Origin of the sequence: Actinoallomurus spadix (assembly GCF_024055725.1) — a bacterium.
In the GTDB taxonomy this organism is placed as follows: domain Bacteria; phylum Actinomycetota; class Actinomycetes; order Streptosporangiales; family Streptosporangiaceae; genus Actinoallomurus; species Actinoallomurus spadix.
Window position 1 is genome coordinate 55590 of the sequence record NZ_JAMXMX010000014.1, and the last position, 56397, is coordinate 111986.

51 protein-coding genes (1 of these 51 cut by a window edge) are annotated in these 56397 nt (G+C 73.0%); 24 read left to right on the top strand and 27 right to left on the bottom strand.

The features are described 5' to 3' along the window. Window positions 1-2 precede the first annotated feature (2 nt). From paaC to NE235_RS21660, 5 genes are all read left to right on the top strand, one after another. A complete protein-coding gene (paaC, locus tag NE235_RS21645) occupies window positions 3-869 on the top strand; it encodes a 1,2-phenylacetyl-CoA epoxidase subunit PaaC (RefSeq protein ID WP_252805823.1) in 867 nt (288 codons plus the stop codon). Then, window positions 863-1366 (top strand): 1,2-phenylacetyl-CoA epoxidase subunit PaaD, encoded by a 504-nt coding sequence (gene paaD / locus NE235_RS21650; RefSeq protein WP_252805825.1) that lies wholly within the window; start codon window positions 863-865, stop codon window positions 1364-1366. Before paaC ends, paaD begins: the two co-directional genes overlap by 7 nt. Then, window positions 1367-2455, top strand: a complete 1089-nt coding sequence (gene paaE, locus NE235_RS21655; protein ID WP_252805828.1) for a 1,2-phenylacetyl-CoA epoxidase subunit PaaE — start codon at window positions 1367-1369, stop codon at window positions 2453-2455. It begins immediately after the preceding gene. A gap of 743 nt (window positions 2456-3198) precedes the next feature. Continuing rightward, a complete protein-coding gene (locus tag NE235_RS38740) occupies window positions 3199-3306 on the top strand; it encodes a DUF397 domain-containing protein (RefSeq protein WP_406567615.1) in 108 nt (35 codons plus the stop codon). A gap of 27 nt (window positions 3307-3333) precedes the next feature. After that, entirely contained in the window at window positions 3334-3789 is a 456-nt protein-coding gene (locus NE235_RS21660; RefSeq protein ID WP_252805830.1) for a maleylpyruvate isomerase N-terminal domain-containing protein, read from the top strand. Between the two features lie 63 nt (window positions 3790-3852). Here the strand turns inward: NE235_RS21660 and NE235_RS21665 are convergent, their stop codons facing one another. The 5 genes from NE235_RS21665 to NE235_RS21685 form a co-directional block, all read right to left on the bottom strand. Then, entirely contained in the window at window positions 3853-4878 is a 1026-nt protein-coding gene (locus tag NE235_RS21665) for a cation diffusion facilitator family transporter (protein ID WP_252805833.1), read from the bottom strand. Then, a complete protein-coding gene (locus NE235_RS21670; RefSeq protein WP_252805834.1) occupies window positions 4875-5306 on the bottom strand; it encodes an ArsR/SmtB family transcription factor in 432 nt (143 codons plus the stop codon). The genes NE235_RS21665 and NE235_RS21670 overlap by 4 nt, the downstream gene beginning before the upstream one ends. An 11-nt stretch (window positions 5307-5317) precedes the next feature. After that, entirely contained in the window at window positions 5318-6460 is a 1143-nt protein-coding gene (locus NE235_RS21675) for a PP2C family protein-serine/threonine phosphatase (RefSeq protein ID WP_252805836.1), read from the bottom strand. 40 nt (window positions 6461-6500) lie between these two features. Next, on the bottom strand, window positions 6501-7547 hold the full coding sequence (locus tag NE235_RS21680) for a PP2C family protein-serine/threonine phosphatase (RefSeq protein WP_252805838.1): 1047 nt from the start codon (window positions 7545-7547) through the stop codon (window positions 6501-6503). Between the two features lie 110 nt (window positions 7548-7657). Next, window positions 7658-8938: an FAD-dependent oxidoreductase gene (locus NE235_RS21685; RefSeq protein ID WP_252805840.1), complete on the bottom strand. Its 1281-nt coding sequence runs from the start codon at window positions 8936-8938 to the stop codon at window positions 7658-7660. Between the two features lie 148 nt (window positions 8939-9086). Here NE235_RS21685 and NE235_RS21690 point away from each other — a divergent pair, with 148 nt between their 5' ends. The 5 genes from NE235_RS21690 (at window position 9087) to NE235_RS21710 (ending at window position 16687) form a co-directional block, all read left to right on the top strand. Then, window positions 9087-11747, top strand: a complete 2661-nt coding sequence (locus tag NE235_RS21690; protein WP_252805842.1) for a helix-turn-helix transcriptional regulator — start codon at window positions 9087-9089, stop codon at window positions 11745-11747. Beyond that, a complete protein-coding gene (locus tag NE235_RS21695) occupies window positions 11747-14392 on the top strand; it encodes a LuxR C-terminal-related transcriptional regulator (RefSeq protein ID WP_252805844.1) in 2646 nt (881 codons plus the stop codon). Before NE235_RS21690 ends, NE235_RS21695 begins: the two co-directional genes overlap by 1 nt. 116 nt (window positions 14393-14508) lie before the next feature. After that, complete coding sequence (locus tag NE235_RS21700) at window positions 14509-14991, top strand: hypothetical protein (RefSeq protein WP_252805846.1); 483 nt, start codon at window positions 14509-14511, stop codon at window positions 14989-14991. A gap of 97 nt (window positions 14992-15088) precedes the next feature. Next, complete coding sequence (locus tag NE235_RS21705) at window positions 15089-15766, top strand: hypothetical protein (RefSeq protein WP_252805848.1); 678 nt, start codon at window positions 15089-15091, stop codon at window positions 15764-15766. A 3-nt stretch (window positions 15767-15769) separates the two neighbouring features. Beyond that, the gene (locus tag NE235_RS21710) at window positions 15770-16687 is read left to right on the top strand and encodes a hypothetical protein (RefSeq protein ID WP_252805850.1); all 918 of its coding nucleotides are present in this window, start codon (window positions 15770-15772) and stop codon (window positions 16685-16687) included. Window positions 16688-16835: 148 nt separating this feature from the next. On the opposite strand, the gene NE235_RS37565 is transcribed toward NE235_RS21710, so the two are convergent. After that, window positions 16836-16964 (bottom strand): hypothetical protein, encoded by a 129-nt coding sequence (locus NE235_RS37565; protein ID WP_289849003.1) that lies wholly within the window; start codon window positions 16962-16964, stop codon window positions 16836-16838. Window positions 16965-17056: 92 nt separating this feature from the next. Here NE235_RS37565 and NE235_RS21715 point away from each other — a divergent pair, with 92 nt between their 5' ends. Together NE235_RS21715 and NE235_RS21720 are read left to right on the top strand one after the other, a co-directional pair. Then, window positions 17057-17998 carry a LysR family transcriptional regulator gene (locus tag NE235_RS21715; RefSeq protein WP_252805852.1) on the top strand — a complete coding sequence of 314 codons (942 nt, stop codon included), beginning with the start codon at window positions 17057-17059 and terminating at the stop codon, window positions 17996-17998. Between the two features lie 146 nt (window positions 17999-18144). Beyond that, the gene (locus NE235_RS21720) at window positions 18145-19386 is read left to right on the top strand and encodes a serine hydrolase domain-containing protein (RefSeq protein ID WP_252805854.1); all 1242 of its coding nucleotides are present in this window, start codon (window positions 18145-18147) and stop codon (window positions 19384-19386) included. Between the two features lie 3 nt (window positions 19387-19389). On the opposite strand, the gene NE235_RS21725 is transcribed toward NE235_RS21720, so the two are convergent. From NE235_RS21725 to NE235_RS21735, 3 genes are all read right to left on the bottom strand, one after another. Next, window positions 19390-21255: a DEAD/DEAH box helicase gene (locus tag NE235_RS21725; protein WP_252805856.1), complete on the bottom strand. Its 1866-nt coding sequence runs from the start codon at window positions 21253-21255 to the stop codon at window positions 19390-19392. 175 nt (window positions 21256-21430) lie between these two features. Continuing rightward, window positions 21431-22246 (bottom strand): SAM-dependent methyltransferase, encoded by an 816-nt coding sequence (locus tag NE235_RS21730; protein WP_252805858.1) that lies wholly within the window; start codon window positions 22244-22246, stop codon window positions 21431-21433. 77 nt (window positions 22247-22323) lie between these two features. After that, the gene (locus tag NE235_RS21735) at window positions 22324-25038 is read right to left on the bottom strand and encodes a right-handed parallel beta-helix repeat-containing protein (protein ID WP_252805859.1); all 2715 of its coding nucleotides are present in this window, start codon (window positions 25036-25038) and stop codon (window positions 22324-22326) included. Between the two features lie 137 nt (window positions 25039-25175). Between NE235_RS21735 and NE235_RS21740 the strand changes: the two genes are divergently transcribed. Beyond that, entirely contained in the window at window positions 25176-26174 is a 999-nt protein-coding gene (locus NE235_RS21740; protein WP_252805861.1) for a TAXI family TRAP transporter solute-binding subunit, read from the top strand. 67 nt (window positions 26175-26241) lie between these two features. Here NE235_RS21740 and NE235_RS21745 read toward each other — a convergent pair whose 3' ends face one another. The 5 genes from NE235_RS21745 to NE235_RS21765 all read right to left on the bottom strand — a co-directional run bounded on the left by NE235_RS21745 (window position 26242) and on the right by NE235_RS21765 (window position 32011). Then, window positions 26242-27615: a sensor histidine kinase gene (locus tag NE235_RS21745; RefSeq protein WP_252805863.1), complete on the bottom strand. Its 1374-nt coding sequence runs from the start codon at window positions 27613-27615 to the stop codon at window positions 26242-26244. A gap of 7 nt (window positions 27616-27622) precedes the next feature. Next, window positions 27623-28345 (bottom strand): response regulator transcription factor, encoded by a 723-nt coding sequence (locus NE235_RS21750; RefSeq protein ID WP_308206128.1) that lies wholly within the window; start codon window positions 28343-28345, stop codon window positions 27623-27625. 126 nt (window positions 28346-28471) lie between these two features. Continuing rightward, window positions 28472-30106 carry an APC family permease gene (locus tag NE235_RS21755; protein ID WP_252805868.1) on the bottom strand — a complete coding sequence of 545 codons (1635 nt, stop codon included), beginning with the start codon at window positions 30104-30106 and terminating at the stop codon, window positions 28472-28474. A 155-nt stretch (window positions 30107-30261) separates the two neighbouring features. Further along, window positions 30262-31452, bottom strand: a complete 1191-nt coding sequence (locus tag NE235_RS37570; RefSeq protein WP_289849005.1) for a cellulose-binding domain-containing protein — start codon at window positions 31450-31452, stop codon at window positions 30262-30264. Window positions 31453-31570: 118 nt separating this feature from the next. Then, on the bottom strand, window positions 31571-32011 hold the full coding sequence (locus NE235_RS21765; RefSeq protein ID WP_252805869.1) for a type II toxin-antitoxin system PemK/MazF family toxin: 441 nt from the start codon (window positions 32009-32011) through the stop codon (window positions 31571-31573). Window positions 32012-32136: 125 nt separating this feature from the next. Here NE235_RS21765 and NE235_RS21770 point away from each other — a divergent pair, with 125 nt between their 5' ends. Continuing rightward, the gene (locus tag NE235_RS21770; RefSeq protein WP_252805871.1) at window positions 32137-33513 is read left to right on the top strand and encodes a tryptophanase; all 1377 of its coding nucleotides are present in this window, start codon (window positions 32137-32139) and stop codon (window positions 33511-33513) included. Window positions 33514-33534: 21 nt separating this feature from the next. Here the strand turns inward: NE235_RS21770 and NE235_RS21775 are convergent, their stop codons facing one another. Together NE235_RS21775 and NE235_RS21780 are read right to left on the bottom strand one after the other, a co-directional pair. Continuing rightward, entirely contained in the window at window positions 33535-34146 is a 612-nt protein-coding gene (locus NE235_RS21775) for a TetR/AcrR family transcriptional regulator C-terminal domain-containing protein (RefSeq protein WP_252805873.1), read from the bottom strand. A 197-nt stretch (window positions 34147-34343) separates the two neighbouring features. Beyond that, window positions 34344-35057 carry a TetR/AcrR family transcriptional regulator gene (locus NE235_RS21780; RefSeq protein WP_252805875.1) on the bottom strand — a complete coding sequence of 238 codons (714 nt, stop codon included), beginning with the start codon at window positions 35055-35057 and terminating at the stop codon, window positions 34344-34346. A gap of 97 nt (window positions 35058-35154) precedes the next feature. Here NE235_RS21780 and NE235_RS21785 point away from each other — a divergent pair, with 97 nt between their 5' ends. After that, window positions 35155-36147, top strand: coding sequence for a zinc-dependent alcohol dehydrogenase family protein (locus tag NE235_RS21785; RefSeq protein ID WP_252805877.1), 993 nt, complete (start codon window positions 35155-35157; stop codon window positions 36145-36147). A 5-nt stretch (window positions 36148-36152) separates the two neighbouring features. Here the strand turns inward: NE235_RS21785 and NE235_RS21790 are convergent, their stop codons facing one another. Next, window positions 36153-37295, bottom strand: a complete 1143-nt coding sequence (locus tag NE235_RS21790) for a saccharopine dehydrogenase family protein (RefSeq protein ID WP_252805879.1) — start codon at window positions 37293-37295, stop codon at window positions 36153-36155. 51 nt (window positions 37296-37346) lie between these two features. Here NE235_RS21790 and NE235_RS21795 point away from each other — a divergent pair, with 51 nt between their 5' ends. Continuing rightward, window positions 37347-37946, top strand: a complete 600-nt coding sequence (locus NE235_RS21795; protein ID WP_252805881.1) for a TetR/AcrR family transcriptional regulator — start codon at window positions 37347-37349, stop codon at window positions 37944-37946. On the opposite strand, the gene NE235_RS21800 is transcribed toward NE235_RS21795, so the two are convergent. Both NE235_RS21800 and NE235_RS21805 read right to left on the bottom strand, forming a co-directional pair. Then, window positions 37940-38584, bottom strand: a complete 645-nt coding sequence (locus NE235_RS21800; RefSeq protein WP_252805883.1) for an NAD(P)-dependent oxidoreductase — start codon at window positions 38582-38584, stop codon at window positions 37940-37942. The two genes, NE235_RS21795 and NE235_RS21800, sit on opposite strands and share 7 nt — an antisense overlap. After that, on the bottom strand, window positions 38581-39519 hold the full coding sequence (locus NE235_RS21805) for an EamA family transporter (RefSeq protein WP_252805885.1): 939 nt from the start codon (window positions 39517-39519) through the stop codon (window positions 38581-38583). The genes NE235_RS21800 and NE235_RS21805 overlap by 4 nt, the downstream gene beginning before the upstream one ends. Window positions 39520-39626: 107 nt before the next feature. On the opposite strand from NE235_RS21805, the gene NE235_RS21810 reads away from it, so the two are divergent. After that, window positions 39627-40127, top strand: coding sequence for a MarR family winged helix-turn-helix transcriptional regulator (locus NE235_RS21810; protein ID WP_252805887.1), 501 nt, complete (start codon window positions 39627-39629; stop codon window positions 40125-40127). A 151-nt stretch (window positions 40128-40278) separates the two neighbouring features. Here NE235_RS21810 and NE235_RS21815 read toward each other — a convergent pair whose 3' ends face one another. The 3 genes from NE235_RS21815 to NE235_RS21825 all read right to left on the bottom strand — a co-directional run bounded on the left by NE235_RS21815 (window position 40279) and on the right by NE235_RS21825 (window position 44822). Further along, window positions 40279-42174, bottom strand: a complete 1896-nt coding sequence (locus tag NE235_RS21815; RefSeq protein WP_252805889.1) for a Vgb family protein — start codon at window positions 42172-42174, stop codon at window positions 40279-40281. Between the two features lie 183 nt (window positions 42175-42357). Then, window positions 42358-42951 (bottom strand): hypothetical protein, encoded by a 594-nt coding sequence (locus NE235_RS21820; protein ID WP_252805891.1) that lies wholly within the window; start codon window positions 42949-42951, stop codon window positions 42358-42360. 122 nt (window positions 42952-43073) lie between these two features. Continuing rightward, window positions 43074-44822, bottom strand: a complete 1749-nt coding sequence (locus NE235_RS21825; protein ID WP_252805893.1) for a Vgb family protein — start codon at window positions 44820-44822, stop codon at window positions 43074-43076. A gap of 232 nt (window positions 44823-45054) precedes the next feature. Here NE235_RS21825 and NE235_RS21830 point away from each other — a divergent pair, with 232 nt between their 5' ends. Then, on the top strand, window positions 45055-45816 hold the full coding sequence (locus NE235_RS21830; RefSeq protein ID WP_252805895.1) for a TetR/AcrR family transcriptional regulator: 762 nt from the start codon (window positions 45055-45057) through the stop codon (window positions 45814-45816). Here NE235_RS21830 and NE235_RS21835 read toward each other — a convergent pair. Then, on the bottom strand, window positions 45741-46433 hold the full coding sequence (locus NE235_RS21835; RefSeq protein WP_252805897.1) for a TetR/AcrR family transcriptional regulator: 693 nt from the start codon (window positions 46431-46433) through the stop codon (window positions 45741-45743). The genes NE235_RS21830 and NE235_RS21835 overlap by 76 nt on opposite strands. A gap of 235 nt (window positions 46434-46668) precedes the next feature. On the opposite strand from NE235_RS21835, the gene NE235_RS21840 reads away from it, so the two are divergent. The 3 genes from NE235_RS21840 to NE235_RS21850 all read left to right on the top strand — a co-directional run bounded on the left by NE235_RS21840 (window position 46669) and on the right by NE235_RS21850 (window position 51127). Then, complete coding sequence (locus tag NE235_RS21840; protein WP_252805899.1) at window positions 46669-48147, top strand: MFS transporter; 1479 nt, start codon at window positions 46669-46671, stop codon at window positions 48145-48147. Window positions 48148-48246: 99 nt separating this feature from the next. Then, the gene (locus tag NE235_RS21845; protein WP_252805901.1) at window positions 48247-48507 is read left to right on the top strand and encodes a hypothetical protein; all 261 of its coding nucleotides are present in this window, start codon (window positions 48247-48249) and stop codon (window positions 48505-48507) included. A gap of 76 nt (window positions 48508-48583) precedes the next feature. Further along, entirely contained in the window at window positions 48584-51127 is a 2544-nt protein-coding gene (locus NE235_RS21850; protein WP_252805903.1) for an ATP-dependent Clp protease ATP-binding subunit, read from the top strand. A gap of 72 nt (window positions 51128-51199) precedes the next feature. Here NE235_RS21850 and NE235_RS21855 read toward each other — a convergent pair whose 3' ends face one another. From NE235_RS21855 to NE235_RS21865, 3 genes are all read right to left on the bottom strand, one after another. After that, the gene (locus NE235_RS21855; RefSeq protein ID WP_343886442.1) at window positions 51200-52480 is read right to left on the bottom strand and encodes an RNA polymerase sigma factor; all 1281 of its coding nucleotides are present in this window, start codon (window positions 52478-52480) and stop codon (window positions 51200-51202) included. Window positions 52481-52718: 238 nt separating this feature from the next. Continuing rightward, the gene (locus tag NE235_RS21860; protein ID WP_252805905.1) at window positions 52719-53177 is read right to left on the bottom strand and encodes a hypothetical protein; all 459 of its coding nucleotides are present in this window, start codon (window positions 53175-53177) and stop codon (window positions 52719-52721) included. 14 nt (window positions 53178-53191) lie between these two features. Beyond that, entirely contained in the window at window positions 53192-53608 is a 417-nt protein-coding gene (locus NE235_RS21865) for a hypothetical protein (RefSeq protein ID WP_252805907.1), read from the bottom strand. A 241-nt stretch (window positions 53609-53849) separates the two neighbouring features. Here NE235_RS21865 and NE235_RS21870 point away from each other — a divergent pair, with 241 nt between their 5' ends. Next, the gene (locus NE235_RS21870; protein WP_252805908.1) at window positions 53850-54035 is read left to right on the top strand and encodes a hypothetical protein; all 186 of its coding nucleotides are present in this window, start codon (window positions 53850-53852) and stop codon (window positions 54033-54035) included. A 73-nt stretch (window positions 54036-54108) separates the two neighbouring features. Continuing rightward, window positions 54109-55005 (top strand): phosphotransferase, encoded by an 897-nt coding sequence (locus NE235_RS21875; protein ID WP_252805910.1) that lies wholly within the window; start codon window positions 54109-54111, stop codon window positions 55003-55005. Between the two features lie 293 nt (window positions 55006-55298). Here NE235_RS21875 and NE235_RS21880 read toward each other — a convergent pair whose 3' ends face one another. After that, window positions 55299-55637 carry a YciI family protein gene (locus NE235_RS21880; RefSeq protein ID WP_252805912.1) on the bottom strand — a complete coding sequence of 113 codons (339 nt, stop codon included), beginning with the start codon at window positions 55635-55637 and terminating at the stop codon, window positions 55299-55301. 351 nt (window positions 55638-55988) lie between these two features. Here NE235_RS21880 and NE235_RS21885 point away from each other — a divergent pair, with 351 nt between their 5' ends. Continuing rightward, window positions 55989-56397, top strand: the 5' portion of a protein-coding gene (locus tag NE235_RS21885) for a DoxX family protein (protein WP_252805914.1). The gene runs 47 nt beyond the window's last position; 409 of the gene's 456 nt are visible here — the first part of the coding sequence; it begins with the start codon at window positions 55989-55991; its stop codon lies off the right edge, out of view.

Here is a 56397-nt window from a genome sequence, read left to right on the forward strand (position 1 = left end):
TCATGTCCTTCGACAACGTCTACGAGGCCCTGAGCGAGGACGGCGACGCCCGGTGGGCGTTCGGCACCGGGTTCGCCGATCCGCTGGCCGGGGTCGACACCACCGTCCCGCCGGACGTCGCCGGCGCCGATCTGGCCGCCTACTGCCTCATGCTCGGCGACGACGCCCTGGTCATGTCGCACCGGCTCCAGGAATGGTGCACGAACGCGCCGGACCTGGAGGAGGAGGTCGCGCTCGCCAACATCGGGCTCGACCTGCTCGGCCAGACCCGCATGCTGTACGCCCGCGCGGGCCACGCCGACGGCACCGGCCGCGGCGAGGACGCCTACGCCTACTTCCGCGAGCCTGAGGACTTCGCCAACGTCCGGCTCACCGAGACGCCTCGCGGCGACTTCGGCGACCTGATCGCAAAGCTGCTCGTGTTCGCCACCTGGCGGCTCGCGCTGCTGCAGCGCCTGATCACGTCCCGCGACCCGGTCCTGGCCGCGATCGCCGCCAAGGGCGTCAAGGAGGTCGCCTACCATCGCGACCACGCCGCCCAGTGGGCCGTGCGCCTCGGCGACGGCACCGAGGAGTCGCACCGCCGGATGCAGGCCGGGCTCGACCGGCTGTGGCCGCTGGTCGGCGAGCTGTTCGCGCCGCACGAGGTGGAGGAGCGCCTGGCCCGCGCGGGCGTCGCGGCCGACCCGGCCGGTCTGCGCGCGGAGTTCGACGCCGTACTCGACCAGGTCCTCACGGCGGCGACGCTGCGCCGTCCCGACGTGCCGCCGGAGCCGGGCGGGGGCCGTGGCGCGCACACCGACGCCCTCGCGCCGCTGCTGGCCGAGCTGCAGAGCGTGGCCCGCGCGCATCCGGAGGCGACATGGTGACCGCGACGACGGACGCGCGGTCGGTGGCCGAGACGGTCACCGACCCGGAGCTGCCCATGCTCACCCTCGCCGACCTCGGCGTGCTGCGCGACGTGACCGAGGAGGACGGCCGGGTCGTCGTGACCATCACCCCGACCTACTCCGGCTGCCCCGCGATGGACGCCATGCGCGCCGACCTCATCCGCGCGCTGCGGGCGGCGGGCCACGAGCGGGTCGAGGTGCGCACCGTCCTGCACCCGCCGTGGAGCACCGACTGGATCAGCGCGGCGGGCCGCCGCCGGCTCGCCGAGGCCGGCATCGCGCCGCCCGGCGCCGCCCCGCGCCGCGCGGACGGGCCGATCCCCCTCACCCTCGGCCCCACCGTCCGTACGGTCCGGTGCCCCCGCTGTGGGTCCGCGGACACCGAGGAGACCTCGGCGTTCGGCGCGACCGCCTGCAAGGCGCTGCGCCGGTGCCGTGCCTGTCTCGAACCGTTCGAGCACGTCAAGGAGATCTAGGTGACCGTCAGCACACCGGCGCCCGCGCGGGCGCGCGGAGGATTCCACCGCCTGCGGGTCGCGTCGGTGGAGCGGCTGTGCGCCGACGCGGTCGCGGTGACGTTCGACGTCCCGCCGGAGCTCGGCGACGCGTACGCCTTCCGCGCCGGCCAGTCGCTGACGCTGCGCCGCGAGATCGGCGGGCGGGAGGAGCGGCGGTCGTACTCCATCTGCGCGGCCGAGGGCGCCGCACCGCGCATCGGCGTCCGCGAGGTCCCGGACGGCCTGTTCTCCTCCTGGCTCGTACGGGAGGTCCGCCCCGGCGACGAGATCGAGGTGGGACCGCCGACCGGCGGGTTCACACCCGGCGACGAGACGGCCGGCCACCACGTGTTCGTCGCCGCCGGGTCCGGCATCACGCCGGTCCTGTCGATCGCCGCCACGGTCCTGCGCGATCCCACCGCCACCGCGACCCTGCTGTACGCGAACCGGCGCACGGACACCGTGATGTTCGCCGACGAGCTGGCCGACCTGAAGGACCGCCACCTCGACCGCCTGGAACTCGTCCACGTCCTGTCCCGCGAACCGCTGGAGACCGAGCTGTTCACCGGGCGGCTGGACGCGGCCAAGTTCACCGCCCTGCGCGCGCTGCTGCCCCCGCTCGCGGACGTGGCGCACTGGTGGCTGTGCGGGCCGTACGCCATGGTCGAGGACCTGCGGGCCGTACTGGACCGGGCGGGCGTCCCGGCGGGCCGGATCCACCGGGAGCTGTTCTTCGTCGACGACGTGCCGCCCGTGCCGGTCCGCCACGAGGACGCCGCGCCCGACGGCGCCACGAGCGAGGTGACGATCCTCCTCGACGGCCGCTCGACGACGGCCGCCGTGCCGCGCGACACCCCGCTGCTGGACGCGATGCAGCGAGTCCGGCCCGACCTGCCGTTCGCCTGCAAGGGCGGCGTCTGCAGCACCTGCCGCGCCCGGGTCACCGACGGCAAGGTCCACATGCGGCGCAACTTCGCCCTGGAGGAGTCCGAGGTCGACGCCGGCTTCGTGCTGACCTGCCAGTCGACGCCCCTGTCCGACCGCGTCGGCCTCGACTACGACGCCTAGTCCCGCGTCGAACAGGTCTGAGGTTCTGGCTCACTTTCCGTGATGCCTGCGGCTCGCCGTTGGCTGGGTGTGTTCCATCTGTACAGTGCGGGCTGGTTCTGGCCGGCGCCGGAGTGCCGGCTTGTTTCCCAGGGGTGTCTGCCCAGGCGAGAGAATTCGGTTCTGGCTCGAATCGCGTGATGAGTCGTCGTGACCGTCGCGGCGTCCTCGTCCGTGCCGGCGTGCCCTGTCGCGTTGGGCGTTGTCTCCTTTGGGCCTACGGTTTCCCGTGAGCCCGTTCGCGCACAAAGCGCCTGAACGATCTCCGCTTCGCTGGGAGAACTCGCAGCGGGGAAGCGGTTCGTGTGAGAACGACTCATGATCAGATCGCACCCCCATTTCGGGCTCTGGCTCAGATCTCGTGATGGGGGCTCATCGTCGCCGCACACTCAGGGACACAACGCACCACCTCGGGCAAAGCGGGCACCACCGAGAGGCACCTTGTTCCCGTCAGCGTCTACCGAGGGAAGAATCCTCTCTCTTGAGTAGACGCCCCTGGAAAACAAGCCGGCACCCCCGGCGCCTGCCAGGACCACCCCGCACCAACCCCGCACTGGCAGGCGGAACACACCCGGCCAACGGCGAGCCGCAGGCATCACGGGAACTGAGCCGGAACCGAGAATTCTTCTTTCAGTAGACGCCTATGAAAACAAGGTGCGCCAGTTTCGATCGCGCGACAAAGAGACGATCAAGGAGATGACCGCGTGAAGACGGACGCAGCGTCGGCAGAATGGCGAAAAAGCAGCAGGTCAGACAGCGTCGGTAACCAATGTGTCGAAGTCACCCTCCTGGACTTCGCCGACGACTTCTGATCTCGCATTCAGGTCGTTCTGCCGACGATGCTGGACGGGGACGCCCCGCCGCAGGCGACGGTCTCGGCCGTCGACTACTACCGGGGCGATGCTCGTTTCTCGCCTGAGACCAACAGTCGGCGTATCGAGCTGGCCCGCGAACGCGCGGCGCAGGCACCCAGCGGAAACGACCTCGTCCAAGAGTTCGACGACGTATGGAGAACGGCGGCCCGCCTGTGCGAGAAGGAGCCCGGCGATCGCGTGGTCCGCACGCGTCACGGTGATCCGATGCTGCTGACCGACTTCCTGGTCACCCGCGTGGTCGAGGTGGCCGTGCACGGCCTGGACCTCGCCGCCGCCATCGGGCGCCGACCCTGGCTGACCGCGTCCGCCGGCCGTCTGCTCACCCAGTTGCTCCTCGGCCCTCGTGGACTTGAAGAAGTGCGCCGCCTGGGCTGGGACCGAGTGACATTCCTGCGCAAGGCCACCGGCCGGAGCCGATGACCGACGAGGATACCGCCGAGGTCGAGCGCGCGGGCATCCGCTGGCTGTCCCTCGGCTGAGGACTTACGAGGCGTGGTCGGGGCCGGGGCGGTGGGCGGGGCCGTGGGAGTCGCCGCAGTGCTCCTCCGGCCGGGGGCCGATCGACAGCAGCGGGCCGGAGTTGTGGTCGACCTGGAGCGTCGTGTGGGTGATCCCGTACGACTCGGCGAGCACCGCCTCCAGGTCGGCGCGTACCGAGTGGCAGTCCTCGCCCGGGGCGACGAGAACGTGCGCGGAGGCCGCGGTCTTCCCCGCCGTGATCTGCCAGATGTGCAGGTCGTGCACCTCGGTGACGTACGGGCGGGCGGCCAGGGCCTTGCCGACCTCATCCGGGGAGACTCCCGCGGGCGCGGCCTCGAGGAAGATCCGCCCCGACTCGCGCACCAGTCCGAGCCCCGCCCGCACCATCAGGACGACCACGACCAGGGAGGCGATGGCGTCCGCGCGGGCGAAGCCGGTCACGATCATGACGAGGCCGGCGACGGCCGTGGCGATGAAGGCGTACGCGTCGGTGAGGATGTGCCGGAAGGCGCCCTCGATGTTGAGGCTGGTGCGGTCGGCGCGGGAGATCATCCAGGTGGCTCCGGCATTGACGACGATGCCGACCAGCGCGGTGCCGAGCACGAGGCCGCCGGTGACCTCGGGCGGGCTGATCAGCCGCCGGATCGCCTCGTAGGTGAGCCAGGCCGACAGCAGCAGCAGGGACAGCCCGTTGGCCTGGGCGGAGAGGATCTCGGCGCGCTGCAGACCGTACGTGTAACCGCCCTTCGGCGGCTTGGCGGCCAGTCGCATGGCCACCAGCGCCAGGGCGATGGAGGCGGCGTCGGTCAGCATGTGCGCCGCGTCGGAGATCAGCGCCAGGGAGCCCGCCAGCAGGCCGACGGCGACCTCTCCGGCCATGAACGCGAGGATCAGGCCGAGTGCCCCGCTCAGCAGGCGCGCGTCGGCGTTCTCGCCGATGCCGTGGGCGTGGCCCGCGTGGCCGCCGGCGGACGGGGAGTGGTCGTGGCCGCCGGCGGACGGGGAGTGGTCGTGGCCGTCGGCGCTCATGTCGCGTCTCCCTCGGTCTCCTGGCGTTCGGGGTGGGCCGCGGCCGGTGCGTGGCCGATGTGGGTGAGCGCGACGTCCAGCAGCATGCGCACGTGCGCGTCGGCGAGCCGGTAGTAGGCCATCCGCCCGGACCGGCGCGCCTGGACGACCCGGTGGGCGCGGAGCAACCGCAGGTGGTGGGAGACCGCCGACTCGCTGGCGCCGGCGACCGCCGCCAGGTCGCAGACGCACATCTCGCCCTCCAGCAGGGCGACCAGGACCTTCAACCGGCCGGGGTCGGCGAGCAGCCCGAAGACGTCCGCGACCTCGGCGACGTCGTCCGCGGGCGGCATCGACGCGCACACGGTCGCGACGCGGTCGGCGTCGACGACCCGGACGGTGCAGGATTCGAGACCGACGACCACCTGATCATCTGAACGATTGCTCATACGTCGTCACCCTATGATGGGCTCCGGAGGCCGCCAAGCCCCTGCCCCGGCATCCGCTTGACGGCGATCACGGCGACGTCGTCGTCCAGCCGGTCCGCCGCGTAGGCGCACAGGTCCTCGTGCAGGCGCTCGACGAGCCGGCCCGGATCGTCCTCCTCCCACGCGAGCAGCCGTTCCCGGAGGGGATAGAACCTGCGGTCGGCGTCGCGGGTCTCGATCACTCCATCGGTGTACAGGAGCAGCAGGTCACCGGGCCGGAACGGGAACGAGTCGGCGTGGGCGTCCGGCGCGGCCAGGTTCCCCAGGCCGAGCGGCGGCGCGGGCCGCGTCGCCCGGAGTTCCCTGACCCGGCCGCCGGTCAGCAGCAGAGGTGAGGGATGCCCGCGGTTCACGATGTGCACGCGCGGCTCTTCGTCGGGGATGTCCACGACGGCGGCGGTGACGAAGTTCTCTCCCGCCCCCGCCTCCCCCTCCTCGCTGGTGGCGAGCTCGACGGTGGCGGCGCCGTCGAGGAAGGCGAGCAGATCGCGGAGCGCCGCCCGCTGGTGGGCCGCCGCGCAGAACGCCCCGATGACCAGGGCGGCGGTGTCGACGGCGGCCAGGCCCTTGCCGCGGACGTCTCCGATGATCAATCGCGTGCCCCGCGCGATGCGCGCCGCACCGTACAGATCACCACCGATCCTGGCCTCCTCCTGGGCGGTCAGGTACAGCGAGGCGATCCGCAACGGACCGACCCGCTCCGGCAGAGGACGCATCAGCACCTGCTGCGCCGTCTCGGCCACCGAGCGCACGAGCGCGAGCTGGCGCTGATGCCGCCGGCGTACGGCGGAGAAGAACACGATCACGACCGACATGAGGACCAGCGAGGACAGGTGCGACTCGTACTCCACAAGCCCTCGCCAGCGGTCGGCCGCGGCGATGACCACCTCGGCGCCGATCGCCGCCACTCCGATCAGCGCGACCTCCACCGGCCCGGCGAAGGAGGCGGTGAGCGCCGGCGCCGCGATCAGCAGCGGCCCCAGGTGGACCCGGGGCCCGGTGGCGAAGTCGGCCACCATGATCACCGCGATCAGCGCCAGCGGCAGCAGCACCAGCGCCCGGCCCCGCCACCATGCCCACGGCCGGGCCGCACGGACGTCCTGGAACCGTCGCACGATCCCTGCGTACCCGCTGGTGGACGCCGACACCGGGCATCTAGGGTGCCCGCTTGATCGCGATGACCGCGACGTCGTCGTTCAGAAGCTCGTCGGTGTACGCGCACAGGTCCGCGTGCAGGCGCTCGACGAGCCGGCCGGGGTCGTCCTCGGCCAGGGTCCGCAGGCGCTCCTGGAGGGGGTAGAACCCGCCGTCGGCGCCGCGGGCCTCGATCACGCCGTCGGTGTAGAGGAACAGGACCTCGCCGGGACCGAAGGGGAAGGTGTCGATCCGTGCGTCGTACGGAGCCAGGTCCCCCAGGCCGAGCGGCGGCGCGGGCCGCGTCGCGACCAGCTCCGTGACCTCTCCTCCCGCCAGGAGCAGCGGCGGCGGATGCCCGCGGTTCACGACGTGCACGCACGCCTTCTCATCGGGGATGTCCAGCAGGGCCGCGGTGACGAACCGCTCGCCCCACCCCGGACCGCCGCCGTCGGCCGGAACGGGGTCGGCGGCGGCGGCGCCGTCCAGGAAGGCGAGCAGATCGCAGAGCGCCGACCGCTGGTGGGCCGCCGCCCAGAACGCCCCCACCACAAGGGCGGCGGTGTCGACGGCGGCGAGGCCCTTGCCGCGAACGTCCCCGATGATCAACCGCGTGCCCCGCGCGATGCGCGCCGCACCGTACAGATCACCACCGATCCTCGCCTCCTGCTCGGCGGTGAGGTACAACGAGGCGATCCGCAACGGACCGACCCGCTCCGGCAGAGGACGCATCAGCACCCGCTGCGCCGTCTCGGCCACCGAGCGCACGAGCGTCAGCTCTCGCCGGCGCCGCTTCCGCAGGGTGGAGGCGAACATCATCACGCCCAGGATCATGATCAGCGATGAGAGCTGCATCTCGTACTCGGCGACGCCGCGCCAGGTCTCCGAGACGCCGACGATCACGTACGCCGTGACGGCCACCAGCCCGATGACGGCGACCTCACCGGGACCCGCGAAGCAGGCCGCCGCCGCCGTCGCCACGCTGAGCAGCGGGCCGAGGTGGACATGCGGCCCATTGACGAGGTCGGCGGCTCCGATCACCATGACCAGGGCGAACGGGAGGAGCATCAGCGCGCGACCTCGCCACGAGGACCGTGGCCGGTCCGAACGGTCAGTACGCAACCGTCGCACCATCCCTGCGTACCCGCTGGTCGGCGGCGAACCGTCCCGGAGCCGCGCTAATCCCGGACGGCCACAGGCGCTCCGGTCCCGGCCCGCCGCTCCGGGGTGCGAACGTGCTCCGGCAACAGTCCGTAGAGCATGATCCTGGCCATCACCCGGGACAGCAGCCGCCTGCCCCGGGAAGTCTCGAGGACCGCGGGCAGGCGCGGCTCGGCCTCGTCCAAGACTCGGTCGACGACACGACGCTGGACGACCCGCTGGACGGTCTGCGTGCCGATCGTGGGCACCGCCCGGCGGCGCTGGACGCGGCGTACCAGGCCGGGGTTGAGCGTGCGGTCGAACCGCGCCGGATCGGCCTGCGCGCGGTACAGCGGATCGGCCAGGAGGTTGGCGGCCGCGACGGCGTCCTGAACGGCGAGGTTGATGCCGACGCCGCCGATCGGCGACATCGTGTGGGCGGCGTCCCCGATGGCGAGCAGGCCCGGCCGGTCCCAGCGAGAGAGCCGGTCGAGGCCGACTTCGAGGAAGGCGACCTTGCCCCAGTCGTCGACCTCCCCGACCCGGTCGGCCAGGAACGGCACCAGCGCCGCCAGCCGGTCCCGCAGCATCGGGAGCCCCTGGGCGCGGACCCGCTCGTACGACCCCTTCGGGATCAGGTAGGCGATCTGCCAGTAGTCCCCGCGGTCGATCGCCGCCGCCATCTGGCCCCGGCCGAGGTAACCGCCGAGGCCGCTCCCGTCGCCGGGCCGCCGGGAGATCCGCAGCCAGAGGACGTCCATCGGCGCGCCGAGCTCGGTGGGGACCATGCCGGCGGCCGCGCACAGAGCGGACCGGCGGCCGTCCGCGGCGACGGTGAGGACGGCGCGCAGCTCATGCTCGCCGGAGGCGTCCCGGTATCGCACTCCTCGCACCGCGCCGTCTCGTTCGAGCGGGCCGAGGACCTCGGCGTTCATCAGCAGCCGGAACGCCGGAGACCGCCGCGCGTGCTCCACCAGCAGGGTCAGGAAGTCCCACTGCGGGATCATCGCGATGTGGTGGTACCTCGCCCGGGTGAACCGGCCGAGGTCCATGTCGACCAGCGGCCGGGCGTCCGTTCCGATCCGCAGCGTCGTCAGCTTCCGGTGCGGGAGTCTCTCCAGCTCGCCGACCAGCCCGAGCTCGTCCATGATCTGGAGCGTGGACGGGTGGACCGTGTCGCCCCGGAAGTCGCGGAGGAAGTCGCCGTGCTTCTCCAGCACCGTCGTCCGCACCCCGGCGCGGGCCAGCAGGAGGCCGAGCATGATCCCGGCCGGACCTCCGCCCGCGATGGCGCAGGTCGTCGTCTGAGCTTCCGGCATCACCGATCCCGCCCTCGGTCGCGGCCGTGACGTACGGGAAACGCCTCTGCCTCATACCCGCGCCGCGCCCCGGGAATCGGAGAACAGCCCTGACCGGATCCGGCCACCGTTCTGTCACTCACCGAGGTCACCTCCGTACGATCGGTGCATGTGGTCCCCTTTGCCGTTCGTCGGCCGCGGGGCCCAGCTCGACACGGTGCGGTCGCTGCTGACGGACGGGGCCGCTCGGGGAGTCGTGATCGCAGGCGCGCCCGGGGTGGGAAAGACGCGCCTGATGGCGGAGGCGATCGCCGAGCTCGACCCCGCCCGGTTCACCGCGCTCCGGGCCCAGGCCACCCTGGCCGCCTCCGCCCTGCCGTACGGCGCGTTCGCGCACCTGCTGCCCGCCGGTCCCGGCCCGGACGGTGACTCCGGTGGGGAACATCTGCTCGGGCCGGCCGACGGCCCCGGCTGGGCGGCCGACGCGCTGCTCGCGCGGAGCGGCCGCACCACGCCGGTGGTGGCGGTCGACGACGCCCACCGGCTCGATCCGGCGTCGGCCGCGCTGGTGACGGAGGTGGTCGCCCGGGGGTCGCGGCTGCTCGCCACCGTCCGCAGCGGAGAGGACGTCCCCGCCCACGTCCGGCGGCTGTGGCGGGACGGGCCCGTGCCGTCGCTGGCGCTCGGCCCGCTCTCGGCGGCCGATACCGCGCGGATGCTGGCGCACTGCGTTCGCGGCCAGGTGGAGGCGGCGACCTCGCGGCGCCTGTGGCGGATCACCGAGGGCAATCCGCTGTTCCTGCGTGAACTCGTCCTCGCGGGCGCCCTGACCGAGCGCCGCGGCGTGTGGCGGCAGCGGGGCGACCTGCCCGTCGCGCCGCGGTTGTCAGAGCTGATCGGCGGCCGGATCGGCGAGGTCGACGAGGAGGAGCGGGCGGTCCTCGAGCTCGTGGCGTTCGGTGAGCCGGTCGGCCTCGATCTCCTCACCGGCCTCACGTCACCCGCGGCCGTACGCCGCGTCGTCGACCGGGAGCTCGTCGTGGTGGTCACCGACCGGCGCCGCCGGCTCGCGCGGCCGGCGCATCCGCTGTACGGCGAGGTGATCCGCGCGCGGACCGGTGGCCTGCGTGCCCGCAACCGGTTGCGCGCGCTGGCGGAGGCGACCGAGGCCACGGGGCTGCGCCGGCGTCATGACGTGCCGCGCGTCGCCGGGTGGCGGCTGCGGAGCGACAGCGTCACCGGCGCCGCGCCCATGGCCGCGGCCTGCCGGCTGGCGTGGGCCGCGTACGACGTCGACCTGGCCGTCCGGCTGGGGCGGGCGGCCCTGGCGGCCGGTGGCGGCGTCGACGCGGCGGTCCTCCTGGGGACCGTCCTGCACTTCGCCGACCGGCCCGGGGAGGCCGAGGCGGCGTTACGCCGGGCCGCGGACGAGGCGGGCACCGACCGCGAGCGCGCGCTGGTCGCCGCGGCCCGCGCCCGCGTCCTCCACGGTGGCCTCGGCCGCGCCGCCGAGGCCCATCAAGTCCTCGACGCCGCGGGCGCCACGGTCACGGCTCCGGAGTGGCGGCAGGAACTGCTCGCGGTCAGGGCGTCCTGCGAGGTCCTCGCCGGGCGTGTCGAAGCGTCGCCGGCGCTGATCGCCCGCGTCCGCGCCATGGGGGTGCCGCTCCCCCGGGTGGCCGCCCGCCTGGCCGCCGCCGAGGCCGGCGCGCTCGCGTGGAGCGGGCGCGCCGAACAGACGACGACCGTCGTGCGGGCGGCCCTCGCGACCGCGCGGGACTGGCGCGACGACGTTCCGGACGTCCTCGCCGGGCTCGGCCTGGCGCGCCTGACGGCCCGCGTCGTCGCCGGCGATCTCGGTGCGGCCGAAGACCTGGCCGAGGCCGGCTACCGCGCGCTCGGCGATTCCGGCACGTGGCACACCGGCCTCGCGGTCCTCGCCGCCGTACGCGGGCAGATCTGCCGCATGCGCGGCGAGGTCGGCACGGCGGTCCGCTGGTGCCGCGAGGCGGCCGCGCGGTTCGGGGACGCTCCGGCCGGGTTCGCCGGGCTCTGCTTCGGGGAGCTCGCCCACGCGCTGGCGCTCGCCGGCGACGTCCCCGCCGCCGAGGAAGCCCTGGCGGAGGCGGAACGGCGTGCGCTGCCCACCTGCCTCGCCCCGGACTTCCCGGCCGTGTCGGCCCGTGCCTGGGTGCGGGCCGCCCGCGGCGACGTCGACGGGGCCGTGGCGGCCGCGCTCGACGGCGCCGCACGCGCGCGGGCGAACGGCCTGGCGGCGTTCGAGATGTCCACGCTGCACGACGCGGTACGCCTCGGCGCGGCCGATCGTGCCGCCGGCCGGCTCGCGGTCCTGGCCGGGCGGGTCGACGGGGCCCTCGCGCCGCTGTACGCGCGGCACGCCGCCGTGGCCGGTGACGGCTCCGCGCTGGCCGCCGTGTCTGCGGAGTACGAACGTCTCGGCCTCATCCTCTACGCCGCGGAGGCGGCGGCCCAGGCGGCGGCCGCGCACGAGTCCGCGGGGCGTCCTTCGGCGGCCCGCGCGGCGAACACCCGGGCATGGCGCACCGCCCGCCGGTGCCAGGGCGCCCGCACACCGGCCCTCGCCGCGATGGCGACCCCGGAGGTCACCGCGCGCCAGCGCCAGGTCATCCAGCTCGTCGTCACGGGATCGACCAATCGCGAGATAGCCGGGCGGCTCGGGCTCTCGGTCCGTACGGTCGAGAACCACCTGCTCAGAGCGTACGAGCGGCTCGGCGTCGGCGATCGCGCCGAGCTCGCGGATCTGTTCGGCACGGCCGGCGCTCCGGCCGGCCACGGAGGGGTGACCTGATGGCGGACCTCCCACCGGTGCCCCGCGACGCGGAAGCCCCGGCCCGCTGGCCGTTCGTCGGCCGTACGGCACAGCTCGACGCGGTGCGCGCGATCCTCGACGACGGGCCGTACGCCGGGGTGGTCGTGGCCGGTCCCCCCGGGGCGGGCAAGAGCAGGCTGGCCGCGCAGGCCGTCTCGGAGCGCGCGAGCGGCACGGTCGTGACGGTGCGCGGCACGACGGCCGCCGCCGACCTGCCCTTCGGCGCGGTCGCCCATCTGCTCCCGGAGCGGTTCCCGCCCGACGGCGGCGCGAACCCCCTGCGCCGGGCCGCGGAGGCCCTGCGTCCCCCGGACGGCGGCACACCGCTGCTCAACGTCGACGACGCGCACCTGCTGGACTTCGCCTCGGCGGCGCTCGTCCACCATATGGTGCTGCACTGCCAGGCCCGCCTGCTGGCGACCGTCCGCAGCGGCGAACCCGCGCCCGACCCCGTCGTCGCCCTGTGGAAGGACGGCCTCGTCCGGCGCATCGAACTCGAGCCCTTGCCGGTCGAGGAGACCGGCCGCCTGCTCGCCCAGGTCCTCGGCGGGCGGGTCGAGACGGTGACCCTGCGACGGCTGTGGCGGGTGACGCAGGGCAACCTCCTCTACCTGCGCGAGATGGTGATCGCCGGCCGTGTGTCCGGGGCGCTCGACGAGATCGGCGGGCTGTGGCGCTGGGGCGGCGACCTGTCCCTAACCCCCCGGCTCCACGACCTCGTCGAGGCCCGCATCGGGGAACTCGACGAGGACGAACGCGAGACGCTGGAGTTCGCCACGTTCGGCGAGCCGCTCGGCGCGGACGTCCTCGCACGCCTCACCGACGCCGCGGCCGTCGAACGCTGCGAGGCACGACAGCTCATCACCGGCTTCCGCGACGGCCGGCGGCTCCAGGTGCGGCCCGCCCACCCGCTGTACGGGGAGGTCGTCCGCGCCCGCGCGACCCCCGAACGCGCCCGGGACCTGTTCGCCCGGCTCGCCGACGCCGTCGAGGCGACCGGGGCGCGGCGGCGCGACGACGCGCTGCGCGTCACCGTGTGGCGGCTCGACAGCGGGACGGCCCGGCGGCCGCACCCACTGATCACCGCCTGCCGCCTGGCGATGTCCGTCTTCGACATCACGCTGGCGCAGCGGCTGGGCCGGGCCGCGGTCGCCGCGGGCGGCGGTCCGGCCGCCGCCGTTCCGCTGGCCTACGCGCTCTTCTTCGACGACCGGCCGGAGGAGGCCGAGCAGGTCCTGCGCCGGGTCATGGACGGCCCGGCCGCCGAGACCGATCGCTCCGGCTACGCGTGGATCCGCGCGCTCGGACTCACGTGGAGCGTGGGGGACGCCGACGCCCACCGGGTCGCCGAGGAGGCCGCCTCCGCCGTCACCGACCCGGCGGTCCGCCAGGATCTGCTGGTCGCGAGCGCGTTCGTCCACTTCTTCGCCGGGCGTCCCCTCGACTCCGACCGGCAGCTCGCGGCGGCGCGCCGGCTCGGCGCCGTCCGCAACCCGGCGAGCGCGGCCGAGGCCGCGGTCGTCGAGGGCCTCCGGCTGGCGCACGGCGGGAAGACCGTCCCCGCGCGGGCCCTCGCCGACGCGACACTGCGGGACGCCACGCGCTGGCGGGATGACACGCCCGACGTGTACTGGAGCCTGCAGTGCGTCCGCCTGCTTTCGTTCCTGTTCGAGGGCGACCTGACCGCGGCGGAGGAGGTCACCGGCCTGACCCGGCGCCTCATGCGGGAAGAGGCACCCTGGCGGCTGGGCGTGGCCGGGTTCGACGGCCACCTCGCCCAGATCCGCCTCCTCCGGGGGCAGGCCGCGGACGCGGTCCGCTTCTCTCGCGAGGGCATCGCCAACCTGGGCGGGTACAAGGCCGGGTTCGCCGGGCTGTGCCTCGGCGAACTCGCCCACGCCTCGGCCCTGCTCGGTGACGGGGCGACCGCCGAGAGTGCCCTCGCCGACGCCGTCGACCGGTCGCTGCGGACGTTCGTGCCGATCGACTTCCCCGCGACGCTCGCCCGCCCGTGGGTGCACGCCGCCGCCGGCGACCTCGACGCCGCCGTGGCCGCCGCCCTTGCCGCCGCGGACGACGCCGAGACCCACGGTCTGCGCGGCTACCGGATGTTCGCCCTGCACGATGTCGTACGCCTCGGGGCCGCTCCCCTCGTCGCCGGAAGGCTGACCCGCCTGTGCCCGGCCGTCGACGGCCCGCTCGCGCCCGTCCTCGCCCGGCACGCGGTCGCCGCCGCCGCCGGTGACGGCCCCGAACTCGACGCGGTCTCCCGTGCCTTCGAGCGGATGGGCCTGCTCCTGCACGCCGCCGAGGCCGCCGCGCAGGCCGCCGCCGCGTACGGGCCGGCCCGGCGGCCCGGCGTCTTCGCCGCGTCCCGCGCCTGGGCTCTCGCCGGCCGCTGTCAGGGCGCCCGCAGCCCGGCCCTGCGCGGGCTCACGCCACCGCGGCTCACGGCACGGCAGCGGGAGATCGCGGGTCTCGCGGCGACCGGGCTGAGCAACCGGGAGATCGCCGACCGTCTCACGCTGTCACCCCGCACGGTCGCCAATCACCTGGTCGGCGTGTACCGCAGGCTCGGCGTCGGCGACCGCGCCGCCCTCGCCGACCTGCTGCCCCGGATCTGAGCGGAGCCGGCCTCACCGCGGATGTTGAGTACGGCCTACTCATGCCCACGGCGCCGGGCGTTCCTAGCGTGGTCTCACCGCCGGAGATCTCGGCGGTCGACGGGGAAGGGGCAGCGATGGCCAAGCTGTACGCGTCATGGGTACCGGGGTACTCCTTCGTCCCCCAGGCCATGGGCACGGGGACACTCGATCCGAGGAACCAGCCGTTCGTCGACGTCAACGGGCTACGGGAAGGGTTCGGGGCCCACTTCTACCTCAAGCAGGGTCAGGCCAACTGGTTCCACGTGGCCATCCCCACACCGGTCATCGTCGAGGACCGCCGCGCGACGCTCGGCCGCGTGATGGTGCTCTTCTCGGTCACCGCGCAGTTCGCCGCGCTGCAGGCCGTGGACGTCTGGGACGGCCCCAACCGCATCCTGCACCGCGACGGTCTGAGCATCGACGGCAACCACAACACGGGGCTGGACGCCTTCAACACCTGGAACGTCAACCACGACGGCATCGCCTGGGGCGTCGGAATCTCCATGCTGTTCTCCGCCCCGGGCGGAGGCGAGATCTACTTCGCCTCCGCCGGTGGCGACTTCTTCCACAACATCTGATCCACGCCTCGGCCGTCGCGGGGGGCGCCGGCCGAGGCCGCTTCCGGCCCGGTCACCGGGCCTTGTCCGGAGAACGGCGAACGGGGAGGAGGCCACGATGGCCGCCAGAACAACGATCCATGACCTGACCGGACCTCGCGGTGGCACCGGCCGGAGAAGCCGAACGGCGCTCGCGGCCGTCGCGTGCGCCGCGCTTCTCATCGGCGGCTGCAACAGCGGCGCCGTGGGAGACGGCTCGGGCGGAGGCGGGGGTGGAAACGGCGGCGGAGGCAACGGACACGGGAACGGCGGCGGTGGGAACGGTGGTGGCGGGAACGGTGGCGGCGGGAGCGGCACCAGCCGGTACGGCTTCGGTCTCCCATCCGGCCCGACCGGCGGTGACGCGCCCGCCGGTGCCGTGTACGAGGACATCCTCGGCAAGAACTGTGCTCAGGCGGAGCAGGATTCCAGGGCGGAGACGCTGGAGGGATCCGACTACCTGCCTCTCCTGCAGATCGGCATCGCATTGTGCCGGGGAGACCTGAGCAGCGCGCAACGGGACCTCGCGTCCTTGGCGCGCCCCTCGTGGGACTCGAATACCTGGTTCATGTGCGAGCTCTACCGGGCGGCCGAGTCCTTCGTCCACCAGCGCCCACGGTCGGCGTACGGCACCTGCCCCTCGCCTCCCGCCGACCCCTCCGAGTCCTCCTCGCCGGACGAAGGCGGATCCTCCGGGCCCGTGGACTCCTCCCAGCCCTCCGACTCCTCGCAGTCCTCCCCCGGAACCGGCGGCTGATCGATGCCGGAGCGGTCTCCGGACACGGCGCGGCCGACCGGGCAGGAGGCGGTGGCGGCCGAGACCGGCGGTGACGGCGGGAAGGGCAACGAGATCCTCCGCTGGCTCGTCGGCGTGGTCGCCAACGCCACCGTCCTGACCGCCCTGCTGGTGTACTTCGGCTGGCAGCGCAACGATGTGCAGTCTCAGGAGCTCGGGTTCGACGAGAGCATCCTCGGGATGTCGACCCGGGACTATGTGCTCCGCAGCGTCTGGCCGGTGCTCGTCCTCCTGCTGACCATCGCGATCGGCGGGATGGTGTGGCTGCGGTGGGACGACCGGCTGGTGCGCCGGATCCGGGCCGGCGGCCGGGACGACCGCGAGGTCCGGTGGACGCTCCGGATGCTGCCGTTCGCCTGGCTCATCCTGCCCGGAGCCGTGTGGATCATCGGGTACGTGTGGCGGACCGCGGCGTACGTCGCCTTCCCCTTCAGCATCGGCGCCGGAGTCCTCCTCCTCGTTTACGCCGTTCAGCTGCGGAGCATGCTGCCGGGGGCTGTCGATCCCCCTCCCGGGCGGGCGCCGCTGCTGCGCGCGTTCGCCGCGATCATCGTCGGCGTCTCGCTGTTCTGGGGGGCGTCCGACTACGCGACGATCCAGGGGTACGCGATGGCGGACCGCTTCGCCGCCGGCATCCGGAACCTCACCCAGGTCGTCGTCTACAGCCCCAAGCGGCTGTACCTGACCGCGCCGGGTGTGACGGAGACGAGGCTCGCCGACGACAAGGCGGCCTACCGCTACCGGTACTCCGGCCTGCGGCTGAACGTGCACACCGGCGGCCACTACGTCCTGGTGTCCGACGGCTGGACCCGGCGCGACGGCGTGGTGATGCTGATCGCCGATGACGATCCCGTACGCCTGGAGTTCGTCCGCCGGCGGTGAACCGTCACGGGCCGACCATCGCCGCCGAGGATCCTCGTCGTCAGGACGACGGGGATCTCCGGCGGGACGGACCAGGTCACAGCCGGGCGCGCTCAGGAGAGCGGGTCGTTCCGGGAGTACGCGGACGACCTCGGCGGCCCGGGGGATGTCAGCGGGGGAAGCGGGTCCGGGCCCAGTCGAGGCCGTCGCGGCTGTCGGTGCCCGCGAGGGGGCCGAGCACGGCCAGGGCGATGAACAGCGCGAACACGATCAACATGGTGAGACTCTCCTCCGTCATCAGCCTTCTTGCTTGTTGCTACTTACATTTTCCGCCTCGCAACCATGAAGGTCCAGCGAGCATTACTGCACGGAATCTGTAAGCTCTCCTGAATGATCGACCTCGTCCGCTTGCGGGTGCTTCGCGAGCTTCAGCTGCGCGGCACGGTCGGCGCGGTCGCCGACGCGCTCGGCTACAGCCCCTCCGCGGTCTCCCAGCAGCTCGCCCAGCTGCAGAAGGACGTCGGAGTGCGGCTCACCGAACGGGTGGGCCGCCGCCTCCGGCTGACCGAGGCGGGCGAGACCCTGGCCCGCGCCGCCGACGACCTGCTCGCCCAGGCCCGGCAGGCGGAGGAGTCCGCACGGGCCGCGTGCGGGGTCATGGCCGGCACCGTACGGATCGTCGCCTTCCAGACCGCACTGCTCAACCTGGTGGCGCCCGCGCTGGACGCCCTGTCGGCCCGCTACCCGGACCTCGTCGTCGAGGTGCTCGACGACGAGTTCGAGCGCGCGCTGCAGGCCCTCGTCCTGCAGGAGGTCGATCTGGTGATCAGTAACCAGTACGACGCCGTCCGGCGCCCGCGCACCGCCGGGCTGGCCGACGAGCTGCTGCTGACCGAGCCGACCCGGCTGATCCTGCCCGCCCGGCATCGCCTGGCCGCCACGGAGTCGCCGGTACGGGTCGCGGACCTGGCGGGCGAGGTGTGGGCGTCCGGGCACCCCGGGACCGCGCACGCCGAGCTCACCGAGCGGCTCTGCGTGGAGCACGGCGGCTTCCGGCCCGAGATCCGTTACCGCTCCAACGACCTGCTCGTCAACCTCGCGCTCGCGGCCCACGGCCAGGCGATCGTGCTGCTCCCCGAACTGGTGCGATACACCGACCGGTCCGGGATCGCGGTCCGCGACCTGGCCGACGCCGACGTACGGCGCCGCGTGATCGCCTGGACCCGCAGGGACGGCGACGTACGGCCGTCGGTGCGCGCGGTCCTCGACGCCCTGCGATCCGCCGCCGACGGGCTGACGTCCGTACGCCCCGGCGTCACGCGCGGAGAGTGATCCGCCGCGCGGACGGCGCCCGGAACGGCCTGGTGGGAGGGCTCGTCCTGCCACTCCCTCCAGGAGAACGGTGAACCTGGCGTCACCCCGGACACGGAAACCCGCGCCATGGGCGTCGCGCCCGCCCACCGGTTGGATCAGAGCCCATGAGCCATTCACGGACGAGAAGATCACTGGCACTCGCCGGGGCCGTTCTGGCCGTCTCCGTGGCGGGCGGTGCCGCGACGGCCTCCGCCGCTCCCCCGGCCACGGGAACGCTGCCGCCCCTGGATCCGGCCGCCCTGCGCGCGGCCATCGCCGGGCTGCCGAACGCCACGGTGACGGGCGCGATGGTGAAGGTCACCGGCCCCGACGGGCACTGGAGCGGCACCTCCGGCGTCGGCGACGTCCGGACCGGGACACCCGTTCCCCCGGACGGCCGGTTCCGGGCCGGCAGCATCTCCAAGGTGTTCACCGCGGCGGTCGTCCTGCAGCTCGCCGCCGAGCACAGGATCGACCTCGACCGGTCCGTCCAGCACTACCTGCCGGGCCTCCTGCCCGCCTCGTACCCGGACGTCACCGTCCGGCAGATCCTCGACCACACGAGCGGACTCCCGACGGACGGCGGCCTCGAGGATTCGCAGGGCGACCCGAACCGGTGGTTCGTGGACCACCGGTTCGACAGCTGGACGCCCCGGCAGATCGTCGCCGACGCGATGACGTACCCGATGGACTTCCCGCCCGGCACCCGCCAGCGCTACAACGGCCTCAACTACTACGTCGCCGGGCTGCTCGTCGAGAAGGTGACCGGACGGTCCTACGCCGACGAGGTGCGGCGGCGGATCCTCCGGCCGCTGCACCTGAGCGGCACCTTCGTCCTGGACCGGCGCGACCCGCGCCTCCCCGGCCCCCACTCCCACGGCTACGTCGCGGTGACCGAGAACGGCACCACCGTGCTGCACGACGTGTCCGAGCAGAGCCCCTATCCGTGGGCCGAGGGCGGGATCATCTCCACCGGCGACGACCTCACCCGCTTCATCCGCGCGCTCTTCCAGGGCCGGGTGGTGCCGCGCTCCGCGCTCGGCGCCATGTTCGCCGTGCCGGACGTGGCATACGCCGACCGGAACAACTGCGTCCTCGGACCCGACGCGGGCCGCGCCTGTTACAGCGCGGGCCTGATGCGGGTGCGGCTGCCGAACGGCCTGACGGGCTGGGGCAAGACCGGCTCTCGCCCCGGCTACACCAGCGGCGTGTTCGCCACCCGCGATCTGCGCCGCGTCCTCGTCTACTCGCTCAACCCGACGGGCAACAAGGACGGCTCGGAGCAGCCCTACGTCCTGAAGATCTCCGCAGCCGCCTTCGACCCGTCGCTCACCGCTCCGGAGGCGGCCGGCGCCACCCCGCGCTGACCCTCAGCGGGGGCGGCGGGGGCCGGCGTCGCGTTCGCGGCGGACGGTGGGCTTGCGGCCCTTGATGGTGGTTCTGCGGAGGGCCTTGATGACGTCGTCGGCCGCCCCCTCGGGGATCTCCACCAGGGAGAACCGGTCGGCGATTTCGATGGTGCCGATGTCCCGCCCCGCCAGGCGGGACTCGCCGGCGATCGCGCCGACCAGGTCCTGGGGCCGGATGCCGGCGCTGCGGCCGGCGCCCACGAACAGCCGGGTCATGCCCTGCGCGGGGCCGCGGCTCCGGCGGTCACGGTCACGGCCGCGGCCGTCCCGGCGGTCGCGGCCGTCCCGTCCGTCGCGGCCGGGCTTGTAGGCGACCTCTGGGATCTCCTCCTCGTCGACCGTCGCCCCGCTGGAGTCGTACGCGAGCTTGACCGCGGCGAGCGCCACCTCCATGACGTCGAACTCCTCGGCGAGCGGCTCGACGACGGCGAGGAACTGCTCCAGGTCGTCCTCGAGGAGGCTCTCGCGCAGCGCCGCGCGGGTCAGGTCGAGACGCCTGGCCCGCAGGTCGGCGACGGTGGGGACCTTCTGGACGGAGATCCGCTGCTTCGTCTGACGTTCGATCGCCTTGAGCATCCGGTGCTCGCGCGGCTCGGCGAGGGTGATCGCGACACCCTCGCGGCCCGCGCGGCCGACCCGGCCGATGCGGTGGACGTACGACTCGGGGGCGGAGGGGACGTTGTAGTTGACGACGTGGGTGAGCTGCTCGATGTCGAGGCCGCGCGCGGCCACGTCGGTGGCGATGAGCAGCTCGGCGGTGCCGTTGCGCAGCCGGCTCATGACCCGGTCCCGCTGCTCCTGGCTCATCCCGCCGTGCAGCGCCTCGGCGCGGTAGCCGGAGCCGTTGAGGCTCTCGGTGAGCTGGTCGACCTCCTCGCGGGTGCGGCAGAAGACGATCGCGGCGGCCGGCGCCTCGACGTCGAGGAGCCGGCCGAGCGCCGCCGGCTTGTGCGCGCGGGCCACGACGTACGCGTCCTGGCGCACCTTCGGCGCCTCACCCGGGGCCGGCGCCTGGCGGCCCATCTGGATGCGGACCGGCTCGCGCAGGTAGCGCCCGGTGATGCCCTCGATGCGCGGCGGCAGCGTCGCGGAGAACAGCACGGTCTGGCGGTCCTCCGGGGTCTCCTGGAGGATCGCCTCGATGTCCTCGGCGAAGCCCATGTCGAGCATCTCGTCGGCCTCGTCGAGCACGACCGCGCGGACGGTGTCCAGCTTCAGGGTTCCGCGGCCGATGTGGTCGAGAGCCCGGCCGGGCGTGGCGATCACGACGTCGACTCCGCGCTCGATCGACTTGATCTGCCATCCGATCGGCTGGCCGCCGTAGATCGGCAGCGCGCGCACGCCCATGTCCCGGCCGTACCGGTGGAACGCCTGGGAGACCTGGACGGCCAGCTCACGGGTCGGGACGAGGACGAGGGCCACCGGCCCGGCGCCCCGGCCGTCCTCGGGCATCCGCTGCAGGATCGGCAGCGCGAACGCCGCGGTCTTGCCGGTCCCCGTCGCGGCCTGGCCGACGAGGTCACTGCCCTCGACCAGCGGCGGGATCGCCTCGCGCTGGATCGGGGTGGGCTCCTCGTAGCCCAGCCCGGACAGCGCGTTCAGCAGCTCCTGCCGCAGCGGCAGGTCCGCGAAGGTCGTCGTGCCTTCACCGCTCGCGTCACCGCCCGCCTCGGCGCTCGCGCCGTCGGCCACGTCACCGCGCACCTCGGCGCTCGCGCCGTCGGCCACGTCACCGCGCACCTCGGCGCTCGCCTCGGCGTTCACGTCACCGTTCACGGCGCTGTTCACGTCGCCGGCCATGCCGTCGGACTCGTTGGGGGTCATCATCGACTGGTCCTTCCCAAAGCTCACCTCTACGCCTACACCGTCCCGGTCGGCGTCGTTCGACCGCACCCCAGGTTGGAGCGTTCCTGTAAGGACCGGGCCGATGGAACGAGCGCACAGACGGGCGCGGCCGGGCGGAGGTGAACGCTCGAGACGGGTGGGTGCCGGGGCGCGCCGGTCAGGGCTTTCGCCCCACGCCCGCGACCGACCAGATCATCTCGGGGTCGACGGCGGGTACGCCGGAGTCCGGACGCCAGGCCGGCACCTTGACGATACCGGGCTCGACGAGGTCCAGCCCCTCGAAGCAGGGTTCGACCTCGGCCAGGGAGCGGACGTTGCGCCGCCGGCTGCCCCTGACGATCTGCTCGTCCTGGTAGAGCTCGGCGAGCTTCTCGGTGACCTGGGGCCGGGGATCGGAGATCGCGTGGCTGATGGCCACGTAACTGCCGGAGGCGATCCCCCGGAGGAACCCCTCGACGATGCGCACCGCGACGTCGTCCTCCGGGATGATGCTGAGCACCCCGACGAGCAGGATCCCGACCGGCTGCCGCAGGTCGATCAGCTCCGTCAGCCGCGGATGGGCGAGCAGCGCGACGGGGTCGCGCATGTCGGCGCGGATGACCGCGGTCCGGGAGGAGCCCGTGAGCAGCGCCTGGGCGTGGTTGACGACGAGCGCGTCCTGGTCGGCGTACACGACCCGCGCCTCGGGGGCCGTGGCGTGCGCGACCTCGTGCACACTGCCCCGGGTCGGCAGCCCGCAGCCGACGTCGACGAACTGCCGGATCCCTTCGTCCACCATGAAGCGCACCGCGCGGTGGAGGAAGTGACGTGACTCCCGTGCCATGATCGGGAGCTCGGGCGCCAGGGCGAGGGCGCGTTCGGCGACCGCCCGGTCGGCGGCGAAGTTGTCCTTCCCGCCGAGGATGTAGTCGATCATCCGGGCCTCGTTGGGCATGGTCGGGTCGAAGCCGGACGACCTCGAGCCAGACTCCACCTTCGCCCCCTCACGGACCACCACGGGTTGAATGATTCCAGATAACGGCGCCTGCCGCAGAACTACGCGGCAACGCCTCAAAGCGGAGCATCCGGAAGATCCTCCGGCCGGACGATCGTCAGGTCGTCCTTCGTCGGGGCGCGGAGTTCCGCGACCCGCGCCGCCTGCTGCTCGGTCATCCGCTGGAAGACCTGCCGGGCCGCGCGGCCGTTGCCGAAGCGCGCCCCGCGCGGATGGCGCTCGAAGAACTCCAGCAGCCGGGCGAGGGTCTCGTCGGGCAGGTGGTAGTCGTGCCGGCGCGCCTGGTACTGCACGATCCGGACGAGCTCCTCGGAGGAGTAGTCCTCGAAGGTCAGCGTGCGGGTGAACCGCGACGCGAGCCCGGGGTTGGAATCGATGAACCGCTCCATGTCGCCCGGGTAGCCCGCCGCGATGACCACCACCTCGTCGCGGTGGTCCTCCATCAGCTTGACCAGCGTGGCGATGGCCTCCTGCCCGAAGTCGTTGCTCTGCCCGTACGGCGCCAGGGCGTACGCCTCGTCGACGAACAGCACGCCGCCCAGCGCCCGCTTGAACACCGCCTGCGTCTTCGGCGCCGTGTGGCCGACGTACTCCCCGACCAGGTCGCCGCGGTCGGTCTCCACCAGGTGCCCGCTGGACAGCAGCCCGAGCGCGGCGAGGATGCGCCCGTAGAGCCGGGCGACGGTCGTCTTCCCGGTGCCGGGGTTGCCGGCGAAGACCAGGTGACGCGCCAGCGGCGGCGGCGACAGCCCCACCTCCTCGCGGCGCTTGACCATCTGCATCAGCTTGGCCAGCGAGGCGACCTCCTGCTTCACACGGCTGAGGCCGACCAGCCGGTCGAGCTCGGCGAGCAGGTCCGCGAGGTTCTCTTTGCCGTCGCCCTCCGCCGAGACGGCGCGGGCGGTGGCGTGCGCCGCGCCGGGGCGCAGCGCCGCGCGCTGGCTGCGTTCGGCGGACGGGATGGCGCTGGTGGCGACGTTGCCGGTCCGGCAGTCCTGGAACACCGGCTCGGCGCCGTCCGCGACGGTGAGGTCCTCCTTCGTGTCGTGCACGAGACAGCGGCGCACGGTGGGCGTGGCGTGCGCGCCGACGTACAGCGCGGGAAAACCCGTCTCGGAGATGTCGCAGTCCTCGAGCACACCGGCGGCGCCCTCGTTGAGGTACACGCCGTTCTTCCCGGACCGGGCGATCGTCACCGACCGGACGCGCGGCCGGGCGCCCGTCCAGATCACCAGCGCGCTGCCCTCGGTGTCGCAGATCTCGGCGTCCTCGATCCACGCCTCGCTGCCCTCGTCGAGGAACACCCCCGCCGATCCGGTCCCCGAAACCTTCCCACCGCGGATCAGCACGCCGGTGTCGGGCCCCACCTCGATCCCGGTACGGGCCACGTCGGAGACCTCGCAGTCGTCCAGCAGCGGCCGGTGCCGGGTGGTGACCTGGGCGCCCATCTCCACGTCGCTGACCCGGCACTCGCGCAGCACCGCGTCGGCGCCCTCGATCGACACCCCGGCCAGCCGCGCGCGTTCGATCCGGGTCCGCTCGGCGAACAGGTCGGCGCGCTCGTCGACCCGTACGCCGTGCTCGGGAGTCTCGCGGACGTGGCAGTCCTGCAGCGTGGCCCGCGCGCCGCCGCCGACGTGGACGGCCGTGAACGCCGTACGGGCGATCTCGCACTCCCGCAGGGACACGACCGCGTCGCCCTTGCAGTGGACCCCGTTCGCCCCGGACCGGGCGAACACCGACCGGCGGGCGCGCACCGCGCCCGCGCCGGTGACGACCAGCGCCGTCCCGGTGACGTCGACGGCGCGCACGTCCTCCAGGTCCAGCCGGCACGACCCCGTCGCGACGATCGCCGCGGCGTCGGTCTCGCGGACCTGGCAGTCCTTCAGCCGGGCGGCGGCCTCGCCGCGCACGAGGACGCCCTCCGCCTTGGTGCGGACGATCTCGCAGCCCTCGAGCCGGACCCGGCGGTCCTCCAGCCCTGCGGACGCGCCCTCGGCCTCGTCGCGGTGAGCCGTGGCCGGCGCCGGCTCCGCCGCGCCCGCGGAGTCCTCCAGGCGCACGCCCTGCGCCCCGGAGTCGTGCAGCTCGCAGCCGCGCAGGGACGCGTACGCGGCGCCGCCGAGGACCAGCGCGGCGTTCCCCGACCGGCGGATCTTGCACTCGGTGAAGATCCCATGGGCGGCGCCGCCGAGCTGCAGGCCGGGGCCGCGGGACCGGTCGACGACGGTGCGGACGCACTCGACCTGCGCGGTGCCGTCGAGCCGCACGCCCGCGCCGGCCACCGACCGCACGGTGCAGTCCGCGATGATTCCCTTGCTCGTGCCCGTCACGCGCACGCCCTGGCCGGCGTCCCGCAGGTCGCAGCCGCGCAGCGTGAAGGTCGCGTCGGTGAAGGTGATGCCGCCGCCGCTGATCTCACAGCGTTCGAGGACCGGCGCGCCGTCCCGGCCCAGCACGGCCACGTCCGCCGAGCCCGCCGCCTCCAGCGTCAGGTCGCGCACGGTCGCCGAGCAGCCGTGCAGGCTCAGCGCGGGCCCGTGCGGTGAGACGACGCGCACCGTCCCCGCGCCCCTCGCGGCGACGATCGTGACGTTCCGGTCGACGATCAGCGCCTCGTTGTAGACACCGGGCTGGACGGAGACCACCGCGCCGTCGGCCGCGGCGCGCACGGCGGCGCCGATCGTACGGTGCCCGCCCCAGGCCCCGGGCGCGACGCGCTGCCAGCCCGCCTTGACACGGAACTCCTCACGATCCGTGTTCCCTGGCATACCCACGCGATCAAGCTTGCCAGGCTCACCTGCCACACGCGAGTGCCCCGGTCCCGCGACCCGGCCGCGGGCGATGTCACGTGCATCACGATCCGGCAACCGTCACCACACCGCTCCGCCGAGTGAGATCATGCCTCATGCCCTACCGTGTGCGACCGCCCGGCTACCCCGGCCGGCCGGGCATGCCGGACCGGAGGACCGTCCTGCTGGCGGGCCTGGGAACGGCCGCCGCCGCGCTCGGCGGCTGCACCCTGACCGGCGCGGGAGACCGTTACCGGAAGGGACCCCTGCCGATCGGCACCGGGGTCACGAACGGGGTCTACTACCGCTACGGCCGGCGGCTCGCCCGCCTTCTCGACGACCGCCTCCCGGGCGTGCGCGCCTCGGCGAACGTCACCACCGGGTCCCTGGACAACCTCCAGTGGCTGCGGTGGGGCGGCGACCGGCTCGCGTTCCTGGCCGCCGACGTCGCCGGCACCGCGGCGGCCGAGCCGGACGCGCCGGACGCGCCGATCCGGGCGCTGGCCCGCCTGTACGACGACTACCTCCACCTCGTGGTCCTGCAGTCGTCGGACTACCGCACGATCGACGACCTGCGCGGCCGGCACGTCTCGGTCGGCGCGAAGGGGTCGGGCGTGGAGGTCGTGGCCCAGCGGGCCCTGGCCGCCGCCGGCCTGACCGGGCACCTCACGCCGGTGCGGATGGGCCTGGACTACGCGCCCGCCGGCCTGCGGTCGGGGCTGATCGACGCGTTCTTCTGGTCCGGGGGCCTGCCGACCGCCGGGATCGCCGAGCTGGCCGCGCGCCTCCCGATCCGCCTCATCCCGCTCGGCGGGCTGGCCCCGGAGATCCGCCGGCGGTACGGGCCGTACTACCGCACGGGCACCATCCCGAGCGGCACGTACGTGAACGTCGACGAGACCCAGACCCTGGCCCTCGCCAACTTCCTGGCCGCCCCGGCCTCGTTCGACGACGCGCTCGCCTACCGCGTGACCGAGATCCTGATCCGGGACCGGGACGCCCTCGCCGCGGCCGTGCCCTCGGCGGAGCTGCTGGACGTGCGCAGCGCGATCCAGACCGACCCGGTGCCGCTGCACCCGGGGGCGCTGCGCTACTACCGGTCGATCAGGCGCTGACGCCGCACGCGCACCACCGGCCGACCGGACGCCGGCGACGCACGCGGTTCGCCGTACCACCGGCCGGTCAGACGCCGGCGGCGGGGACCGCCATCGTCACGCGCAGGCCCGCGCCGTCCGCGGCGGCGATCTCCAGGCGGCCGCCGCTCGCCTCCAGGAGGGTACGGGCGACCGACAGGCCGAGCCCGGAGCCGTCGACGTTCTGGTGGCCCGGACTGCGCCAGAACCGGTCGCCGATCCGGGCGAGCTCCTCCGGCGGCAGGCCGGAGCCCTCGTCGGTGACGCGGATCTCGACGTCGCCGCCGGTCTCGGCCACCTCGACGGTGACGGCCGATCCCTCCGGGGAGAACTTCAGCGCGTTGTCGATCACCGCGTCGAAGGCGCTGCCGAGGCCGGTGGGGTCCGCGGAGCCGAGCACCGGCCCCGTCCACCTGCGGCGCACCTCGATGGCCCGCCGGTCGGCGACCACCTGCCAGGCGGTGACGCGCTCGTCGACGAGGACGGCCAGGTCGATGGTCTCCACGGTGGCGCCGTTCTCTTCGGCGAGGGCGAGTTCGAGGAGGTCGTCCAGGACCCGTGTGAGACGCTCCGCCTCGTGCCGCAGGTCCTGGATCTCCTCCTCCGACCCGGGCGGCAGGGACAGCGCCAGGCCCTCCAGCCGCAGCATGACGGCCGACAGCGGATTGCGCAGCTGGTGCGATGCGTCGGCCACGAAGGCGCGCTGGCGTTCCATCGTGGCCTCCACCTTCTGCACCATCTCGTTGAACGACGCCGTGAGGCGGCGCAGCTCCGGAGGGCCGGTGGCGGCCGGGACGCGCACGTCGAGCCGCCCCGTCGCGATCGTGTGGGTCACCGCGTCGAGCGCGCGGACGGGCCGCAGGATCCAGGTGGCCACCAGGTGCGCGAGCGCGAGGAAGAGCAGCACCGCGACGGCCTCCGCGGCGGCGAGCAGGGCCCAGTCCCGGGTGACGGCGGACCGCATCCGGCCCGTCGGTGAGACCGTGACGACCGCGCCGACGACGTCACCGTTCCGCGTCACCGGCGCGGCCACGACGAGGGGGCCGTCGTCCCACGGCCAGATGGTGCCGGTGTCGGCGCTGTGCCGGCCGGCGAACGCCTGGCGCAGCCCGGCCCGGACGTCGTCCGCGTCGCCGCCCGGGAAACCGGGCGTGGCGAACAGGGTCGAGCGCTGGCGGTCGACGACCGCCGCGGAGGTCCCGTAGACGTCGTGATAGCGGTCGAGCTCCCCGCCGATCTCCGATGGTGACGAGCCCAGGGGCTCGCCCGCCACGATGGACGCGAACCGCGTCGTGTCGTCCAGGCGGTCCTGGAACAGCGCGTCCTGGTGCTGCCGGACGATGCTCGTGGCCAGCGGGACGCCGAGCGCGAGCAGGCTGCAGATGACCAGGGTGTTGAGGACGAGGATCAGGCGTGCGCGCACGGTCGGATCACGGATGGGGAGGCGCGGTTCGCGGGCGCGGGGACGGGCCGCCGTCCGCGGTGACGCAGTAGCCCACGCCGCGTACGGTCTGGATGGCGCCGGGCACCTTCAGCTTGGCGCGCAGCGAGGCGATGTGGACCTCCAGCGTCCGCTGGTTGCCCTGCCAGTTCGTGTGCCACACCTCGCTGATCAGCTGGTCGCGCGGGCAGACGACGCCGGGACGGCGGGCGAGGACCGCCAGCAGGTCGAACTCCTTGCGGGTCAGGCTCACCGGCACCCCGTCGACGCTGACCACCCGGCGCAGCCGGTCCAGGTCGATCCGCCCGGCGATCAGCTCGGCCGCGGCGGGTTCGGCGGGGCGGGCGCCGTCGTGGCGCGCCGAGCGGCGGCTCACGACGTGGATGCGCGCGATCAGCTCGCCGACGTCGTACGGCTTCACGACGTAGTCGTCGGCGCCGAGGTGAAGGCCGTGGATCCGCGAGCGCACGTCCGACCGCGCGGTCACCATGATGATCGGGACGTCGCGGACCGCGCGGATGCGGCCGCACAACTCGAACCCGTCGCTGTCGGGCAGGCCGAGATCCAGCAGGATGACGTCCGGCTCGTTCGCGAGGCGTTCGAGCGCCTCGGCCGCGGTGCACGCCGGGTCGACCTCGAAGCCGTGCCTGCGGAGGACCGAGCACAGCGCCGCGGCGACGCGCACGTCATCCTCGACGACGAGTAGCCGCACCACCGCTCCTTCCCTCGGACGACATAAGTGATCTTATGCCGCCATCGCACACCGTACCGGGCCGATCACACGAATGGGGCCGGGCCCTCCCCGGCGCCGGAGGGGGAGGGCCCGGAGCTTTCGGGGTCAGCCCACCGCCGGGGCCAGGTCGGCCTCGCCGACCGCGGACTCCCCCGCGACCTCGCGGGACGGCCCGGCCCAGCCGCTGCGGACACCCCAGGCGTAGAAGGCCAGCGACGTCACGGCGACGACCGCCATGTCCACGCCGTACGGGAGGACGTCGTGGCCGCCGAACTTGGCGCTGCCGAGCGCGGACAGCAGCGCCATCCACGCGAGGTAGGCGACCAGCCAGATCCCGGCCCGCAGGTGCGGGGCCCATCCGGCGAACCGCTGCCGCCAGCCGTAGTAGGCGTAGAGCGGCAGGCCGAGCGCCATGATGCCGATCACCTCGCCGGTCAGCGGCCACTTCGACCAGAACAGCAGCAGGGAGGCGAACATGAACCCGGCCGGGGCGACGATCCACAGCGCGGGGGCGCGGGCGGGCCGCGGCAGGTCCGGGCAGGTGCGCCGCAGGACCACCGCCGACACCGGTCCGGTCACGTACGAGATCACCGTGGCGACCGAGATGACCTCGGCGAGCGAACCCCAGCCCCGGAAGGTGAAGAGGAAGACGAAGGAGACCGCGAGGTTGAACCACATCGCCGGCTGCGGGATGCCGTACTTCGGGTGGACGTGACCCAGGATCCTCGGGAAGTAGCCGTTCTCCTTCATGCCCTGGATCATTCGCGCCGTGGACGCGGTGTAGGTCATGCCCGTGCCGGACGGGGAGACGAACGCGTCGGCGTACAGCGTGACGGCCAGCCAGTTGAGGTTCCACGCGATCGCGAGGTCGGCGAACGGCGAGTTGAAGTCGATGCCGGACCAGCCGTGCCCGAGGAGGTGGCCGGGCACGGCGCCGATGAACGCCGTCTGCAGCCCGACGTACACGAGCGCCGCGATGACCAGCGCGCCGATCAGCGCGATCGGCACCGAGCGGCCGGGGTTGCGCGCCTCGCCGGCCAGGTTGATCGGGCTCTGGAAGCCGTTGTAGGCGAAGACCACGCCGGAGGTCGCGATGGCGCTGAGCACCGCGGCCCAGCCGTACGGGGCGAAGCCGCCGTGGTGGGCGAAGTTCCCGCCGTGGAAGCCGGAGGCGATCAGGCCGATGACCGTCAGCGCCGGAACGCTGAACTTCACGATCATGATGAAGTTGTTCGCCAGCGCGTACAGCCGGACGGTCCAGTAGTTCAGCAGGAAGTACACGACGACGAGGACCGCGGCGAGGGCCAGGCCCATCGGATGAAGCTCTTTGCCGTCGTACAGGCCCTTGGCCCAGTGCCACTTCCACGAGCTCATGTACTGGATGGACGCCTCGGCTTCGATGGGGATCACCGACACGATGGCGATCCAGTTCGACCAGCCGCCCATGTACCCGACGAGCGAGCCGTGGGAGTACTGCGCGTAGCGGACCATGCCGCCGGACTTGGGGAAGGTGGATCCCAGCTCCATGTACGACAGGCCGATCAAGATCATGATGCCCGCGCCGATGATCCACGCGAAGAGGGCCGCCGGGCCGGCGACCTTCGCGGCCTTCCACGAGCCGAACAACCAGCCGGAGCCGATGATCGAGCTGAGCCCGACCATGAGAAGCGAGAAGGTCCCGAGTCGCCGCCGGTAGTCACCGGTCGACGCGGATCCGGACACGGATGACGCGGTCGCCATTGATCACTCCATCTCATCGCGCGCTTGAAGCGGAGGGTGTCTCGCGCGATGCGGACGAGAATCCCCCCGCGCGGCGGCGCGACGTGAGATGTTTGAGCGAGATCTGAGCTTCCGGGGCTCCGTGCCCGGCGATCCGTACCGTTCGACCCGGCCGGTCAGCAGCCGATGCGCGACGACCCGACGGCGACGTCGTCGAACCAGAGGGTGTCCCGCGCGCCGCCGTAGCTCTCCCAGCCGAGGCGCAGGTCGACGGGGCGCGGTCGCCAGTTCGCCCGGCTCAGCCACTGGCGGTCCACGTCCGGAGTCGGCGTGCCGTCCAGGTGCAGGCCGGCCACCTCGGTCCCGTTCAGCCAGGTGCTCATGGTGCCGTTCGTCCCGTTGACGGCGAACTCCACGCACGACCACGTGTTCACGGGCAGCGGCACGCTCAGCGCGACGCCCGCCGGGCTCTGCTCGGGCAGGGTCGCGTCGTCGGACTCGCGGTTCCACTGCAGCGCCTGGTTCTGGCCGCCGAGCCGCAGGTGGCGGTTGCCGTCGGCCGCGTCGGTCAGCGTCGTGAAGGCCACGTGACCGGCGGGCAGCGCCTGGGTGTGCCGGACGTAGTAGCGCACGTAGAGGACGGAGCCGGCCGCCGCCACACCGGTCGTGTTGACCGCGAACGCGTGGTCGCAGTAGGTCGCGCCGCCGTCCACGCGGAGCGAGGTCGTACCCCCGTGCGCCTGGGTGTGGTCGATCGCGACCGCGCCCGAGCCCTGGCAGTCGGGGTACGACGGCTGCCAGGCGCCCGACGGCGCCGATCCGGTCTGACCCTCGAACCCGTCACAGAAGGCCGCCTGCTCACAAGACGTCGGGGGCGTGGGCGTCGGGGTCGGGGTGGGAGTGGGAGTGGAGGTGCCGTCCCCCTGGCAGCTCGCGCCGTTCAGCGCGAAGTCGGCCGGCGCCGTGTTCTGGCCGCTGAAGGTGCCCTGGAACCCGAAGCTCGCCGAGGCCCCGGTCGCCAGCGCGCCGTTGTATCCGCTGTCGCGGGCCGTGACGGCCTGCCCGGACTGGGCGACCTGGGCGTTCCACGCGGAGGTGACCTTCTGGTCCCCGGCGAACGTCCAGGTCAGCGTCCAGCTCGTGACCGGGGCCGCGTTGTTGGTGACGGTGACCTGGGCGGTGAAGCCGCCGGTCCACTGATTGAGGGTGTACGTGACGGCGCAGGGCGGCGCGGCCGACGCCGGCCCGGCGGAGGGCAGCACGAGCGAGACCAGGACGAGAATCGCTCCCACCACCGCCGAGGCGGCCCCGTAGGGCCAGGTGGCGGGCCGGCGGATCACGGGTCGGGTCTTCGCTGGGCCGGGCATGACTGCTCCTCACCGGGACGGCGCGTACGCGTCAGGACGCGTACGCACCAGGGTGAGTCGGCCTCATCCGCCCGGCAAGGATCTTCCACTTCCTTTCACGCGCGGGGCGTGGAACGGGTCAGCGCGTGGCCTTCCAGCCGTGCAGGCGCATGAGGGCGGCGGCGGCGCGGGCGAAGCGCTCGGGGTCGAGGATCGCGCCCTCCCGGCGGATGTCGTCCTCGTCGAGCGCGAACACGCGGTCCAGCCGCACGTACGACGCGCGGCCGTCCCGGTCCCAGGATCCCGAGCCGAGTTCGAGCCAGTCGGGGTCGTCGCCGTGGTCGCGGCTGGACAGCATCATCGCGAGCAGGCGGCGGCCGTGCCGGCCGACGACCAGCAGCGGCCGGTCCTTCCCGCGCGCCGGGTCCTCCTCGTAGGGCACCCACGCCCACACGATCTCGCCGGGATCCGCGAGGCCGTCGAGGTCCGGGGAGTACTCGAGCGTCGCCGCCCGCTCGGGGGTATAGATCTCGCGCACCGCGCCGCGCGCGGGCCGCGGGTCTTCGCCATGATCGAACATCGGGGCAGCCTATCCGCCCGGCCGACGGAACATGCGGTTCACCATCAATTCTTATTTCGGAATGCCCAAATCGGCATGGAACGCGCCATACTGCGGCTGTCACGAACGACGCAAGGAGTCCCCCGATGCCGCTCATGGAGCCCTACCGGATCAAGGTCGTCGAGCCGATCCCGGTGACCACCCGCGCCCAACGCGCGCAGGCCCTGACGCGCGCCGGGTACAACCTTTTCGGGCTGCGCGCCGACGAGGTCACCATCGATCTGCTGACCGACTCGGGCACCGGCGCCCTCTCCGCCGCCCAGCAGGCGGCCGCTGCGACCGGGGACGAGTCCTACGCCGGCGCCACTTCCTTCCATCGCTTCCGCGAGGTGGTCGAGGACCTGACCTCCTATGAGCACATTTACCCGGTGCATCAGGGACGCGCCGCCGAACGGGTTCTGTTCTCGACTCTGCTGAAACCGGGTCAGATAACGCTCAGTAACACGCATTTTGACACCACTAGGGCGAACTCCGAACTCATCGGGTGCGAAGCCCGGGACCTGCCCTGCCCGGAGGCGGCGGATCTCGACAGCCGCGAGCCGTTCAAGGGGAACATCGACCTGGCGGCCCTGGAGGCGACACTGACCGGCCCGGACGCCGGCAGGGTCGGCCTGGTCATCATGACGATCACGAACAACGGAGGCGGCGGCCAGCCGGTCTCGATGGCCAACCTGGAGGCGGCGTCCCGGCTGTGCCGGCAGCACGGCGTCCCCTTCTTCCTCGATGCCGGGCGCTTCGCCGAGAACGCCTGGCTGGTCACGCGACGTGACCCCGACTACGCGGACGCCGACCCGCGCGACGTGGCCAGGGCCGCGTTCCGCCTCGCCGACGGATGCCTGGCCAGCCTCAAGAAGGACGGGATCGCCAACATCGGCGGCCTGCTCGCGATGCGCGACGGCGACCTGGCCCGGCGGTGCGAGGTGATACTGACCGCGACCGAGGGCTTCCGGACGTACGGCGGCCTGGCGGGCCGGGACCTGGCGATGCTGGCCCAGGGGCTGCTCGAGGTGACGGATCCGCACTATCTCCGCTCACGCGAGGCCTCGGCGGCCCACCTGGCCGACCTCGTGAACGCGGCCGGTGTCGACACCGTGCAGCCGCCCGGCCTGCACGCCGTCTACCTCAACGCGGGACGCCTGCTGCCGCACATCCCTCCGGAGCGCTTCCCCGGTCACGCGCTGGCCTGCGCGCTGTACCTGGAGGGAGGCATCCGGACCGTCGAGCTGGGCACGCTGATGCTCGGCAAGGAGGGCGCCCAGGGCGAGCCGGTGACCGCCGCGCCGTTCGAGCTGGTCCGGCTGGCCCTCCCGCGCCGGGTGTACACCCAGAGTCATCTTGAGTACGTCGCGGAGGTCGTCGGCGTGGTGGCCAAGCAGGCCACGCTCGTGCCGGGTTACCGGATCGTCGAGTCGCCGCCGATCCTGCGGCACTTCAACGCGCGGCTGGCGCCGGTCACCGCGTAGGACCCGCTTCGAGGCCCCCGGTCATTCGGCCGGTTCCGACGCCGTTCCCGCGGCACCGGGGTCCGGGCGGTGGCCGAGCCGGAGCCCGCCGATCATCTGCTCGACGAACGCGTCGTCCTCGGGTCCGTCGCCGAGAAGCATCTTCATGAACGCGTGGTTGAAGCAGGCCCCGATCAGCAACCGGGCGGCCGCCACGCAGTCCACGTCGGCCGCGATCCGCCCGAGCCCGCGCTCCCCTTCCAGGTAGCCCGCGACCTCGGCGTACGCCGCCTGCGGCCCCAGATCATGGCTCTGGAACACCTGCCGGAGCCGCACGATCTGGTCGGAACTGGCGAGGATCGACACCTTCGCCGCCAGGATCTCCCGGTAGAAGGCGATCGTCGCCTGCGCGGCGGCGAAGAGGTTCCCGGCGACCTCGCCCCGGCCGACCCGCTCGCCCAGTTCCTTCATGACGCGTGCGAAGACGGGGAGACGGTCCTGCAGGAGGGCCAGGTAGAGCGTCACCGCGGACGGGTCGGACCCGGGCGGGGCGGGCCGCAGGATGTCGGCGGCCGCCCCGAGCACCTGATGTCGTACGGCGTCGCCGTGTCCGCTCGCCGACGGGGACCACGCCGATCGATCATCGGTTCCCATGACGCATAAGGATCTTGTGGGATCCCTGCCCCGTCAACGAAAACGCTCCAACGCCGCCGAAGTGAGAGCCTGATCGGCATGCCGTCCGAAGCAGGGCCGAGGAGCTCCTCACCTGGCTCGGGGCCTGAGCGCGGCTGAGTTCGCCGTCGTGGTCCCGGCGGTCGCTCAGATCCTGGAAGTCTCCCACCTTCGCCTGTTCACTTCGGTTGTTCGAGTCCCAATGATCTGATCAGGTCGATCATCTCAGCGCGGTACAGCTTGGCGGGCTCGTGTGTCTGCGGGCCAAGGTGCCCGTAGGTCTCCAGGGCGATCAGGCCATGCATGCGACCCCAGACACGGAGGGCTAGGGCGAGGGCCGCGGGTGGCAGGTCGGGGAAGGCGTCCCGGACCGTGGCCACCAAGGTGGGGGCGAAATCGGACCATTGGTGATCGCCGCCGGCCTGCAGGGACTGGGAATGCGGCCAGGTCGCCGCGACCAGCCCGGTCAGCCCCAGGCACGCCCGCTTGGCCGCTTCGGGAGCCGGCCCGCCCTCAGGCGCCTGGTATCCGGCGACCGGATCCCCGTAGATGAGCCGGAACCCTTGCGGGTTGGCCAGCGCCCACTCACGTATGGCCTGCCCCCAGGCGAGGATCCGGTTGGCCGCGTCGTCCGGCCGGCAGGCGTCCCGGGCGGCCTCCACCTGGTCCATCAGCGATGTGTAGACGTCGTTGATCAACGTCGTGATCAACGCGTCACGAGTCTCGAAGTAGCTGTAGATCGCGCTGCCGCTCATTCCCATCTCGCGGGCGATCGCCCGCAGGGAGATGGCGTCCGCGCCGCCGTCGGCCATGAGCTTGAGGGCGATCGCCTTGATCTCCGCGGTGGTCTGCGCCCTCAGTCGCGCCCGTCTTCCGGGTACCTGCTCGTCCACGCTTGACACCTTACACCGCTCCAGTACAGTACGGCGCTATGAAGGCTGAACAGTGCACGGAAATTGAACGCCGTACAAGAAATGGGATGGGGCGCTGATGAACGCCAAGGTGGTGCTGTTCGACGAGCTGGGCGGGCCTGAGGTGCTGCGCCTGGAACAGGTGCGACTCGATGAGCCCGGCGAGGGCGAGGTACAGGTCCGGATCGACGCGATAGGACTGAACCGGGCCGAGGCGCTGTTCCGCTCGGGCGGGTACTACTACCAGCCGACGCTGCCCGCCTCACGAATCGGCACGGAGGCCGCCGGCGTGGTGGAGGCCGTCGGGCCGGGTGTGGAGGGATTCTCTCCTGGGGACGCGGTCAGTGTTCTGGCCACCGGCATCGACATGTCGACCAACGGCGTCTACGGGGACCGGGTCAACGTTGCCGCCCGCAGCCTGCTGCGACGGCCGGACTCGGTGGACGCGGTCACCGGCGCCGCCGTGTGGCTGTCCTATCTCACCGCCTACGGTGCCCTGATCGAGGTCGGCCGGATGAGACCCGGCGATGAGGTGGTGATCACCGCCGCCTCCAGTAGCGTCGGTATGGCGGCCATCCAGCTCGCCAACCACATCGGCGCAGTCCCCATCGCCGTCACCCGCACCGCCGCCAAGGCCGACCGGCTGATGCGGGCCGGAGCCGCACATGTCCTGGCGATGGACGAGGACGACCTGGTGAAGCGCGTAGCGATGCTCACCTCGGGCCGAGGTGCCCGGCTGGTCTTCGACTCCGTCGGCGGCCCCGGCCTGGCCGGCGTCGCCCGCGCCGTCACCCGAGACGGCATGCTGATCGTTTACGGATGGCTCGATCCGCGCCCTGCCCCGCTACCGATGAACTGGCCGCTCAACATCTTCGGGTTCGGCCTCAATGTCGTCACCGACGACCCGGCTGCTCTGCGGCGCGGCGAGGCGTTCATCAACGCCGGCCTGCGCAGCGGCGTCCTGGCCCCGGTGATCGACGCCACCTTCGACCTGGCCGACATCGCCGACGCCCACCGCCACATGGAGGCGAACGGCCAACTCGGCAAGATCGTCGTCACCGTCCGCCACTGAGGAGATCAGTCAACGGGGTGGGCCGGGGCCGGCAGGTAGGTTCCGCCGCACGCCTCGGCCAGCGACGGGCCGAACAGGGCGGCCGGCGTGTACGCTCCGGGCCGGCCTTCGCCGGACAGCAGGCGGCGCGCCACCTCGGCCGGGACCGCGCCGGTGAATTCCTGCGCCTCCCCGACGCGCAGCCAGCCCTCCTGGACGGTGCCGTCGGCCCACTCAAGGCGCGCGCGTCCCCAGGAGTGCGGGCGTGGCCGCGGACGGGCCTTGACCTGCACCTGGGCCAGCCGGCGCCGGGCGAAGCTCCGCACCCGGGAGCTGGCCAGCAGCGCGGTGGCCGGCGGCAGGAGCACCCGCATCAGCGGTGAGGCGGGTGCCTCGCTGGACGCGGCGACGACGTCGGGCGCCCCGCTGGCCCGCTGGGCCGCGACCAGCTCGCCGAGCGGGAGGCTCGCGGTGGTGACCCGCTCGCCGTCGGGCAGCACGAGCCGGGCCGGTTCGCCGCCGATGGGTGCCGGTGCGAGCCGGCCGTCCCGGTAACGACGGCCCCCGTACCGGCGGCCGCCCTCGACCCCGGGGAGTCCCTCGACGAGGGAGGCGGCGAGCGCCTCGCCGAGCCGCCCGGCGGCCATCTCCATCGAGGGCACCATGTCGACCCGTACCCGCACCGGTGCCGGACGGCCCGCGCACAGGCCGACCACCACGCTCTCGGTGGCCGTGACGCCGAACCCGGCCCCGGTCACCAGGGACCGCCCCGCGTCCGAAGCCGCCTCGTGCAGGCCGAGCACGCCGGTCACCGCGGCCACGTCGTTGGCCAGGTCGACGTAGTCGCCGACGGCCAGGCAGGCCCGCGTGATCGGCGGCGCGGTCACGGTGAACGGCCCGACCGTGTTGACCACCACGGCCGGCCCCTGCCGCCGGATCTCGTCGGCCATCGCTTCGACCGAGGGGGCGACCACCGTGCGCGCGCCGTCGACCCGCGCCGCCGCGTCGTCCAGCCGCTCGGCGTGCCGGCCGACCAGCACCGGAGCCATTCCCCGGGGGACCAGCTGCGCCGCGATCGCCTGGCCGCTGCGGCCGCTGCCGCCCAGAATCCAGACCTCTCCGCCCATGTCCTCTTCCTCTCCGCCGTCACCACGGTGATGACATGTCATGTCATCAGACTAGCCGATGATGACACGCCATGTCATCACTAGACTGACCCCATGAGCAGATGGCGGCCGGACGCGCGCGAGCGCCTCCAGCGGGCGGCGCTGGAACTGTTCGTCGAGCAGGGGTTCGCCGCGACGACCGTGCCCGAGATCACCGCCCGGGCGGGCCTGACCACGAGGACCTTCTTCCGTCACTTCGCCGACAAGCGCGAGGTGCTGTTCGCCGAGGACGAGTTCCCCCAGCTGGCCGCCCGGCTGCTGGCCGACGCGCCGGGGTCGATGGACCCGATCACGGTGCTCGTGGAAGGCCTGCGCGCCGTGACCGAGACCCGGTTCGACGGGCGGCGAGCCGAGATCCGGCAGTTGCGCGCCATCGTCCGGTCCGACGACGGCCTGCGCGAGCGCGACCTGCGCAAGCGCGCCGCCATGCGGGAGGCGATCAAGGAGGGCTTCGAACGCCGCGGCCTGGCCCCGCTGACCGCGGCCGTGCTCGCCGACACCGGCGTCACCGTGCTCGCCGTGGCGCTCGACGAGTGGCTGGACCGAGACGACGAGTGCTCCCTGTTCGAGATCGCCCTGGAGGCCCTGGAGGCGCTGCGGGCGGCCCTGGCCGTAGGCCCGGTCACCACCACCGATCGCGCTCCGGCTCAGTAGCCGACGGTGAAACGTGTCCGGTGGTGGCGGGGGTGCTCGGCCTCGTCGAGGAGTGCCACGGCGAAGTCCTCCATGGAGATCCGGGACTCCCCTCCGGCGTCGACGAGCAGTTCGTCGGCACCGAGGCGGTACGCGCCGGTGCGCTCGCCCGGCTCCAGCAGCGCCGGCGGGCTCAGGTAGGCCCAGTCGACGCCGGTCGCGGCCCGGCAGGCCGCGAGCTGATCGGCGCACGCGAGCGCGATGGCCCGCAGCCCGGCGGGGAAGCCCGGTTCCTCAACCAGGGTCAGTCCCCCGGTGCCGGGCACGGTCAGGGTGGCGGCGCCGCCGACGACGAGCAGCCGGACGCCCGTTCCGGCGAGGCCGGCCAGCAGCGTCTTCGCGACCGTGACGAGCTCCGGCTCGCCGCCGGGCGCGGGACGGGTCGCGGTGATCACGACGTCCTGGCCGGCGGCGAGGCGGGCCACGTCCTCGGCGTTCCGGGCGTCGGCGGCACGAACGCGGGCGCCCGCGGGCGGCTCCGCGAACCGGGCCGGGTCGCGGACGACGGCGGTGACCTCGTGGCCCCGGGACAGCGCCTCGGCGACGACGCGGCGTCCGACGGCCCCCGCCGCTCCGAACACGGTGACGCGCATGGTCATGCACTCCTTCTCACGGTGGCGGCGGGTGCCGGTACGGCCCGGCGGCGCGGCCCGCCGGACCACTGGCCGGCGAGTGTGCCGCCGAGGGCCAGCGTCATGCCGAGCAGTTGCAGGGGCGTGAGGGCCTGGCCGAGCGCGGCCCAGCCGATGACCGCCGCGGACAGCGGGCTGAGCAGCGGGAGGAAGGCCGCCGAGGTCGCGGGAAGGCGGGACAGGCCGCGGAACCACACCCAGTACGCGGCGGCCGTGCCGACCGCCCCGAGGTAGAGGTAACCGCCGACGGCGGGCCCGTCGAGGGCCGGCGGCGGTCCCTCGACGAACGCGGTCAACGGCACCAGCAGCAGGCCGCCTGCGGTGAGCTGCCAGGCGGTGAGGCCGAGCGGGCCGACGCCCTCGGGGCGGCCCCAGCGCTTGGTGAGGACCGTGCCCGCGGCCATCGACGCGGCCCCGGCGAGCCCGGCGAGCAGGCCGAGGACGTCCATCCGCGCGTCGGCGCGCAGGACGACGAGGCCCACTCCGGCGAGTCCCGTCAGGGCGGCCAGCAGCTTGCGGACGGTGGGTCGCTCGGTCAGCAGCAGAGCGGCGAACGCGAGAACGAACAGCGGGCCCACCGCGCCCAGCACGGCCGCGATGCCCCCGGGCAGCCGGTAGGCGGCCAGGAACAGCAGGGGGAAGAACGCTCCGATGTTGAGCAGGCCGAGGACGGCGGCCCGCCACCACCAGGCACCGCGGGGCAGCACCCGGGTCGCGGCGAGGAGGACCAGACCGGCCGGCAACGCCCGCATCGCCGCGGTGAACAGCGGCCGGCCGGGCGGCAGGAACTCGGTGGTGACGGCGTAGGTCGACCCCCACGTGAGGGGGGTGAGCGCCGTGAGCGCCAGGTCGCGGACGCCCTGCGGGACGGAGACGCCGCGCCGGGCCGTGAGGACGGCCATATCGATCCCTCCTGATTGATAATCTCAACGTTGAGATAACAGCACGCATCGATGTTCAACGTCAAGTAGATCAACGTTGAGATTGTTTTTGTTGAGAGGAGTGACCGATGAGCGACGCGGTGGACGAGATCCTCGGCCAGTGGGCACGGGAACGGCCCGACATGGATGTCTGGCCGATGGGGATCATCGGCCGGATCAAGCGGCTGTCGCGGATCGTGGACCGGGAGCTGAAGGACTTCTTCGCCGGCCACGGGCTGGAGCAATGGGAGTTCGACGTGCTCGCCACCCTGCGCCGCTCCGGCCCGCCGTACACGCTGACGGCCGGGGCGCTCAACCGCGCCGCGATGGTGACCTCCGGGGCGATCACCAACCGGATCGACCGGCTCGCGGCGAAGGGCCTCGTGGAGCGGGTGCCCGACGAGCAGGACCGCAGGTCGGTACGGGTCCGGCTGACCGAGCGGGGCCGGGCGCTGGTCGACGAGATCGTCGGGCTCCACGTCGCGAACGAGGCCCGGCTGCTCTCCTCCCTGAGTCCCGAACGGAGGACGGAGCTGGCGGGCCTCCTGCGCGACCTGCTCGACTCCCTCGGCGACACCTCGATCCGGTGAGCCGCCCATGCGCGTCCACGCGTTCGGTGATCATGGAACCGACGTCGCCCGGCGCCGGATCGCCGAGATCGCCGGACAGGTCTGACCCGGCGTCACGTCCGGTCGAGTACGGGGCGCCGGCCTGCCGGGCGGCGCCCCGCTCGGACTTCCGTCAGTGCCGGGCCTTCAGCGTGACGGTGACCTTCTTCGGGGCCCTGACGCGCTTGGCCGCGCTCTTCTTGACCTTCGGCTGCGGGCGCAGGCCCGCGGTGAGCTTCGACAGCGCCGACGGGGCCGCCGTGGACCGTACGGCAGGGGTGTCCGCCGGGTTGACGCCGACGCCCAGACTCATGACGCCGGTCAGGTTCATCGCGTTGTTCGCCGAGCTCGACGGCAGGCCCATCATCTGGTTGATCACGCCGTCGAGGATCGAGGCGGGGCCGCAGCCCTTGGCCGCGGGAACCGCGATCTTGTTGTTGATCTGCACGGGGTAGGGCGTCCAGCCGAGCGCCGGGTCGCCGGCCCCGCCCGGCACGAGGATGGCCGGGGTCAGGCTCGCGGTGATCGGGCCGATGACGCAGGAGGAGCCGAGCAGCTGGTTGTTCAGGTGGACGTTGAGCTTCGCCGTCGCCTCGATCCCGCCCGGACCGAGCTGAACGGTGATCGGCGCCGCCAGCGACTGCGTCACGGTGAGCCGGTTGACCGGCAGCAGCGCCGCCGGGGTCTTGCCCAGGACGGTGCCGACCAGCGGAAGCTGCCCGATCAGACCACCGGGCACCTCGACGGGCTGCGACACGAACTGGTTCCCCATGACCGGCGGGTTGAGGACGCTGCCCGGGCCGAGGGAGGAGATGTAGCCGGTGACGCGGATCGCGTTCGGCGGCAGGGTCAGGGCGAAGCTGCCGATCTTGACGCTGCCGCCCGAGGTGACCTGGGTCTGGCAGGCGTGGTTCTGCGGGCACTGCGCCTGGAACTTCGCGGCGACCTGGGGCATGCTGCCGTGCGCCACCGGCGGGACGGCGGGGTGCGGTGCTCCGGCCGGCGGCGCGGCCGGGTCGAGGCTGCCGACGGCGCCCTTGCCGGCCTCGGTGAACCAGAGCCTCCCGCCCGGGCCGGACGCGATCCGCATCGGCGCGGACAGCGTGGCGGGCAGCGGATACTCGCTGACGGCGCCGGAGCCGGGGTCGAGGCTGGCGATGTTGCTGGCGGCGGCCTCGGTGAACCAGATCTGCCGGTCGGGGCCGACGGTGATGCCGATGGGCGCCGAGTCGGCGGTGTTCACCGGGTACTCGTCGATGCCGCCGGTCGCCGGGTCGAGCCGGCCGATCATTCCGACGCCGGGTTCGGTGAACCACAGGGCGCCATCGGGGCCCGTGACGATCCCGCCGAGGGCCGGCGATCCGCTGCCCGCGGACGGCGGGTAGGAGGCGGTGACGGCGCCGGACGCCGGGTCGAGCCGGCCGATGGACCCGTCCGTGCCCGTGTACCAGACCGCGCCGTCCGGGCCGGCCGCGAGGCCGTACACGCTCGCGCCCGCGGTGGCGTACACGGTGACGGTGCCCGAGGAGGTGATCCGGCCGATCGCCGGCGCCGCGCCCCCGCCGAACCACATCGCGCCGCCGGGCCCGGCGACGATGTCGGTCAGCCTGCCGCCCGCGAAGTTGACGTCGCCGGTGGTGGGGACCTCGAACAGGGTGGTCTTCCCCGTCGCGGGGTCGGCGTAGCCGACCCGCGGGACGTCGACGGAGGAGTCGGTGAACCACAGGCGGCCGCCCGGTCCGGCGGCCATCCCGTCGGCCGCGCCCTGGGTCTTGGCCGAGTTGGCGGGCAGGGCGTACTCCTTGACCTTGCCGGCCGAGTCGACCCTCCCCAGCCCTCCGGCGTTCTCGGCGAACCAGACGCTGCCGCCCGGGCCCGCGGCCAGGCCCGCCGGGGCGACGTCGGACACGGGCAGCGCGACCTCGGTCACGCCGGCGGCGGCACCGGCGGGCGAGGCCGGGCCGAGAGCGACCGCGCCGAGCAGGGCCGCCGACGCGACCATCCCCGCGCGCACACCACGATGGCGCATGCCATCGCCTCCTAGGATCTTCATAGTGGGCAACTAGAAACCCGCAGGTGTTTCACGTCAAGCCGGTGAGTGCCGCCCGTCCGGTTCCGGTCACCGGGGCGGCACGGAGGCGCAGGAGCGGCACGGAGGCGCAGGGGCCGCCCGAAGGCGGCCCCTGCTCGTGCTTCGCCCCCTGGCACCACGTCAGGTGATCGTGACCGTGGGGCTGGTGGTGTAGACGCCGGTCGCGGTGCCGGTCGGGCTGATCGTGCCGCAGGCGGCGTTGCCGGAGAACGGCACGCTGGCGCTGGTGAACGTGGCCTTGCCCGTCGCGTTGCTGTAGCTCGCCGTGATCGGCGCCGCGGCGGTCGGGGCGCCCGTCACGACGCAGCCGGGCAGCGTGCTCGTCGTCACCGTCACGCCCGCCTTGGGGATCGTGATCTTGACCGAGGTCGGGCTGGCGATGGCCAGCAGCGTCCAGCTGCCGTTCGTGTGGTTCGCGGTGATCGTCGCCGTGCCGCCGAAGTTGTCCTTGCAGCCGCTGAAGGTCGGGTCCGGGCTGATGTTGACCGGGCCGTACCCCGACGACGGGGTCGTGAACTTGATCGTCGAGCTGGTGCAGGTCACCGAGAAGGACAGCCCGGACAGGGTGCCGGCGAACTTCACGCTGCTGCTGGTGGCGGTGATCGCGGTGTTGGCCGGGCTGACGCCCGCCGCGTAGGCGGTGCCGCCCATCATGGCGACCAGGGCGCCCGCCCCGGTGACGGTCGCGGCGAGCTTCGCCGTTCTGGAGATCATGTGCGTACCTCTCCTGAGGGGGCCGGGATCGGCGTCAGCGGTCCCGGGTTCTGCGGGTGGTGGCGGGTTGTCGGGACAGGGGGACGGTGCGGTGCGAGGGGGTGGCGGTCTCCTTCCTCCGGTCAGGGATGCGCCCCCGCGCCGACGCTGAGGATCGCGGGCAGGTCGAGGCTGTTGCCCGAGGCGGACGGCAGGCCCATGGTCGAGTTGATGACGCCGTCGAGGATTCCGCCGAGACCGCAGCCGTGGGCCTTGGGCACGGACAGGGTGTCGTCGTTGATCTCGACGTTCAGGGGCTGCCAGCCGAGCTGCGGGTCGTGCACCGAGCCGCCGGACCGGTCCACCGGGGCCAGGCTCGCGGTGATCGGCCCGATGACGCAGTTCCCGCCGAGCAGCTGGTTGTTGAGCCGGATGTTCAGGGTCGCGGTGGCCTGCAGGCCGCTCGGACCGAACCCGACGGTCACCGGCCCCGCCAGCGACTGCGTGATCGTGAGCCTGTTGAAGGGCAGCATCGCCGCCGGTGTCATGCCGAGGATCGGGCCGATGAGCGGCAGGGTGCCGATGATGCCGCCCGGCACCTCGACCGGCACGGACTCCAGCTCCGACCCGGTGAGGGGCGGCTGGAGGACCGCCCCACCGGAGCCCAGTGAGGTGACGTAGCCGGTGACGCGCAGCGCGCCGGGCGGCATCGCCTGGCTGAAGCCGCCGATCTTCACACTGCCGCCCGTCGTGATCTGGGTCTGGCAGATGATCGCCGAGGTCGGGCAGCGGCCCTGGAACGACGCGGCGACCCGGGGACTCGTGCCGTCGGCGATCGGCGGGGTGGCGGCGTGCGGCGAGCCGGAGGGCGGCGCGCCGGGGTTCAGCCGGCCGACGGCGCCCTTGCCCGCCTCGGTGAACCACAGCGCTCCCCCGGGCCCCTTGGTGATCCGCATCGGGGCCGACAGGGCGTCCGGCAGCGGGTACTCGGAGATCTTCTTGGAAGCGGGGACGATCCGGCCGACGTTGCCGGCCGCGGCCTCCGTGAACCACACGTTGCCGTCCGGACCGGCGGTGATGCCCTCCGGCGCGGAGTTCGCGGTCGGCACGGCGTACTCGGTGATGGCGCCGGTGCCGGGGACGATGCGGCCGATCTTGCCGACGCCGGGCTCGGTGAACCAGACCGCGCCGTCCGGGCCGGTCGTGATGCCGCCGGCCGCCGGGTCGCCCTCGCCCGACGAGCCGGGCGCGTAGGTGGTGACGCCGCCCGTGGCCGGATCCAGCCGCCCGATCGACCCGCCGTTCGTGTCGGTGAACCACAGCGCCCGGTCGGGGCCCGTGGTGATCGCGTACGGCGACAGGCCGACGGTGGCGTACGCGGTGACCGCGCCCGAGGAGGCGATCCGGCCGACCGCGCCGGACGGGCCGCCGGCGAACCACATGGCGCCGTCCGGGCCGGCGGTGATGTCGGTGAGCTGACCGCCCGCGAAGCTCACGTCCCCGGTGGCGGGCACCTCGTAGGCGGTCACCGCACCGGTCGCGGGGTCGGCCTTTCCGACGCGCGGCACGGCCGTGGACGCGTCGGTGAACCACACCGTGCCGTCCGACGCGGTCGCGGCGCCCTCCGGGACGGCCACGTTGTGCTGCGCGTTCGCCGGGACGGCGAACTCCTTCACCGCGCCGAGGGCGTCGACGCGGCCGAGGCCACGCGCGTGCTCGGTGAACCACACGGTGCCGCCCGGCCCGGCCGCCAGGCTCAGCGGCGCGCTGTCGGGGATGCTCACCGGGAACTCGGTGACCGTGCCCGCGGCGGCCTCCGCCGGAACGCACGGGAGGGCCACGGCGAGTGCGGCCAGCAGGAGCGTTCCCGCTCTGGATCCACGATGGCGCATGCCACCGCCTCCTTGGGATTCATCCCCCGAGGACGACGTTCGGCTCGAAACCTGTCGGTAACAAACAAGCTTCCTGCAAATAGAAACCGTACGGTGTCTCATGTCAACCACGGCCGGTGCAACGGCCGGATCCGGCCGCCGCCGGACCCGATCGGGGCGCCCGGCTGCATTCCCACGTCCACCGGCAGGCGATAGACAGCCGGATGACGGTGCCACCGACGGGAGGTCACCCATGCGCGACGGAGCCCCGGAAGGCGGGCGCCCATGCGAGCCGCACGCGGACCACACGGCGGCACGGCGGGCCCGGCCGGCGGACGCGGAGGCCGCCGCGGCGCGCCCGACCGGACCGCCCGGTGCCGGGCGGAGCCGGCCGCCGGGCGCGGACGACGCGGCGGCACGGCGGACCCGGTTGATGGACGCGCTCGTCGCCGTGGTGGCCGAGCGCGGATTCCCGCGGACGACGATCGGCGCGGTGGCGGCCAGGGCCGGGTTACCGGCCGCCACGTTCCACGACCACTTCTGCGACCTCGATGACTGCTTCCTGGCGGCGTACGAGCGTGGCACCCGTGCCCTGCTGGCCCGCGCGGAGACCGCCTACCGGGCGGAGGCGTCCTGGCCCGCGGCGGTCCGCGCCGGGCTGCGCGCGGCCCTCGAACTGGCGGCCGCCGAACCCGCCCTCGCCCGGATGTGCGTCATCGACGCGAGCACGGCGGGCCCCCGGGTGCACCGGGCGCGGCAGGCGTTCCTGGCGAGGTTCCGCTCGTTCCTCGGCGGACCGGGCATCCCGCGGATCCCGGGCGAGATCCGGAACGCCATCATCGGCGGGGTCTACACGATGGTCTACAACCACGTGGAGAGCGACCGGACCGCGGAACTCCCCGACCTGGCGGACCCGCTCGCCGACTTCCTGCTGGCGTTCTACCGCGAGGGCGGCTCACCGGCCCCCAGCTGGGCCGCGGCCTCCTCGCGGCCGAGGGGCAGCAGCGCGAAGTAGACCAGGGACGGCAGCATCGCCGGCAGGCGGTCGCCCTCGCCCGCCTCCACCGCCGCGTAGACCGCTCCGTAGATCCCGCCGATGATCGCGTCGATGACGACCGTGGGCAGGGACGGCAGGTCGTACGCCGGGTCGGTGAAGAACTTACGGAAGCGCGCGAGGTGCTGGATCCGTGCCTTGCGCAACCGGGGACCGGCCGCGTTCACCTCGACCAGGGCGGCACGGGCGAACAGCGGCTCCGCGGCGAGGAGCTCCAGCATGACCCGCAGCCCGGCGCGGATGCCCTCCGGCCAGGAGGGCGCGCCGTGGTACGCGTGCGCCATCCGGTCGAGGAGGATGCCGGTGCCCCGCTGGTAGGCAGCGAGGAAGCAGTCGTCCATCTCGGTGAAGTGGACGTAGAACGTCTTCTTGGTCACCCCGGCGGCCTCGGTGATCCTGCTGATCGTCGTCCGCGGGTACCCGTGCTCGGCGACCACCTGGACGAAGCCGTCGATGAGGCGGTCCCGCTGGATGTCGGCGACGGTCTCCGGCGGCAGCCCGTGCCGCCCCGGCTTGATGGCCCGGCCGGGCTCCCGGGCGGAACGGGATCCGGGGATGGCCGGCTCCGCGTCTCTCACCGCCGCAGAAGCGGGGGCTGGACCGGTCGCCGCCGGCCGTTCGGACTGCCTCGCCATGGAATCCGCGCGTTTCTCCGTAGAACCGAAGGAGCCGGTCGTCACCGACCGTCCGGCTCACCCTACTCGGGGGCCTCGACGGCGAAAGGTTACCTTCCGTACCCGGGGAGCGCACGAGGTCCCGGCCCGGCCCGCCTTCGGCGGTTTGGACCGTTCTGTCCGGAGCAAAGTCAGCCTCATGCGGACGGAACCCCACCCCGATCACCCTGATCACCCCGTGCGGCACCGCTGGCAGGCGCTGGCGATCTGCCTGGTCGCCGCCTTCATGACCCTCCTCGACGTCAGCATCGTCAACGTCGCGCTGCCCTCCATCCGCGCCGGCCTGCACGCGACACCGGACGGGCTGCAGTGGATCCTCAGCGGCTACGCCCTGACGTTCGGCCTCGTCCTGGTCGCCGCCGGCCGGCTCGGCGACGCGCGCAGCCGCCGGGCGGTCTTCATGACCGGCCTGATCGTCTTCACCCTGGCCAGCGCCGCCGCCGGCATCGCGCAGAACATCGCCTGGCTGGTCGCCGCCCGGCTCGTCCAGGGCGTCGCGGGCGGCATGCTGAACCCGCAGATCGCGGGGCTGATCCAGGTGATGTTCCGCGGGCCGGAGCGGGGCCGGGCGTTCGGGAGCCTCGGCGCCACGATCGGCATCGCCACCGCCGCGGGCCCGATCCTCGGCGGCGCGATCATCGCGCTCGCCGGCCCGCAGGAGGGCTGGCGGTGGGTGTTCTACGTCAACGTCCCGGTCGGGCTGATCGCGCTGCCGCTGGCCTGGCGGCTGCTGCCGGCGCCGGGCCGGACGAGCCGCCGGCGGAGCCTCGACCCGTTCGGCGTCGTGCTCCTGGGAGCCGGCGTGGTGGCTCTGCTTCTCCCGTTCGTCCAGGAACAGCAGTGGCGCGGCCCGGCGAAGTGGCTGCTCGTCCCCGCCGCCGCCGTCCTGCTCGCGCTCTTCCTGTGGTGGGAGCGGCGGCACGACGAGCCGATGGTCGACCTCGGCCTGTTCCGGCTCCGCTCGTACGCGCTCGGCTCGGCGATCGCGCTGCTGTACTTCGCGGGATTCACCGCCATCTTCTTCATCTTCACGCTGTACCTGCAGAACGGCCTGCACTACAGCGCGCTGAAGGCCGGGCTGGCGATCACTCCGTTCGCGGTCGGATCGGGTGCGGCGGCCGCCGTCGGCGGCCGGATCGTCTCGCGGTTCGGCCGGCCGCTCGTGGCGGTCGGCCTCGTCCTCGTAGGGATCGGGCTGACGGGCGTGCTCCTCGCCGTGCACTTCGACTCCGGCCCGCGGGTCGCCCTGGCCACCGCCCTGCCCTTCCTCGTGGCGGGGCTCGGCAGCGGCCTGGTGATCGCGCCCAACCAGACGATCACCCTCTCGGAGGTCCCGCCCGAGGGCGGCGGCAGCGCCGCGGGGGTCCTGCAGACCGGACAGCGGATCGGCACCGCGGTCGGCATCGCGGCCGTCGGCTCGGTGTTCTTCACCGCCGTGCGCGGTACGCACGGCGGCTGGGCGACGGCGTTCCAGCACGCGCTGTACGTCGTCCTCGCGTTCGTGGCCGCGGCGCTGCTCGCCGCGTTCGCCGATCTGCTCACCGGCCGCCGTACGGTCCACCGCCCCGGCCGCCACGCGCGTCACCACGCGAACCGCCACCCCGTCGCGGGCGGTTAGCGGGGAAAGTCCCGGGTAGGGCAGCGCGCATGACGGAGATCTACCTCCGTGTGAACGACGGACCGCACTCCGTGAGCACCGAAACCCCGTGGAGGCGCCATGACCGAACGTGATCTTCCGGACCGGGGCCAGCCCGCGAACCCGGAGGAGGTCGTCCACCGCGATCCGATCCCGGACGAGACACCGGGCATCGAGGAACCCGAGGCCGACTTCATCGAGCAGCGCCTCGACACGGACCGGGAGGAGGAGGGCCCCGCGGAGCGCCCGCCCCTCGAGGAACTCCCCATCGACGCCAACGAGGCCGACGTCATCGAACAGCAGACCACCGCACGCGCCGACCAGGACGAGGACTACCCCTGACCCGCGTTTCGGACTCCCGCCTCGGGTAGGGGTCGCGCGAGCAGCCGAAACGCGCACGCCGGGTGAGGAGGTCGACATGCCTGAAGGACGGAACGAGCGCGAGGAGTCGGACCAGTTCGAGGAGTTCCTGGCCCGGTTCTTCGGGACGGGCGCGCCCCGGCGGCCCACCAACCGCGTCAACATCGCGCGCTTCATGACCGAGGGCGCCCGCGAACTCGTCCGCGACGCCGCCGTCAAGGCCGCCGAGTGGGGCGGCCCCGACCTGGACACCGACCACCTGCTGTGGGCGGCGACCCGCCAGGACGTGACCCGGCACCTGCTGGACCGCGCCGGCGCCGACCCGGAGACCCTCGCCCGGCAGGCCGCCCAGCACGTACGGCGCGGTCCGGCCCGCGAGGACGTCTCCGCGCGGCTCACCCCGTCGGCCAAGCGCGCACTGCTGGACGCCCACCAGATCTCCCGTGCCCTGGACGCCTCCTACATCGGCCCGGAGCACATCCTGTTCGCGCTCGCGGCCAATCCCGAGTCGGCGGCCGGCCGCCTGCTCCTCGCCGCGCGGATCACGCCGGAGTCCCTGCGGAAGGCGATCGGCGGCACGCCCGGCGGCACCACCGTCCACCCGCCGTCCGGCACGCCCACCCTCGACGAGTTCGGGCGCGACCTGAGCGCGATGGCCGCCGAGGGCAAGGTCGACCCCGTCGTCGGCCGCGACGAGGAGATCGAGCAGACCATCGAGGTGCTGTCCCGGCGCACGAAGAACAACCCGGTCCTCATCGGTGACCCCGGCGTGGGCAAGACCGCCATCGTCGAGGGCATCGCCGAGCGCGTCGTCGAGGGCGAGGTGCCGGAGATCCTGCGCGGCAAGCGCCTCATCCAGCTGGACCTGGCCGGGCTGGTCGCCGGAACCCGCTTCCGCGGCGACTTCGAGGAACGGCTGAAGAAGGTCGTCGAGGAGATCAGCACGCACGGCGACGAGATCCTCGTGTTCATCGACGAGATCCACACGATGGTGACCGCCGGCGGGGCCGAGGGCGGCATGAGCGCCGGGAACATGCTCAAGCCCGCCCTGGCCCGCGGAGAACTGCACGTCATCGGCGCGACGACCGTGGACGAGTACCGCAAGAACATCGAGAAGGACGCCGCCCTCGAACGCCGCTTCCAGCCCATCCTCGTGCCCGAGCCGAGCCCCGACGACTCCATCGAGATCCTCTGCGGGCTGCAGGACCGGTACGAGGCGCACCACCAGGTGCGGTTCACCGACGAGGCGCTGGTCGCGGCGGTCGACCTGTCGAGCCGGTACCTCACCGACCGGTTCCTGCCGGACAAGGCGATCGACCTCATCGACCAGGCCGGCGCCCGCGTCCGGCTGCGCACCACGACGCCCGGCCGTAACGTACGGCGCCTGGAGGAGGAGCTGGACCATCGCCGCCGGGAGAAGGACCAGGCCGTCGCGGACGAGAAGTACGAGAAGGCCGCCGCCCTCCGCGACCAGATCGCCGAGCTGGAGGACCGCGTCGCCACCACGACCGGCGAGGACGACGAGGCCGCGACCGTGCCCGAGGTCACCGCGGAGGACATCGCCGAGGTCGTCTCGCGCATCACCGGGATCCCCCTCGCCCAGCTGACCCTGGAGGAACGCGAGCGCCTGCTCCGGCTCGAGGAGCACCTGCACGAACGGGTCGTCGGCCAGGACGAGGCCGTCGCCGCGGTCGCCGAGGCGGTCCGCCGTTCCCGCGCGGGCCTCGGCGACCCGGACCGGCCGATCGGCAGCTTCCTGTTCCTCGGGCCGACCGGCGTCGGCAAGACGGAACTGGCCCGCGCGCTGGCCGAGGCCCTGTTCGGCAGCCAGGACCGGATGGTGCGCTTCGACATGAGCGAGTTCCAGGAGCGGCACACGGTCAGCCGGCTCACCGGCGCGCCGCCCGGCTACGTCGGTTACGAGGAGGCCGGTCAGCTGACCGAGGCCGTACGCCGCCGCCCGTACTCCGTCGTCCTGCTGGACGAGATCGAGAAGGCCCACCCCGACCTGTTCAACGTCCTGCTGCAGCTGCTCGACGACGGGCGCCTCACCGACGCGCAGGGCCGTACGGTCGACTTCCGCAACACGGTCGTCATCATGACCAGCAACCTGGGCTCCGACGTGATCGGCACCGGCGGGCTGGCCACCGGTTTCTCCGACGCGGGCGGCGGGGAGGACACGTCGCTGCGCGAGCAGATCATGCGGCGGCTGCGCGATGCGTTCCGCCCGGAGTTCCTCAACCGCATCGACGAGATCATCGTCTTCCGCCGGCTCGACGCCGAACAGCTACGGCGGATCACGGACCTGCTGCTGGACGAGACCCGTCGCCGCCTGCGCGCGCAGAACCTGTCGATCGACTTCACCAAGGAGGCGGTGGACTGGCTCGCGCGCCGGGGCCACCAGCCGGAGTTCGGCGCGCGGCCGCTGCGGCGCACGATCCAGCGCGAGGTCGACAACCGCCTGTCGAGCATGCTGCTGGGCGGCCGGCTGAGCCCGGGCGACGACGTCCGGGCGACCGTGCACGACGACCGGCTCGAGTTCGCGGTGACGACCCCGAGCGGCGACCGCGTCACCGTCACCCCCGCCCACCGGCAGGCCTGAGCCGGCGAGGGGCCGGACGCCCGGGCCGGATGGTCGGCCCGTCGCCGACGGAGCCGTTGACCGGTGAGCGGGTCAGCCGGCCGTCGTGGCCGCCGTGTCACAGGCGGCGGCGCGGTCCAGGAGCAGCGTGCGCTCCCGGTCGTTCCGGGTCAGCGACGCGGCGCGCTCGAACTCGGCGCGGGCCTCCGCGGCGCGCCCCAGCCGCGCCAGGAGGTCACCGCGCACGCTCGGCAGCAGGTGGTAGCCCTTCAGCGCCGGTTCGCCGGCGAGCCCGTCGACGATCCGCAGGCCCTCCTCCGGGCCGTGCGCCATGGCCACCGCGACCGCGCGGTTCAGCTCGACGACGGGAGACGGCGCGATCCTCCCGAGCGCCTCGTACAGCGTGGCGATGCGCGCCCAGTCCGTGTCCTCCGCGGTCGGCGCCTGGGCGTGGCAGGCGGCGATCGCGGCCTGCAGCATGTACGGGCCGATCCCGCCGCCGACCTCCTCGGCCCGCAGCAGCGCCGCGAACCCGCGGCGGATGAGCAACTGGTCCCACTTGCCACGATCCTGGTCGAGGAGCTGGATCGGCTCGCCGGACGGGCCGACGCGCGCGCGAAGGCGGGAGGCCTGGATCTCCATCAGGGCGACCAGTCCGTGCACCTCCGGCTCCCTCGGCATCAGCTCGGCGAGGACCCGGCCGAGCCGCAGGGCCTCCTGGCACAGCGCGGGCCGTGTCCAGTCGTCGCCCGCCGTCGCGGAGTAGCCCTCGTTGAACACGAGGTACAGGACCTCCAGGACGGAGGACAGGCGGGCGGCGCGTTCCGCCCCCGGAGGCACCTCGAAGGGGACCTTCTTCGTGGCGAGAGTCCGTTTCGCCCGGACGATCCGCTGGGCGACGGTCGCCTCGGGGACGAGGAACGCCCGCGCGATCTCGTCGGTCGTCAGCCCGCCCAGCAGCCGGAGCGTGAGCGCGACCCGCGCCTCCGTGGACAGCACCGGGTGGCAGGAGATGAACATGAGGCGCAGCAGGTCGTCGCCCAGGTCCTCCTCCAGCGCGGCCTCCAGCTCCGCGTCGGTGGGGTCCTGGCGCGTCTCGAGATCGCGGCCGATCTCCTGCTGCTTCTGCTCGAACCGCTTCTCCCGGCGGATGCGGTCGATCGCCCGGTGCTTGGCGGTGGCCATGAGCCAGGCGCCCGGGTTGTCCGGGACGCCGTCCTGCGGCCACTGTTCGAGGGCGGCGACGAGCGCGTCCTGCGCCAGCTCCTCGGCGACGCCGACGTCCCGCATCATCCGGGTCAGGCCCGCGATGATCCGCGCCGACTCCAGCCGCCAGATCGCGTCGATCGTCCGGTGCACATCGGGTGTCGTCACGCAGCCGATCAGAGCACCGCCGCCCACCCTGCCGCAACCCATCGAGCGAGCCGAGAGTCGCCGATGGCGTGGATCCTTGCCGTCGGTACCGCCGGACAGAAGGGGCAGATGCGGCGAGCGCTGGTCTACTGCGGCGGCAAGGCGGCCACTACGACGGCGAAGCCCCTCCCCCGAGGAGCACCGCGGACCTGGCGGAGCGCCGCTCCATGCGCCTCTCGGCGCAAGCTGGACCGATCGATCACGCCCGATCTTCGGCTTCGGCGAGCGCATCGCGGTATTCCCGCGTCCACTCGGCGTCCTGCTGATCCGAGGGGAGAGAGGCCAGGCCAGCCGCAAGGTGCTCCGCTGCGTCCGGGTACTCACCGAGGGCCAGCAGCGCCAGGCCGATGTTGACGTGCTGAAAGTCGGGCGTCAGCCAGTACGCCGTTCCGGGCGGGGAATGTCGGTTGGCCTGGTCCTCCAGTGCGGCCGCCTCGGTGAGGAGACGCCGGGCGGCCGCCTTCTCACCGAGAAGGGCATATCCCTGAGCCGCTTGGACGGCATCACCCAGCCGTTGCGCCGGGTGCGCGCCGGGCGTGTGGTAGGCGGCAAGGAAGTGGCGGACGATCCCCCGCGGCCGATTCTGCCGGCGGGCAAGGTAGCCTTTGAAGTTCGCGGCCTGCGCGGCGAGTGTGCCGTCGTGGATGTCGTCGGCCATCTCTTCGGCTTCGGTCAGCGTGTGGGCCGCTGCTGCGTCATTGCGCGCAGTTCGGCCTGTAGCCATCCGCTGAACTGGACCCATTCGGCGGCGACAGGAGCGAGCGAGTCGCGGACCTTACCGCGGGTTTCGCGCAGCAGCCGTGTGACGGTGCGGGCCTGGGCGAGCGTGGCCGACAGGATCACGGAAGGGCCGAGCGTGTCATCGAGGCGGCGCTGCATGGCCAGGATGGTCGCAAGGGACTCGACGACGGTCAGATCTACCCGTCCCGGGCGCTGGACGGCGAGCGCGAGACGTTCTTCGTCGTCGGGTGTGAGTAGGCCATTGAGATCGATGCCGGAGTCTCGCCAGACGGACGCCTCGGCGGTATCCGCCGCACGGTCGCCAAAAAGGGCCTCTTCGGTCATTTCGAATACGGCGGCGTAAAGCATCCGGTAACGAGACCGGGGCGGATGCTCGCCGGCTTCATGACCGCGAATCGTCCGGCAGAGGTCCCTCACCTTCGGCATCGAGCGGCGGTCCCGCTCGCTCGCGGCGTCGCCATGCGCCCTCAACCCGGGCGCCGGCCTGTCGCCTTCCCCGAGGGTCGACATCGGCTGGCGTACGTTCGTCCTCTACACGAAGGACTACGCCGAGTTCTGCCAGCGGGTCGCGGGACGGTTCATCCACCACGTGCCGACCGACGACCACAAGTGCGACAGCGTTTGCACGGGCGACATCCCGCCCGCCGAGGCCGGTCCGATCGCCAAGACGCTCGCCGCGATGCGCGCGGCAGGCATCCCGATCGATGAGGAGCTGTGGCAGGCGCACGCGGCCGCCTGCTCGCAGTGTCACGCCGGCTGCACCGACAGCCCGTGACATCCACACCTCAGGCGACCCCAGGTCATATGCTCGGCGACCTGGGGTCGCCCTCTATCCAGCGAGGACCGCCATGAGACACGCGTGGGACGCTCTGCCGGACGACGTCCGCAGCGCCGTCGAGCAGCGGTGCGGCGGGCAAGTCCTCAAAGCCGAGATGCCCCCGATGGGATGCAGCTCGGACTTCTCCGCCACGCTCCACCTGGACGGCGGCAGGGTGTTCTGCAAGGGCATCCACGCTGACCATCCCGCCGCGTGGATGCACCGCAACGAGGCGGCCGTGAATGCTCTGCTGCCCCGCGGCCTGGCGCCCCGGCTGCTGTGGCAGCTCGAGGTCGACGGATGGCTGATGCTCGGCTTCGAGCACATGGCCGGACGGCACTCGGACCTGGCCCCGTCCTCTGCCGACCTGGCCGCCGTCGCAGAGGCCGTCACGGCGCTACATCAGCCGATCCCGTCCGCCGCGCCGAATCGCAGCCTCGCGGCACGCTGGGCCCGCCGGCCGGTGTGGCGGCAGTACGCCCAAGATCCTCCGCGCGACCTGGATTCGTGGGAGGCCGAGCACCTGCCACGGCTCGTCGAGCTGGAAACGGCGGCGCCCGGACTGGTCGACGGGGACGCGCTGCTGCACACCGACCTGCAGCCGGGGAACCTCCTCATCGACGACGGCGCGGTCGTGGTCATCGACTGGGCGTGGGCGTCACAGGGCGCGGCGTGGGTCGACCCGGCCTTCATGGTGATCAGGCTCGTGGCGGCCGGCCATTCGCCCCAGAGCGCGGAGTCGTGGGCGGCGCGGATTCCCGCGTGGCGCGAGGCCCCGGCGGCTGCGGTGACGGCGTTCGCTGCCACGGTGCTGGGCCTGTGGGGCCACAAGACGCGGTCGGCGGCGGCCCGTCCGCACTCGGCCCCGCTGACGGCCGCCGCCCGGGCCTGGACCCGCCACCGCCTCAAGACGACCTGCCGCACGTAGCCGAGAGCCGCCGATCACCCGGTTCCTTGCCGTTGGTATCGCCGGGCAGAAGGGACAGATGCGGCGAGCGCTCGTCTACTGCGGCGGCAAGGTGGCCACTATGACGGCGAAGCGGCCGTACCGACGCGGAGACACATCGACGCCTGCCGGACAGGTACCTGACCGGGGTGCTTGAGGACCGGCCGGGCGTGCCGTCGCACACCCCTGAGCCGGGTGTGCGACGACCGCTGGAACTCAGGCTTCTCGGCGAGGTCGCCGGGGCCGTACTCGACGGAGCGAAGGCCCCGGCGGGGCTACCGGCCTGGGCCGAGGACCTCGCGGATCTCGCCCTCGCCGTCGCCGATGATCCGCCAGAACCGCTTCGACAGCTCGATGGCCTCCTCCTTAGAACGGACCTCGATCAGCGCGAAGCCGACGACCGCCTCCTTCGCCTCGGCGAAGGGCCCGTCGGTCACCGTGACCTTTCCGTTCTCGGCTCTGATGGAGGTGCCCTCGGGGTGCAGTCCGCCGGTCGCCAGCAACACGCCCGCCCGGGTCATCTCATCGGTGAACCTGCCCATCTCGACCATGAGCCTCTCGTCCGGCGGGCCGCCCGCGGACTGGTCGTCCTTGGTCATCATGAGGAACCGCATCGTCGTCACTCCTTCTCCGGGCCGGGGCCGGAGGATCCGGCCGGCTCTTCTCGCCTTCGCCTGCGCGTCGAACGGGAGTCGGCCGGATCGACAACCCCCCGGGGGGCGGATTCCGTCACGGATCCCCGTGTCGGCGTGGACCGCCGCCGGAAGGGCCGCTGACCTGCGGCGGGAGAAATCTCGAAAAAAAATCCGGGCGAGATGTCGATCCGGTGGCTCGCCGTTCGACGCGTGAGCAGAGGCCGGGAAGACGCCACAGGCATCCCGGTGCCGCGTCCGCCCCGACGATCGTGACGCCCCCGGCCTCGCCCGCTTTCACGTACGCCGCAGTTCGAATGGAAGGAAGACACCATGGTCGCCACCGAGAACACCACCGCCCGCACGACCGCCGCCGTCACCCGTACGACCGGCGCCTCCCCCGCGTCCGGAAGGCGCGCCCGGAACCGCGCGCTGTGGACGATCCAGATCCTGCTCGCGGCGTTCCTGCTGATCGTCTCGGCGGCCCCCAAGTTCGCGGGACAGCGGGAGGCGGTGGAGGACTTCGCGAAGATCGGCTGGGGACAGTGGTTCCGGTACTTCACCGGCGCGGTCGAGGCCGCCGGCGGGATCGGCCTGCTCATCCCCCGGCTCGCCGGCTGGGCGGCGCTCGGCCTGATCGGGCTGATGGTCGGCGCGATCATCACGCAGGTGTTCGTGCTGGTGCCCGCGCTCGCGGTGTTCCCCGCCGTGCTCGGCGTGGTGTTCGCGGTGATCGCCCGGG

Excerpts from the sequence above, each read along its gene's own strand:
- NE235_RS21715 (WP_252805852.1), top strand. The coding sequence starts at position 17,057 with ATGATCGACCTCGTCCGCTTGCGGGTGCTTCGCGAGCTTCAGCTGCGC.
- paaC (WP_252805823.1), top strand. The coding sequence starts at position 3 with ATGTCCTTCGACAACGTCTACGAGGCCCTGAGCGAGGACGGCGACGCC.
- paaD (WP_252805825.1), top strand. The coding sequence starts at position 863 with ATGGTGACCGCGACGACGGACGCGCGGTCGGTGGCCGAGACGGTCACC.
- NE235_RS21785 (WP_252805877.1), top strand. The coding sequence starts at position 35,155 with ATGAACGCCAAGGTGGTGCTGTTCGACGAGCTGGGCGGGCCTGAGGTG.
- NE235_RS21670 (WP_252805834.1), bottom strand. The coding sequence starts at position 5,306 with ATGAGCAATCGTTCAGATGATCAGGTGGTCGTCGGTCTCGAATCCTGC.
- NE235_RS21790 (WP_252805879.1), bottom strand. The coding sequence starts at position 37,295 with ATGACATGTCATCACCGTGGTGACGGCGGAGAGGAAGAGGACATGGGC.
- NE235_RS21690 (WP_252805842.1), top strand. The coding sequence starts at position 9,087 with ATGTGGTCCCCTTTGCCGTTCGTCGGCCGCGGGGCCCAGCTCGACACG.
- NE235_RS21820 (WP_252805891.1), bottom strand. The coding sequence starts at position 42,951 with ATGATCTCCAGAACGGCGAAGCTCGCCGCGACCGTCACCGGGGCGGGC.
- NE235_RS21735 (WP_252805859.1), bottom strand. The coding sequence starts at position 25,038 with ATGCCAGGGAACACGGATCGTGAGGAGTTCCGTGTCAAGGCGGGCTGG.
- NE235_RS21775 (WP_252805873.1), bottom strand. The coding sequence starts at position 34,146 with ATGGGAACCGATGATCGATCGGCGTGGTCCCCGTCGGCGAGCGGACAC.
- NE235_RS21665 (WP_252805833.1), bottom strand. The coding sequence starts at position 4,878 with ATGAGCGCCGACGGCCACGACCACTCCCCGTCCGCCGGCGGCCACGAC.
- NE235_RS21800 (WP_252805883.1), bottom strand. The coding sequence starts at position 38,584 with ATGACCATGCGCGTCACCGTGTTCGGAGCGGCGGGGGCCGTCGGACGC.
- NE235_RS21880 (WP_252805912.1), bottom strand. The coding sequence starts at position 55,637 with ATGCGGTTCCTCATGATGACCAAGGACGACCAGTCCGCGGGCGGCCCG.
- NE235_RS21850 (WP_252805903.1), top strand. The coding sequence starts at position 48,584 with ATGCCTGAAGGACGGAACGAGCGCGAGGAGTCGGACCAGTTCGAGGAG.
- NE235_RS21765 (WP_252805869.1), bottom strand. The coding sequence starts at position 32,011 with ATGTTCGATCATGGCGAAGACCCGCGGCCCGCGCGCGGCGCGGTGCGC.
- NE235_RS21725 (WP_252805856.1), bottom strand. The coding sequence starts at position 21,255 with ATGATGACCCCCAACGAGTCCGACGGCATGGCCGGCGACGTGAACAGC.
- NE235_RS21680 (WP_252805838.1), bottom strand. The coding sequence starts at position 7,547 with ATGCTCCTCCCGTTCGCCCTGGTCATGGTGATCGGAGCCGCCGACCTC.
- NE235_RS21865 (WP_252805907.1), bottom strand. The coding sequence starts at position 53,608 with ATGCTTTACGCCGCCGTATTCGAAATGACCGAAGAGGCCCTTTTTGGC.
- NE235_RS21720 (WP_252805854.1), top strand. The coding sequence starts at position 18,145 with ATGAGCCATTCACGGACGAGAAGATCACTGGCACTCGCCGGGGCCGTT.
- NE235_RS21740 (WP_252805861.1), top strand. The coding sequence starts at position 25,176 with ATGCCCTACCGTGTGCGACCGCCCGGCTACCCCGGCCGGCCGGGCATG.
- NE235_RS21805 (WP_252805885.1), bottom strand. The coding sequence starts at position 39,519 with ATGGCCGTCCTCACGGCCCGGCGCGGCGTCTCCGTCCCGCAGGGCGTC.
- NE235_RS21860 (WP_252805905.1), bottom strand. The coding sequence starts at position 53,177 with ATGGCCGACGACATCCACGACGGCACACTCGCCGCGCAGGCCGCGAAC.
- NE235_RS21695 (WP_252805844.1), top strand. The coding sequence starts at position 11,747 with ATGGCGGACCTCCCACCGGTGCCCCGCGACGCGGAAGCCCCGGCCCGC.
- NE235_RS21705 (WP_252805848.1), top strand. The coding sequence starts at position 15,089 with ATGGCCGCCAGAACAACGATCCATGACCTGACCGGACCTCGCGGTGGC.
- NE235_RS21770 (WP_252805871.1), top strand. The coding sequence starts at position 32,137 with ATGCCGCTCATGGAGCCCTACCGGATCAAGGTCGTCGAGCCGATCCCG.
- NE235_RS37565 (WP_289849003.1), bottom strand. The coding sequence starts at position 16,964 with ATGACGGAGGAGAGTCTCACCATGTTGATCGTGTTCGCGCTGTTCATC.
- NE235_RS21815 (WP_252805889.1), bottom strand. The coding sequence starts at position 42,174 with ATGCGCCATCGTGGTGTGCGCGCGGGGATGGTCGCGTCGGCGGCCCTG.
- NE235_RS21845 (WP_252805901.1), top strand. The coding sequence starts at position 48,247 with ATGACCGAACGTGATCTTCCGGACCGGGGCCAGCCCGCGAACCCGGAG.
- NE235_RS37570 (WP_289849005.1), bottom strand. The coding sequence starts at position 31,452 with ATGCCCGGCCCAGCGAAGACCCGACCCGTGATCCGCCGGCCCGCCACC.
- NE235_RS21700 (WP_252805846.1), top strand. The coding sequence starts at position 14,509 with ATGGCCAAGCTGTACGCGTCATGGGTACCGGGGTACTCCTTCGTCCCC.
- NE235_RS21755 (WP_252805868.1), bottom strand. The coding sequence starts at position 30,106 with ATGGCGACCGCGTCATCCGTGTCCGGATCCGCGTCGACCGGTGACTAC.
- NE235_RS21710 (WP_252805850.1), top strand. The coding sequence starts at position 15,770 with ATGCCGGAGCGGTCTCCGGACACGGCGCGGCCGACCGGGCAGGAGGCG.
- NE235_RS21875 (WP_252805910.1), top strand. The coding sequence starts at position 54,109 with ATGAGACACGCGTGGGACGCTCTGCCGGACGACGTCCGCAGCGCCGTC.
- NE235_RS21810 (WP_252805887.1), top strand. The coding sequence starts at position 39,627 with ATGAGCGACGCGGTGGACGAGATCCTCGGCCAGTGGGCACGGGAACGG.
- NE235_RS21840 (WP_252805899.1), top strand. The coding sequence starts at position 46,669 with ATGCGGACGGAACCCCACCCCGATCACCCTGATCACCCCGTGCGGCAC.
- NE235_RS21660 (WP_252805830.1), top strand. The coding sequence starts at position 3,334 with ATGCTGGACGGGGACGCCCCGCCGCAGGCGACGGTCTCGGCCGTCGAC.
- NE235_RS21795 (WP_252805881.1), top strand. The coding sequence starts at position 37,347 with ATGAGCAGATGGCGGCCGGACGCGCGCGAGCGCCTCCAGCGGGCGGCG.
- NE235_RS21685 (WP_252805840.1), bottom strand. The coding sequence starts at position 8,938 with ATGCCGGAAGCTCAGACGACGACCTGCGCCATCGCGGGCGGAGGTCCG.
- NE235_RS21825 (WP_252805893.1), bottom strand. The coding sequence starts at position 44,822 with ATGCGCCATCGTGGATCCAGAGCGGGAACGCTCCTGCTGGCCGCACTC.
- NE235_RS21830 (WP_252805895.1), top strand. The coding sequence starts at position 45,055 with ATGCGCGACGGAGCCCCGGAAGGCGGGCGCCCATGCGAGCCGCACGCG.